We start from the raw sequence: 54,825 nt of genomic DNA, 5'->3' as shown, positions 1-54,825 counted from the left end.
ATCCGGTTGTTGAACAGCAGGATCTTCAGGTTCACGTTGCGGCGCAGCGTGTGGATCAGGTGGTTGCCGCCGATGGACAGCGCGTCGCCGTCCCCGGTCACGACCCACACCGACAGGTCCGGGCGGGACGCCGCCAGGCCGGTCGCGATGGCCGGCGCACGGCCGTGGATCGAGTGCATCCCGTAGGTGTTCATGTAGTACGGGAAGCGCGAGGAGCAGCCGATGCCCGAGACGATGACCATGTCCTCGCGCGCGATGCCGAGGCTGGGCAGGAAGCTCTGGACCGCGTTGAGGATGACGTAGTCACCGCACCCCGGGCACCAGCGCACCTCCTGGTCGGTCTTGAGGTCCTTGGCCTTGAGGTCGGTGCGCTTCTCGCCCTGGGTCTCCAGGGAGCGGGCGATGGCGTCGGCGATGGGACCGTCGGCCGGCATGCCGAGGTCGATGGTGGTCACTGGGTGCCTCCGGTGGTGGAGTCGATGACGTCCTGCACGACCGCGGCGAGCTCGGCGGCCCGGAAGGGCAGCCCGCGCACCTGCGTGTGGCTCTCGACGTCGACGAGGTACTTGGCGCGCAGCAGCATCGACAGCTGCCCGAGGTTCATCTCCGGGCAGATCACCCGGTCGTAGCGGCGCAGCACCTCGCCGAGGTCGGCCGGGAACGGGTTGAGGTGGCGCAGGTGGATCTGCGCGACCGACCGCCCCGAGCGCCGGATCCGCCGGCACGCGGCGCCGATGGGCCCGTAGGTGGAGCCCCAGCCGATGACGGCGACGCGGGCGTCGCCGTCCGGGTCCTCGACGTCGGTGGGCGGGATGCTCGCCGCGATGCCGTCGACCTTGGCCTGGCGCAGCCGGGTCATCAGGTCGTGGTTGGCCGGGTCGTAGGAGATGTTGCCGGTCTTGTCGGCCTTCTCCAGACCGCCGATGCGGTGCTGCATCCCCGACGTCCCCGGGATGGCCCACGGGCGGGCCAGGGTCTCCGGGTCGCGCAGGTACGGCAGGAACTCCGGCGTCCCGTCGGCGGCGGTGCCGTTGGGCTCGGTGGCGAACTCGACCGAGAGGTCCGGCAGCTCCTCGACGTCCGGGATCTGCCAGGGCTCGGCGCCGTTGGCCAGGTAGCCGTCGGAGAGCAGCATGACCGGCGTGCGGTAGGTCAGCGCGATCCGCGCGGCCTCGATCGCGGCGTCGAAGCAGTCGGCGGGCGAGCGCGGCGCGATCACCGGCACGGGCGCCTCGCCGTTGCGGCCGAACATCGCCTGCAGCAGGTCCGACTGCTCGGTCTTGGTGGGCAGCCCGGTGGAGGGGCCACCGCGCTGCACGTCGACGACGACCAGCGGCAGCTCCGTCATCACCGCCAGGCCCAGCGCCTCGGACTTCAGCGAGATCCCCGGCCCGGACGTCGTCGTGACGCCGAGGGCGCCGCCGAAGGACGCCCCGATCGCCGAGGCGATGCCGGCGATCTCGTCCTCGGCCTGGAAGGTGCGGACGCCGAAGGACTTGTGCCGCGACAGCTCGTGGAGGATGTCCGACGCCGGGGTGATCGGGTAGGCGCCGAGGAACACCGGCAGGCCCGAGCGCTGCCCGGCCGCGACGATGCCCAGGGCCAGCGCCTGGTTGCCGGAGATGTTGCGGTAGCGGCCCGGCGCCATCGGGGCGGGCTTGATCTCGTAGGAGACCGCGAAGGCCTCCGTCGTGTCGCCGTAGTTGTATCCGGCCCGGAAGGCGGCGATGTTGGCTGCGGCGATCTGGGGCTTGCGGCGGAACTGGCGCTCGAGGAAGCGGACGGTGCCCTCGGTGGGCCGGTGGTACATCCAGCTCAGCAGGCCGAGGGTGAACATGTTCTTCGAGCGCTCGGCCTCCTTCTTGCCGAGGCCGGAGTCGGCGAGCGCCTCGAGGGTGAGGGTGGTCAGCGGCACGCTGACCAGCTGCCAGCCGTCGAGGGAACCGTCCTCGAGCGGGTTGGTGGCGTAGCCGACCTTGGCCAGGTTCCGCGGGGTGAACTCGTCGGCGTCGACGATGAGCAGCCCGCCGCCGGGCAGGTCGGAGAGGTTGGCCTTGAGCGCGGCCGGGTTCATGGCGACCAGCACGTCCGGGGCGTCGCCCGGCGTCATGATGTCGTGGTCGGCGAAGTGCAGCTGGAAGGAGCTGACACCCGGCAGGGTCCCCGTCGGCGCGCGGATCTCGGCGGGGAAGTTCGGCAGCGTCGACAGGTCGTTGCCGAAGGACGCCGTCTCGCTGGTGAAACGGTTGCCGGTGAGCTGCATGCCGTCGCCGGAGTCACCGGCGAGCCGGATGACGACGCGGTCGAGCTCGACGACGCTCTTGACGAAGGGCGTCGTGCTCCCCGCCGTGCTGGCGACGACGGACGGGTCAGTCGTGGTCATCAGTGGTGCACCTCCACCGGCCGAGGTTACGTGTCCGTCACACCACGCGGATCTGTGATGCGAGCGACACTCGGGACGGCCGGGGACCCCCCGGCACCTGACAGCCCCAACCCTCGGCGGAGCAGCCCCATTCCGTGACCGCGGTCGCACTCCGAGGGCGGAGCAGGCGGGGAACGGCCTCCCCGGGCACCGCGTTGGTCGGGACGTGCAGCGCTGGAGCAACGGACTCAAGACCGCGGTGCTCCTCGGCCTGATGGGCGGGCTCATCCTGGCCGCCGGTGCCCTGGTCGGCGGCCGGGGTGGACTGCTCGTGGCCCTGGTCGTCGCCCTCGCGGTCAACGGCTACGCCTACTTCAACTCGGACAAGCTCGCCCTGCGGGCCATGCGGGCGTTCCCGGTGACCGAGACCCAGGCGCCGCAGCTCTACGCGATGGTGCGCGACCTGGCCACCGAGGCCCGGCAGCCGATGCCGCGGCTCTACGTCAGCCCCACCGACCAGCCCAACGCCTTCGCGACCGGCCGCAACCCGCGCAACGCGGCCGTCTGCGTCACCCAGGGGATCCTCGAGCTGCTCGACCGCCGGGAGCTGCGCGGCGTGCTCGCCCACGAGCTCTCGCACGTCTACAACCGCGACATCCTGATCAGCTCGGTCGCCGGCGCCATGGCCACGGTGATCACCTACCTGGCGCACATGGCGATGTTCGCCTCGCTGTTCGGTGGGCGGTCGGAGGACGACCGCGGGGGCGGCAACGCCCTCGGCAGCCTGCTGCTGGTGTTCCTCGGCCCGCTGGCCGCGGGCCTGGTGCAGATGGCGGTCAGCCGCAGCCGCGAGTACCAGGCCGACGCATCCGGTGCGCTGCTGTCGCAGGACCCGCTGGCGCTGGCCTCCGCGCTGCGCAAGATCGGCGCCGGTGCGGCCGCCCGGCCGCTGCCCCAGGAGGACCGGCTGGTGACCCAGAGCCACCTGATGATCGCCAACCCGTTCCGCGGCCAGGGCCTGGCCTCGATGTTCGCCACCCACCCGCCGATGCCCGAGCGCATCGCCCGCCTGGAGCAGTTGGCCCGGGAGCTCGGGTGAGGACCCCCTCGCCCACCCCTGGTTCCTCGAGGCTCCATGACTGCGTGCGGTGTCTGCCGGAACAGGGCGCTGGGCCGGGCTCCGGAGTTCGACGCGGTTGGTCCTCCACGGCCGCGAGTGGCACCCGCTCATCCGGGCATCGACGGTAGCGCTGGACGGTGGCGTCCTGGGATCGCCGAAGCCGATCCGGATGGTCACCGGTCTGTCGAAGAACCGGGCGGCTGGCCGACGACCCCCTCGCGGGATCGAATCGTGCCGCTGTGCGGTCATTCCCCTTCCTCGTTGCCAGACCCTTGGAGGTTCGTAGGGAAATGTCGAGGATGGGCGGAGGGGCTGTGAGCCGTCCCTGTCACCACCGGCGGGTCGGGGTGATGATGAGCGCATGCACTTGGCGTACGTCTTCACTCACGCCCCCGGCGCATCAATCGGCCGGGATGACTACGTCAAGGGCTTGCAGCAGTTCCACGACGCTCTCGCAGCAGCGCCGCCCAACGGATTTCTCGCCTCCTGGGTGTGGCACGTCCCGGAAGCTGGTCCCGTCGGCTCTTTCGAGGACTGGTACCTGGTCGAGGACTGGGCCGCTCTGGGGGCGCTGAACGCGGCAGCGGTGACCGGGTCCCGCAAAGCACCTCATGACGCCGTTGCCCCGCTGGCGGGGGCCGGTGCCGGGGGCATCTACGCGCTGGCGTACGGGTACCCGGCCTCCGATGCCGGATACCGACTCCGGATCGACAAGCCCGCTGGCGTGCCCTACTCCTCGTTCGAGGCGGACCTGCTCGACCTGGTCGGCTCGTGGGCGACGGTCTGGAAGCGACAGATGGTCCTCGGGCCCGATCGTGAGTACCTGGTGGATGCACCGTCCCGACCTGGCAGGACGCTGCTCGGCCAGCCGTTGACAGTGGCCGAACTCCGCAGTGTGCGATCGGCCAGGACCGCGTAGTCGCCCGCAGGCGCCTGATGTCGAGCGTGGTCCGATCGCTGCGAGCAGGTGAGGTGTCCCCGTTGAGTGCTCCAGGGCCATGCGCTTGCTGGCTGATCTCGGGCGGTCCGGGAGTCGGCGATCGCACTCGGTGGTCGCAGATGATCATCGTTCTGCAGAACGGATCCGGTGTGGCTGAAGCCCTGCTGCCCTGGCACCCGTGACGAAGCGTCGCCCCGGCGCTGGCTCGAGAGCTCGTCTCATGTGGCGGGTCCGTTCCAGCGGGTCAGCGTGGCGGCGAGGGTGAGAAACGCTCGGAGAACACCGCGCAGGTCAACCGTCATCTACGCGGGAGAATCTCTGACTCGGAGACCGGTCGTTGCTGGACACATGGTTCAGCCAGTACGGCTCTGCAGCGGTCCAGACGTCCTCGATCGGAGTGTTCAGGGTCACGGCCATGTCCCAGCCCGCCGGCGCTGGGGGGCGAACCGGGCTCGCCCCCCAGCACGATCCGTACCCGGTACGGCTACGTCCGCATGGCCATGCGGGCCGCCGTCGTCGACCGGATGATCAACGCCGATCCGTCGGCCGGCGTGCCGCTGGCGAGGGCACGCGAGGCTGCAGTGGCCATGACGAGCCCCGCCGTCGAGGAGGTGGGGCGAGCGCTCGACGTCGCCTCGACCTTGTTCCGGCCGTTCATCGCCGTGTGCGCCCTCGCCGGGCTGCGCCTGGAGGACGTCGACTTCCTGCGTCGGACGACCTCCGTCCGCCACCAGCTGCAGGGTGGGACCAACTCGACGAGCGAGCTCGTGGCGCCCGGGTTCGTGCCCGAGCGGGTCGTCCACGCCCCTGCCGAGCTGATCGCCCAAACCTACGCCGGCGGGCTCATCGCGTCCGACTATGACGTGGTCACCGTGCAGCGGGCTCTCGGGCCCTCCTCGGCGACGATCACGTTCGGCGTCTACGCGACCTCTGGCCCACGGCCGAGGACCGCACGCGCGCCGCAGCCGGCGACCTGGTGGCCGCCGCGCTGGACGCACGTGCGGCCCCCCGGACCGAGACGGTGTGACGACGCCCGGACCTGCAGGGACGTGGCAGGTCAGCGGTAGTTGTCGAACTGCAGGGCGACGTCGAGGTCCTTGCTGCGCAGCAGCTGCTGGACCGCCTGCAGGTCGTCGCGCTTCTTGCCGCTGACCCGCAGCTGGTCGCCCTGGATCTGGGCCTGGACGCCCTTGGGTCCCTCGTCTCGGATGATCTTGGCGATCTTCTTGGCCGTGTCGGACTCGATGCCCTGCTTGATGCGGGCCCCGATCTTGTAGGACTTCCCGGAGGACTGCGGCTCCCCGGCGTCGAGCGACTTCAGCGAGATGTTCCGCTTGACCAGCTTCTCCTTGAACACCTCGAGCGCGGCCGAGACCCGCTCCTCGGTGTCGGCCTGCAGGGTGACGCCCTCCTCGCCGGCCCAGGCGATGGTCGCGTTGGTACCGCGGAAGTCGAAGCGCTGCGACAGCTCCTTGGCGGCCTGGTTGAGGGCGTTGTCGACCTCCTGGCGGTCGACCTTGCTCACCACGTCGAACGACGAGTCGGCCATGTGTCGGTTGCTCCTTGTCCTCTGTCGTCCACCGGTCGCGGTGCGTCCCTGGAGCCACCACCGAGGCCGGTCTCCGCTGTCTTGTACGATCTCCCGGTACCACCACGGCGGGTTGCCCGAGTGGCCAATGGGAGCGGACTGTAAATCCGTCGGCTTAGCCTACGAAGGTTCGAATCCTTCACCCGCCACCCGGTACACGCGGCCCCCGACCTCGGCAGAGGTCGGGGGCCGCTGCCGTCGGTGGGAAGGGCGCGTCTCAGGGGGTGGTCGGGGAGCGGGCGCCGGCGACGGCGGTGCGCTCCAGTGGCTGCCCGCCGAGGAAGAGCCAGCCGAACGCGATCTCCACGTAGCGCGTGCACCGCACCGTGACCTCGACCCCGTCGGTCTCGGTGGACCAGGAGTGCAGCGCCGTCCCGCCGTCGGCCAGCTGGTCGGCCACGGCCGCCTGCGTGCTGGCCCGGGTCAGCGGCAGCGTCGTCCCGACGCCGGTGGCGTAGAGGGCCGCCTCGTCGGTGGCGTTGGCCGCTGCCAGTGCGGCGCCGTCGCAGACCGACTGCACCTGCTGCTGCTCGAGGAACGCGTCGGATGCGGCGATCGCGCCGAACGCCATGAGCGCGGCCACCAGCCAGCACACCAGGACCAGAGGCAGCGTCGAGCCGCGCTCGGCGTCGTCCCCGTCCCGTCGCACGCGGCGCAGCGTAGGTGGCTGCCCGACCTGTCCACGAGCTGTGGACGGCGCTGTGGAGGGCTGTGGACCCGATCGGGGGAACGCCGGTAGGCCGCGCCCGGGTCTGTGGACCCACCGCGACACGCCGACGGGCCCGGGCTCCGGCCGACCCTCCTTTCCCTGCTGGCGCAGGAGGCCCACGTGTACCCCGATCGAGGTACACAGGGTCACATGTCGCCACAGTGTGTGACGGCATGACACCTGGTTGTGTCGGGATGAGTAACGGTGCTTGCCTCCAATGGGTGACGGGCAGCAATCTCTCCGGCGCGGTCCGTACCGAATGACGCTCTGCCCCCGCGCCTGGATGTCTGCCCGCATTTTCGAGCAGTCCTTCATGCCTGAGGAGGCGTCATGAGCAACGACGTGCAGCGCGGTGGCCGGTGGAACCGGGGTGGCCGGTGGAACCGGGGTGGCCGGTGGAACCGCGGCGGTCGCTGGAACCGCGACGCGCAGAGCTGAGCTGCGCGGCCCGGAGGGGGTGGCCGCTGGGGCCACCCCCCTCGGCCGGGTGAGGAGAGCTGGATCCGGGCTCTGCCGCTGCTAGCCTCGGCCTGTTTGTCCAGCCCCTACGAACGCAGGTCATCAGTGGCGAATGCTGAGGTCCGCAAGGCGATCCGGGTGTCGGCGTTGCGGAACCCCTGGTTCGCCGCCGCCGCCGTGGTCGCTGTTGCGCTGATCGCCGTGGCGACGATAGTGCCGCACCACACCGAGGCCTTCGATCTCCGCCTCTTCGTCCTGGTCTTCGCCGGCATGGTGGCCGCCGAGGTGTTCAGCGTCCAGTTCGAGTTCCGCGGACAGGGCGTCGCATGGTCCGCGAGCGAGCTCGCCCTCGTGGTGGCGCTCGTCGAGATCGGCGGGACGTGGGCGGCTCTGGCGCGAGGGGCCGCTGTGGGTGCCGTCCTGGTCGCGCAGCACTACCCGGCTGCCAAGGGCACCTTCAACGTCGGCATGTCCGTCCTCGAGGCCTGCGTGGCCGTCGTGGTCCTCGACCTCGTGCCCGTGGGGGCGATCTCCTCGCCCGCGACCTGGCTCTTCTACCTGGTGGCCATCTTCGCGGCGAACGTGGTCGGCGCGCTGTGCCTCGCGGCCGCCATCACGCTCACGCAGGGCTACCCCGGGCGGGCCCTCTGGGCCAGTCTGCTCATCCCCGTCGTCCTGGTCAGTCCCATGGCCGTCGTCGTGGGCCTCGCCCTGCTGCTCCTGGTCCACGTCACCCCGTGGTCGTGGCTCCTCATCCTGCCCCTCGTGCTCACCCTGGCCCTCCTGTACCGCCGGTTCGGCGCGGTCACGCGCGAGAGCCAGATCCTCGAGCGGGTCTACGAGTTCGCCCGGCGTGTGGAGCAGGTCAGCTCCCAGCCGGACGGGACCCGGCAGATCGTCGAAGCCGTCAAGGAGCTGCTCAACGCCGACCGCGTGGCCCTGTGGCTGCCGCCGTACCTGGACGAGGAGCCGCGGTTGCTCGTCGCGGCGGAGGACGGCCGTGCCTGGTACGACGGCCCCGGTGACCCCGACGACCTCTTCCGCCGGCGGGCCACCGAGGGGACCCATGGCGGCGGCCCGGTCCTGACCTCGCTCGCCCGGGCCACGGAGGCCGAGGTGGCTGCCCTGTCCAGGCGGGGTGCCGAGGAGGTCCTCGCCGCGCCGGTGACCACCGCTGCAGGAGAACCGGGCTATCTCGAGGTCTGCGACCGACGGAACGACGTCGTCACGTTCGGCGACGGGGACCGGGCGGCCCTGGAGTCGATGCTCACGCACGTCAACGCCGCGATCCGGCAGCAGCAGCTGCTGACCCAGATCCGCTACGACGCCGACCACGACCGGCTCACCGGCCTGCCCAACCGGCAGCGGCTCGCGGCCGAGATCGACCAGCTGCTCGCCGAGGACCCGGTCGCCGGGCGGGCAGGCCTCATCCTCGCCTCGCTGGACAACTACGCCGAGGTCACCGACACGCTCGGCCACGCGGCCAGCGACGAGCTGCTGCTGGTCACCGCCGGCCTGCTGCGGGAGCACGCGCCGCCGCAGGCGCTCCTGGCCCGCATGGAGGGCGAGCAGTTCGCCGTCCTGCTGCCCGGGCTGTCGCTGCCGGCGACCGAGCGGGCCGCGCGCCGGCTGCGTGAGGCGACCTCGACCCGCGCCCGGGTCGCCGGCCTGGACCTCGAGGTGACGCTGACCATCGGCGTCGCCGCCGCGCCGGTGCACGGCACGGACGCCGGCACGCTCATGCAACGGGCCGACGTCGCCCTGCTCGCCGGCGCCGGCAAGAGCGGCGTGGCCAGCTACCACCCGGTGCTCGACCAGCAGAGCCTGCGCCGACTGCAGCTGGGCACCGAGCTCGAGCAGGCCATGGCCGACGGCGACATCAGCGTCGTCTTCCAGCCGATCATCGACGCCCGCACCTCCGACATCGTCTCGGTGGAGACCCTGGTGCGCTGGGCGCACCCGCGCTACGGGTCGATCGCGCCCGACGAGTTCATCCACCTGGCCGAGCAGATCGGCCGGATCGGCCTCCTGACCGACTACGTGCTCGACCTGGCGCTGGCCCGCTGCCGGAGGTGGCTGGACCAGGACATCGCGCTGTCGGTGGCGGTCAACCTCTCGGCCCGCTGCCTCACCGAGCCCGACCTGGTCGACCGGGTGCGGCGCGCCCTGCGCCGCCACGCCGTCCCCGGCGAGCTGCTGATCCTGGAGCTCACCGAGGGCAGCGTCGTCGACGACTCGGTGCGCAGCGGCACCGTCCTGGCCGACCTGCACGCCCTGGGCCTGCGGCTGTCCATGGACGACTTCGGCACCGGCTACTCCTCGCTGTCCCAGCTGCGCCAGCTGCCCATCGACGAGGTGAAGATCGACAAGTCCTTCGTGCTGGGGATGGCCACCAGCCAGGGCGAGTCGTTCATCGCCCGCTCGATCATCGAGCTGGCGCACAACCTGGGCCTGCGGGTCGTCGCCGAGGGCGTCGAGGACGAGCTGACGCGCAACCTGCTGGCCGAGATGGGCTGCGACAAGCTGCAGGGCTTCCTGGTCAGCCGGCCGCTGCCCGACCAGCGGCTGGAGAGCTGGATCCTGGCCCGCACCGGCGTGCGCTCCGCTGTCCCCGGCACGCCGCACCGGCGCCTGTTCGTGCGCTCCTGAGCACGCCGGGACCCCCCTGCGACAGACCCCTCGAGGCGTCAGGTAGAGTTCCTGACGGCTCGAAGCCCGCCCCTTTAGCTCAGTCGGCAGAGCGTCTCCATGGTAAGGAGAAGGTCTACGGTTCGATTCCGTAAAGGGGCTCTGGAACAACACAGTGGCCGCTCGGCCCGGTTGCCGAGACCGGGTCGCACGGTCACGTCCGGCGGTGTAGCTCAGCCAGGCAGAGCAAGCGGCTCATAATCGCTGTGTCACCGGTTCAAATCCGGTCACCGCTACTCTCGACGGACCCCGCTCACCCGGGGTCCGTCGGCGTGTTGCAGCACCGTGCGGGCACCCGCTCGCGCGTCCCGGGCCCGGCCCGGTCCCGACAAGGCGAGGAGCGCCCCGTGGCAGCCACCGACATCCGTCCGAAGATCACCCTGGCCTGCCAGGAGTGCAAGAGCCGGAACTACATCACGCGCAAGAACCGGCGGAACGACCCCGACCGGCTCGAGCTGAAGAAGTTCTGCCCCAAGGACCGCAAGCACACCGTGCACCGCGAGACCCGCTGACGCGGTCTCGAGCCACCGCAGGGACGTGCTGAGCCAGCGCGTCGTCGAGAGGGAGGGCGGGAGCATGGCGCTCGATCCGGCACTGGTCGGGCGCAGCTACCCGCCCTCCGCCGTCTACGAGGTCGGCCGGCAGAAGATCGCCGAGTTCGCCGACGCCATCGGTGCGGCCGACCCGGTGCACCGGGACCCCGAGGCCGCCCGCGCGGCCGGGTACCCCGACGTGATCGCCCCGCCCACCTTCGCCATCGCCCTGACGCTCTCGGCGGCCGGTGTCGTCGTCGAGGACCCCGACGTCGCACTCGACTACAGCCGCGTCGTCCAGGGCGAGCAGCGCTTCACCCACCACCGGCCCATCCGCGCCGGTGACCGTCTCGTCGCCACGCCCGTCATCGAGGCCGTGCGCAGCGTCGGCGGCAACGACCTGCTCACCACCCGCGTGGACGTCGCCACGGAGGACGGCGAGCCGGTCTGCGCGGCCACCTCGATGCTCGTCGCCCGGGGGACCGCGTGAGCGACTCCGCAGCACCGCCGGCTCCGCCGGGCGGGAGCGAAGGGAGGGCACGGTGACCGCCACGGTGCGGGCCGCCGACGTCGCCGTCGGCACCGAGCTGCCCGAGCAGACCTATCCCGTCACGCGGGCCGACCTCGTCCGCTACGCCGGCGCCTCCGGTGACTTCAACCCCATCCACTGGAACGAGCGGGTGGCCACCGAGGTCGGCCTGCCCGGCGTCATCGCGCACGGGATGCTCACCATGGCGCTGGCCGCGCGCGCGGTCACCGCCTGGGCCGGCGACCCGGGCGCGCTGGTCGAGTACCACGTGCGGTTCGGTCGGCCGGTCGTCGTCCCCGACGACGGCACCGGTGCCCGGGTGACCGTCCGCGGCAAGGTCGGCGCCCTGGGCGAGGACGGCCGCGCCCGCGTCGACCTGACCGTCACCAGCGGCGGCGAGAAGGTGCTCTCGCTGGCCCGCGCCACCGTCCAGCTGGCGTGACCGCGCGGCGGCCCCTGCTCGCGCTCGGTGCCGTCCTGCTGCTCCCCGGCTGCGGAGCATCCTTCGTCGACACCCTCGCCGCCGAGCGGTCGGTCCCGCCGCCCGCCACCACGCCGGCCGAGGAGGACTGCGCACAGCGCGCCGAGCCCGACCCCGACCGGCCGGTCGTCGAGCTGGACCTCCGGCTGGACGACGGCCTGCGCACGGTCACCGGCACCGAGACCGTCGTCTTCACCCCCGACCTGCCCACCGACGAGCTGGTCTTCCGGCTGGTCCCCAACGGGCCCGGGCCGGCCGCGGCCGGCAACCGCCTGGTCGTCGACGCCGCGCGCGGGGACGACGTCGCCGGCAGTGGCTACGAGGAGGCCGGGGCCGACGGCCCGGGTGGCCTGTTCGTCGTCCGGCTGGACGGGGAGCTCCCTGCCGGGGAGGCGACCGAGGTGGCCCTGGACTTCACGCTCACCCTCGGGGAGGGCGACTTCGAGCGGGTGGGCGCGGCCGACGGCGTCTCCTGGTGGGCCAGCGGCGCGCCGCTGCTGGCCTGGCAGCCCGGTGTCGGCTGGGCCCGCGACCCGTTCGTCGGCCTCCCGGGCGAGACCGCGACGAGCCCCGTCGCCGAGACGACCGTCCGGGTCTCGGTCCCCGAGGCGCTCACCGTGCTCATGACCGGCGACCAGGCCGCACCCGCCGCGCCGCAGGACGGCCGGCGCACCTGGACCTCGGTCGAGCCGGTCGCCCGGGACGTGAGCGTCGCCGTGGGGGAGTTCGACACCGCGAGCGCCACCGGCGGGGGCGGGGTCGAGGTCACGACCGGCGTGCTGCCGGGCGCGGACGTCCCGGCCCGGGAGCTCACCGCGTGGACCCTCGCCGCGATCGACCAGCTCGAGACCCGCTTCGGCCCCTTCCCGTACGCCACGCTCACCGTGCCGCTGCTGCCGATCGAGGGGGGCGGCATCGAGTACCCGAGCTCGATCCTGCTGGCCGGCGCCGACCGGCGCGTGCTGCTCCACGAGGTCGCGCACATGTGGTTCTACGGGATGGTCGGCGACTCCCAGTTCCGCGATCCGTGGCTGGACGAGGCGTTCGCCACCTACGCCGAGTCCGTCACCTTCCCGGTGTCCGAGGAGGCCGCGGCGGGGGCGCTGGGCACGCCCGGTGAGGTGGGCGCCGCGATGGACCAGTTCGACAGCGCCGCGGAGTACCTCCGCCGGGTGTACGGCAAGGGCGGCGCCGCGCTCGTGACCGCCCGCGAGGCCGCGGGCGCCGAGGCGTTCGACGCCGCCCTGCGCTGCTACGTCGACGCCAACGCGTGGACGATCGCCACGCCGGACGACGTCGCACGAGCGCTGGAGGACCTGCCCGCGGCGCTCGACGTCCTCACCGAGGCAGGCGCCCTCGACGAGTAGGAGGGCCTCGTCCTGCTCAGCCGGCCGAGCCGAGCAGTCGCTGCATCCGGGTCACGCCCTCGACCAGGTCGTCGTCGCCGAGGGCGTAGGACATCCGCAGGTAGCCCGGTGTGCCGAAGGCCTCCCCGGGGACGACGGCGACCTCCGCCTCCTCGAGGACGATCTCGGCCAGCTGCACGCTGTCCGCCGCCATCCGGCCGGCGATCGGCCGGCCCAGCAGGGCCTTGACCGACGGGTAGACGTAGAAGGCGCCGCGCGGCTCGGGGCAGGCCACCCCGGGGATCTCGCGCAGCATCGACACGATCGTGCGCCGCCGCCGGTCGAAGGCCTCCCGCATCGTGGCCGCGGCCGACAGGTCACCGGTCAGCGCGGCGACCGCGGCCGCCTGCGACACGTTGGCCACGTTCGAGGTGGCGTGCGACTGCAGGTTCGTGGCGGCCTTGACGACGTCGGCGGGCCCGACGACCCAGCCCACCCGCCAGCCGGTCATCGCGTAGGTCTTGGCGACCCCGTTGACGACGACGCAGCGGTCGGCGAGCTCCGGGACGACGACCGGCATCGACGGCGCCGTCGCGCCGTCGTAGGTGAGGTGCTCGTAGATCTCGTCGGTGAGCACCCACAGCCCGTGCTCGTACGCCCAGCGGCCGATCTCCTCGACCAGCTCCGGCGGGTACACCGCGCCGGTCGGGTTGGACGGCGAGCAGAACAGCAGGACCTTGGTGCGCGGCGTCCGGGCGGCCTCGAGCTGGGCCACCGACACCAGGTAGCCGCTCTCCTCGTCGGCCACGACCGGCACCGGCACGCCCCCGGCCAGGGCGATCGCCTCGGGGTAGGTGGTCCAGTACGGCGCGGGCAGCAGCACCTCGTCGCCCGGGTCGAGCATCGTGGCGAAGGCCTCGTACACGGCCTGCTTGCCGCCGTTGGTCACCAGCACGTTCGCCGGGGTGACCTGCAGCCCCGAGTCGCGCGCGGTCTTGGCGACGATCGCCTCCTTGAGCGCCGGCAGCCCGCCCGCGGGGGTGTAGCGGTGCATCGCCGGCTGGCGGCAGGCAGCGACGGCGGCCTCGACGATGTAGTCCGGCGTGGGGAAGTCCGGCTCGCCGGCGCCGAAGCCGATCACCGGCTTGCCCGCGGCCTTGAGCGCCTTGGCCTTGGCGTCCACCGCCAGCGTCGCCGACTCGGCGATCGCGGCGATGCGGCGGGAGATGCGCCGGTCGGCGGGCGATGGCCCGGGGGACGGGGCAGCGGACTCCGAGGGGGAGACGGCGGTCATGGCCCCATCATGTCGGAGGCCGGTGTGCGCGGTCGCCTCCGATCCCGGCGCGACCCCGCCGGCGCCCCTTCCGCCCGACGCGTCAGGAGTCCCCGCCCGGCACGTTGGTCGGCGTCCTCCGCGGTCCCGTACACTGGCTGCCCTGGGGCCACTGACCCCGCCACCGGCGTGCCCCGGAACCCCTCGCGGGGAACGGTGCCGCGCGGAGCGGGTCACGCGGTCCCGGGCGGCCCCGTCCCGGGTCCCACCCTGAGCTCGCGAGGGGTGGGGAGGGCGGGGTCCTCCAAGGGGTGTAGCTCAATTGGCAGAGCAGCGGTCTCCAAAACCGCAGGCTGCAGGTTCAAGTCCTGTCACCCCTGCCCGTGCCGCCGGCTCCCCGGCGGCGACGTGCACGACCCGCACGACAGCACGACCACCGACCGTCGGCCCGAGGACAACGGCCACCACCAGCGAGGCGAGCGAGGCGCAGTGAGCGACGAGAAGCCGGCACGCGAGGGCGACCCCCGCGCCGCCTCCGACGCCGAGCTGACCGACGAGCAGCTCGACCGCGAGGCGCCGGGCGTGGCCGACGCCGCCGAGCTGGAGGCCGCCGAGGCCGAGGTCGCCGCCGAGGCCGAGAGCGACGAGGACAAGGTCGTGGCGGCGCGGCAGACCGGTGCCCGCCGCGGCGGCCGGATCACCGCCGGGGACGACGAGGACGACGAGCCGGCCCCCCGCTCCCGCCGGGCCGCCCGCGAGCGCACGCCGTCGCGACCCGCCGAGAGCGGTCCGACCCGGTCGCGGGCCGCCGCCGAGCGTGACCGCGCCGCCGAGGCGCGGCAGCGGCGCAGCATCCGCCGGTTCCTCCGCGAGGTCGTCGCCGAGCTCCGCAAGGTCATCTGGCCGGGGCGCCGGGAGCTGATCACCTACACGACCGTCGTCATCGTCTTCGTGGCCTTCATCGTCGCGCTGGTGGCCGGCCTGGACCTCCTCTTCGCCCAGGGCGTGCTCGCCGTCTTCGGCTGAGCCCACCCGCGCCTGCACCACCGACAAGGAAGAGACACCGTGACCGACCCCCGCGAGCCCTTCGAGACCGACAGCGCCGTCCCGGCCACCGACCTCGACGACGCCCGCTTCGACGTGCGCGGCACCGCGGACGTCGAGACCGGCGCCGGCGAGACCGGGGCTGCCGAGGGCTCCGTCGACACCGCCGACCAGGACGCCCTCACCGGCGTGGCCGACGTGGCGCCCGACGTGGAGAGCGGTGACCCCGACAGCCTGACCACCGACCCGCTGGCCGCTCCGGCGGAGTCCTCCGACCTCGACGGGCTGGGCGACCAGACCGAGGACGACGAGGAGGCCGACCCGGCCGAGGCGATGCGCAAGGTGCTGCGCGGCCAGTTCGGCGACTGGTACGTCATCCACTCGTACGCCGGCTACGAGAACAAGGTGAAGACCAACCTGGAGTCGCGCATCCAGTCGCTGGACATGGAGGACTACATCTTCCAGATCGAGGTGCCCACCGAGGAGGTCACCGAGATCAAGAACGGCAAGCGCACCCAGGTCAACCGGAAGAAGCTGCCCGGCTACCTCCTCGTCCGCATGGACCTCAACGACGAGTCCTGGGGCGCGGTGCGCAACACCCCCGGCGTCACCGGCTTCGTCGGGGCGACGTCACGCCCCTCGCCGCTGAGCATCGACGAGGTCGTCAGCCTGCTCGCCCCCGCGGCCGGCCCGCAGACGACCAAGGCGGCGGAAACGACGAGCACCGCCACCACGGCCGCCCCGACCACCGTCGTCGACTTCGAGGTCGGCGAGTCGGTCACCGTCATGGACGGCCCGTTCGCCACCCTCCCGGCCACGATCAACGAGATCAACGCCGAGCAGCAGAAGCTGCAGGTGCTGGTCTCCATCTTCGGCCGCGAGACGCCGGTCGAGCTGTCGTTCAACCAGGTCCAGAAGCTGTAGGACCTCGCTGCCCCCACCGCTCGCACGCTCGCGGCGGGCCCCTGCAGCGAGGGCCGAACCGCACCGACTCGTCCACGAGGAGACAGAAGGAAGTCATGCCCCCCAGGAAGCGGTTGACCGCGGTCATCAAGCTCCAGATCAACGCCGGTGCGGCCACCCCCGCGCCGCCCGTCGGTCCGGCGCTGGGCCAGCACGGCGTCAACATCATGGAGTTCTGCAAGGCGTACAACGCCGCCACGGAGTCGCAGCGCGGCAACGTGATCCCGGTCGAGATCTCGGTCTACGAGGACCGCTCGTTCACCTTCGTCACCAAGACCCCGCCCGCGGCCCGCATGCTGCTCAAGGCGGCCGGCGTGGAGAAGGGCTCCGGCGAGCCGCACAAGACCAAGGTCGCCACCGTGACGCGGGACCAGGTCCGCGAGATCGCGCAGACCAAGATGCAGGACCTGAACGCCAACTCCCTCGACGAGGCGGAGAAGATCATCGCCGGCACCGCCCGGTCGATGGGCATCACCGTCCAGGGCTGAGGGAAGCCGCCGGGCTCCGGCGGCGTTCCACCAGCGGGTCCCACGAGGGACCCGCTCGAGCACCAGTGGGAGGGCCCCGCCAGGCCCGTGCACCACACGACTCCCGGCCGAGGTGCTGGGGGAGGGGAACCACCATGGCGAAGCACGGCAAGAAGTACCGCGAGGTCGCGGCGAAGGTCGACCGCGAGAACCTCTACACCCCGCTGCAGGCGGCCACCCTGGCCAAGGAGACGTCGCCGACGGCCTACGACGCCACCGTCGAGGTGGCCATGCGCCTGGGCGTCGACCCGCGCAAGGCCGACCAGATGGTCCGCGGCACGGTGAACCTGCCGCACGGCACCGGCAAGACCGCCCGCGTCATCGTCTTCGCGACCGGTGACAAGGCCGCCGAGGCCGAGGCCGCCGGCGCCGACGTCGTCGGCTCCGACGACCTGATCGAGCGCATCCAGGGCGGCTTCCTGGACTTCGACGCCGCGATCGCCACCCCGGACCAGATGGCCAAGGTCGGCCGGATCGCGCGCATCCTCGGCCCGCGCGGCCTGATGCCGAACCCGAAGACCGGCACGGTGACCCCCGACGTCACCAAGGCGGTCAACGACATCAAGGGCGGGAAGATCAACTTCCGCGTCGACAAGCAGGCCAACCTGCACCTGGTGATCGGCAAGGCCTCGTTCGACGAGACCAAGCTGGTGGAGAACTACGCCGCGGCCCTCGACGAGGTGCTCCGCGCCAAGCCGGCGGCTGCCAAGGGCCGGTACGTGAAGAAGGTCACCATCTCCACCACCATGGGCCCGGGCATCCCGGTCGACCCCAACCGCACCCGCAACCTGACGGTGGACGAGCCCACCGCCTGAGCAAGGACCCCCTCGCCCCCTGCGAGGGAGCCACCCACGGACGGTCCCGAGGGCCCCGCCGCGCACCGCGCGGCGGGGCCCTCGTGCGTTGCGGGCACCCGGGGTGGCTGCCCCGGCCGCGTCCGGGTGAGGACGGCGGCGTCGACTCGACCGGATGTATGCTGGGCCCGTTCCCCCCACGACCGCTGGTCGTCGCACGTCCGCGTGCGATCGAAGGTCCCGGACTCCGGGCGGCCCGCGCAGGAGGACGGTTCGATCGGCGCGGCGCCGTGTGCCCGCGTTCTTCGCCCCGTGCGCCTGCGCCGGGGCGTTCCTCGTCTCCGGGCCCGGTTGATCGCCCGCCGTCGTGCACCGGCCGGTGGTCGGCCCGACAGACGAGAGGAGGCCCATGCCCACGCAGGCGAAGGCCGCGGTGATCGACGAGATCACCGAGCGGTTCCAGTCGTCCAGCGCAGCGGTGCTCACGGAGTACCGCGGGCTGACCGTGGCCCAGCTGACCCAGCTGCGCCGTTCCCTCGGTGAGGGCAGCAGCTACGCCGTCGTCAAGAACACCCTGACGAAGCGGGCCGCGGAGCAGGTCGGCCACGCCGACCTGGCGCCGCTGCTCAACGGCCCGACCGCGATCGCCTTCATCGAGGGCGACCCGGTCACCGCGGCCAAGGCCATCCGTGACTTCGCGCGCACCAACCCGCTGCTCGTCGTCAAGGGCGGCGTGGTCGAGGGCCGCACGGTCGGCCCGGCCGAGGTCACCGCCCTCGCCGACGTCGAGCCGCGCGAGGTCCTGCTGGCCAAGCTGGCCGGCGCCATGATGGGCAACCTCAGCAAGGCCGCGGGCCTGTTCCAGGCCCCGCTGTCCCAGGTCGCCCGGCTGGCCGCCGCGCTGCAGGAGAAGAAGCCCGCCGAGGGCGCCGACTCCGCGGTCGACACCGCTGCTGCTGACACCACCACCGACACCGCTGACGCCGCGGACGCTGCGGCCAGCACCGACTGACCCCAGAAGGAGAGATCATGGCCAAGCTGTCCACCGCGGAGCTGCTCGACGCGTTCAAGGAGATGACGCTGCTCGAGCTGTCCGACTTCGTGAAGCAGTTCGAGGAGACCTTCGAGGTCACCGCCGCTGCTCCGGTCGCCGTCGCGGCCGCCCCGGCCGCCGGTGCCGGCGACGGCGGCGCCCCGGCCGCCGAGGAGCAGGACGAGTTCGACGTCATCCTCGAGAGCGCCGGCGACAAGAAGATCCAGGTCATCAAGGAGGTGCGCGGCCTGACCTCGCTCGGCCTCAAGGAGGCCAAGGACCTGGTCGACGGCGCGCCGAAGCCGATCCTGGAGAAGGTCGACAAGGACGCCGCCGAGAAGGCCCGGGCCGCTCTCGAGGGCGCCGGCGCCACCGTCACCGTCAAGTGACCCGGCACCCGGCGCTCGCCGGGTGATGCACCACCCCGCACGACCCGCAGGGGCCGTCCTCCACCCGGAGGGCGGCCCCTGCGTCGTCCGTGCGCCGGACCCCAGCTCCGGTGCGGAGGACATCGGTGCGGACGGCGGGGCCGCGGCCCGCCGCCGGGGCCGGACGGGGTCCTGCTCGGGGTCTTTCCCGGGATCATCCCGGGCGTGGCGGCCCCACGGCCGCCCCGGGACTGGCATCATGGGCGAGCCGTCGACGACGGCCCGACCCGGCCCCGCTGGCCGGCTGCCCCTGCCGGGTGTGGTCCCCCTCGCGCGCGGACCCCCGACGTGGACAGCCTGCTCCAGCAGGGGTAAGGTTCTCTGTTGCGCTGCCCCCTGACTGCTTGCCCGCCGAGACGGGTCGCCTGGGGTGCCCGGGGGAACCCGTCCTCCGGATGCCCATCGACCGTCCGGGCAGGACGAACGCGGACAGCCCCGCCATTACCGACGACGACCCAGGACGAACCAGCACCCACCGCCCGCACGTCGTGAGGTCCTTGGAAGGACGCATCTTGGCAGGCTCTCGCCCCACCAGCATCAACCCTCGCACGACCGACTCCGGGCCCTACGGCCAGCAGTCGCAGGCCCCCCAGACCGGCCCCCGCACCGGTGAGGCCGACCAGCAGAAGATCCCGGGCGCGCCGCTGCGCGTCTCGTTCGCCAAGATCTCCGAGCCGCTCGAGGTGCCGGACCTCCTGGCCCTGCAGACCGCCTCGTTCGACTGGCTGATCGGCAGCCCCGAGTGGCGGGCCACCCTCTCCCCGGAGGAGCAGGCCGACGCCGTCGGCGGCCTGGCCGAGATCCTCGAGGAGATCTCCCCGATCGAGGACTTCAGCGGCTCGATGTCGCTGTCCTTCTCCAACCCGCGCTTCGAGGACGTCAAGGCGTCCCTCGAGGAGTGCAAGGACAAGGACATGACCTACGCGGCGCCGCTGTTCGTCACCGCCGAGTTCATGAACAACACCACCGGCGAGATCAAGAGCCAGACGGTGTTCATGGGCGACTTCCCGATCATGACGAACAAGGGCACCTTCGTCATCAACGGGACCGAGCGCGTCGTCGTCTCGCAGCTGGTCCGCAGCCCGGGCGTCTACTTCGACAAGACCCTGGACAAGACCTCCGACAAGGACGTCTTCAGCGCCAAGGTCATCCCCAGCCGCGGTGCGTGGCTGGAGTTCGACGTCGACAAGCGCGACACCGTCGGCGTCCGCATCGACCGCAAGCGCCGCCAGCCGGTCACCGTGCTGCTCAAGGCGCTGGGCTGGACCGAGGACCGCATCCGCGAGCACTTCCAGTGGTCGCCCACGGTGCTCGCCACCCTCGAGAAGGACCACATCGCCGGGCAGGACGAGGCGCTGCTGGACATCTACCGCAAGCTGCGGCCGGGCGAGCCGCCGACGCGGGAGAGCGCCCAGGCGCTGCTGGAGAACCTGTTCTTCAACGCCAAGCGCTACGACCTGGCCAAGGTCGGCCGCTACAAGGTCAACAAGAAGCTCGGCGTCGACGTCCCCCAGGGCACGCTGACGCTGACCGAGGACGACATCGTCGCCACCATCGAGTACGTGGTGCGCCTGCACGCGGGCGAGCCCGACCACGGCGTCGACGACATCGACCACTTCGGCAACCGGCGGCTGCGCACCGTCGGCGAGCTCATCCAGAACCAGGTCCGGGTCGGCCTCTCCCGCATGGAGCGCGTCGTCCGCGAGCGGATGACGACGCAGGACGTCGAGGCGATCACGCCGCAGACCCTGATCAACATCCGGCCGGTCGTCGCCTCCATCAAGGAGTTCTTCGGCACCAGCCAGCTGTCCCAGTTCATGGACCAGACCAACCCCCTCGCGGGCCTGACCCACAAGCGCCGCCTGTCGGCGCTGGGCCCGGGTGGTCTGTCCCGTGAGCGGGCCGGCATGGAGGTCCGCGACGTGCACCCGAGCCACTACGGCCGGATGTGCCCGATCGAGACCCCCGAGGGTCCGAACATCGGCCTGATCGGCTCGCTGTCGGCGTACGGCCGGGTGAACGCCTTCGGCTTCATCGAGACCCCGTACCGCCGGGTCCAGAACGGCGTCGTCACCGACACGATCGACTACCTGACCGCCGACGAGGAGGACCGCTTCGTCGTCGCCCAGGCCAACTCGCCGCTGGACGCCCAGGGCCGGTTCGCCGAGGACCGCGTCCTGGTCCGCACCAAGGGCGGCGAGGTCGACTACCTCGCGCCGGAGAGCGTCGACTACATGGACGTCTCGCCGCGGCAGATGACCTCGGTCGCGACGGCGATGATCCCGTTCCTCGAGCACGACGACGCCAACCGCGCGCTCATGGGCGCCAACATGCAGCGTCAGGCCGTCCCGCTGCTGCGCAGCGAGGCGCCGCTGGTCGGCACCGGCATGGAGCTGCGGGCCGCCGTCGACGCCGGCGACGTGGTCGTGGCCGAGAAGGCCGGTGTGGTCGAGGACTCCACCGCCGACTACATCACCGTCATGGCCGACGACGGCACCCGGCAGACCTACCGGCTGCTGAAGTTCCGCCGCTCGAACCAGGGCACCTCGATCAACCAGACCCCCGTCGTCGACGAGGGCCAGCGGGTCGAGGTCGGCCAGGTCATCGCCGACGGGCCGTGCACCGACGAGGGCGAGATGGCGCTGGGCAAGAACCTGCTCGTCGCCTTCATGCCGTGGGAGGGCCACAACTACGAGGACGCGATCATCCTGTCGCAGCGCCTCGTGCAGGACGACGTCCTGTCCTCGATCCACATCGAGGAGTTCGAGGTCGACGCGCGTGACACCAAGCTCGGTGCCGAGGAGATCACCCGGGACATCCCGAACGTCTCCGAGGAGGTCCTCGCCGACCTCGACGAGCGCGGCATCATCCGCATCGGCGCCGAGGTCGTCCCCGGCGACATCCTCGTCGGCAAGGTGACGCCGAAGGGCGAGACCGAGCTGACCCCCGAGGAGCGGCTGCTGCGGGCGATCTTCGGTGAGAAGGCCCGCGAGGTCCGCGACACCAGCCTCAAGGTCAAGCACGGTGAGTCCGGCAAGGTCATCGGCGTCCGCGTGTTCTCGCGCGAGGACGGCGACGAGCTGCCCGCCGGCGTCAACGAGCTGATCCGGGTCTACGTCGCCCAGATGCGCAAGATCTCCGACGGTGACAAGCTCGCCGGCCGCCACGGCAACAAGGGCGTCATCGCGAAGATCCTGCCGCAGGAGGACATGCCGTTCCTCGAGGACGGCACCCCGGTGGACATCGTGCTGAACCCGCTGGGCGTCCCGGGCCGGATGAACGTCGGCCAGGTCCTGGAGACCCACCTCGGGTGGGTCGCCAAGTCCGGCTGGCAGGTCGAGGGCACCCCGGAGTGGGCGGCCAACCTGCCGGAGGCCGCGCGTGCCGCCGCACCGGGCACCCGGACGGCGACCCCGGTGTTCGACGGCGCCCGCGAGGAGGAGATCGTCGGCCTGCTCAGCTCGACGATCCCGAACCGCGACGGCAACCGGATGGTGCAGCCCACCGGCAAGGCGCGGCTGTTCGACGGCCGCTCCGGGGAGCCCTTCCCCGAGGCGATCTCGGTCGGCTACGTCTACATCCTGAAGCTGCTGCACCTGGTCGACGACAAGATCCACGCCCGGTCGACCGGCCCCTACTCGATGATCACGCAGCAGCCGCTGGGTGGTAAGGCGCAGTTCGGTGGCCAGCGCTTCGGTGAGATGGAGTGCTGGGCGATGCAGGCCTACGGCGCGGCCTACGCGCTGCAGGAGCTGCTGACCATCAAGTCCGACGACATCCTCGGCCGCGTCAAGGTGTACGAGGCGATCGTCAAGGGCGAGAACATCCCCGAGCCGGGCATCCCGGAGTCGTTCAAGGTGTTGCTCAAGGAGCTGCAGTCGCTCTGCCTGAACGTGGAGGTCCTCTCCGGCGACGGCCAGGCGATCGAGCTGCGCGACACCGACGACGAGGTCTTCCGGGCCGCGGAGGAGCTGGGCATCGACCTGTCCCGCCGCGAGCCGTCGTCCGTCGAAGACGTGTGATCGGCCGCCGGCCGGCCCCGCTGACCAGGGGCCGGCCGGCGCCAACCAAGACCATCAGCAAGAAGTGCAGTAACGAGTCCCCGGGAAAGGGGTCCACTCAGTGCTCGACGTCAACTTCTTCGACGAGCTCCGCATCGGTCTGGCCAGTGGTGACGACATCCGTCAGTGGTCGCACGGTGAGGTGAAGAAGCCCGAGACCATCAACTACCGGACGCTGCGTCCGGAGAAGGACGGTCTCTTCTGCGAGAAGATCTTCGGTCCCACGCGGGACTGGGAGTGCTACTGCGGCAAGTACAAGCGCGTCCGCTTCAAGGGCATCATCTGCGAGCGCTGCGGCGTCGAGGTGACCCGCGCCAAGGTGCGCCGTGAGCGGATGGGCCACATCGAGCTGGCCGCGCCGGTCACCCACATCTGGTTCTTCAAGGGCGTCCCCTCGCGCCTGGGCTACCTGCTCGACCTGGCGCCCAAGGACCTCGAAAAGATCATCTACTTCGCCGCCTACCTGATCACCTCGGTCGACGACGAGACGCGCCACCGCGACCTCCCCACCATCGAAGCCGAGATCAGCGCGGAGAAGCACAACCTCGAGAACCGCCGCGACGCCGACGTGGAGGCCCGCCAGCAGAAGCTGGAGGCAGACCTCGCCGAGCTCGAGGCCGAGGGCGCCAAGTCCGACGTCCGCCGTAAGGTGCGCGAGGGCGGCGAGCGCGAGATGCGCCAGCTGCGCGACCGCGCCCAGCGGGAGATCGACCGCCTCGAGGAGGTGCTCGACACCTTCCGCAAGCTGGAGGTCAAGCAGCTCATCGCCGACGAGGGCCTCTACCGCGAGCTGCGCGACCGCTTCGGTGAGTACTTCGAGGGCGGCATGGGTGCCGCGGCGCTGCAGAAGCTGCTCGCCGACTTCGACCTCGACGCCGAGGCCACCTCGCTGCGCGAGACCATCCGCAGCGGCAAGGGCCAGCGCAAGCTGCGGGCCCTCAAGCGGCTCAAGGTCGTCGCGGCGTTCCAGCAGACGCGCAACTCGCCCATGGGCATGGTGCTCGACTGCGTGCCGGTCATCCCGCCGGACCTGCGCCCGATGGTGCAGCTCGACGGTGGCCGCTTCGCCACCAGCGACATGAACGACCTGTACCGCCGGGTCATCAACCGGAACAACCGGCTCAAGCGGCTGCTCGACCTCGGCGCGCCCGAGATCATCGTGAACAACGAGAAGCGGATGCTGCAGGAGTCCGTGGACGCGCTGTTCGACAACGGCCGCCGCGGCCGGCCGGTCACCGGCCCGGGCAACCGCCCGCTCAAGTCGCTGTCCGACCTGCTCAAGGGCAAGCAGGGCCGGTTCCGCCAGAACCTGCTCGGCAAGCGCGTCGACTACTCCGGCCGTTCGGTCATCGTCGTCGGCCCGCAGCTGAAGCTGCACCAGTGCGGCCTGCCCAAGCAGATGGCGCTGGAGCTGTTCAAGCCCTTCGTCATGAAGCGGCTGGTCGACCTCAACCACGCGCAGAACATCAAGTCCGCCAAGCGGATGGTGGAGCGGGCGCGACCGGTCGTGTGGGACGTGCTCGAGGAGGTCATCACCGAGCACCCGGTGCTGCTGAACCGGGCGCCGACGCTGCACCGCCTGGGCATCCAGGCCTTCGAGCCGCAGCTGGTCGAGGGCAAGGCCATCCAGATCCACCCGCTCGTCTGCACCGCGTTCAACGCGGACTTCGACGGTGACCAGATGGCGGTGCACCTGCCGCTGTCGGCCGAGGCGCAGGCCGAGGCCCGGATCCTGATGCTGTCGTCCAACAACATCCTGTCGCCGGCCGACGGTCGCCCGATCACCGCGCCGACCCAGGACATGGTGCTGGGCCTGTACCACCTGACCACCCTGGTGCCGAGCCGGCACGAGGCCGACGGCGGCACGCCGGCGGCCTACGGCTCCACCGCCGAGGCGATCATGGCCTTCGACAAGGGTGCGCTGGGTCTGCAGGAGCGGGCGCTGATCCGCCTCGACGAGGTGTTCGGCGTCGACAACGGCAAGGTCAACCCCGCGTGGGAGCAGCCCGAGGACTGGACCCCGGGTGCGCCGGCGCTGGTCGAGACCAGCCTGGGCCGGGTGCTGTTCAACGAGGCCCTGCCCGAGGGCTACCGCTTCGTCAACTACCAGGTGCCGAAGAAGGAGCTCGGGGCGATCGTCAACGACCTCGCCGAGCGCTACCCCAAGGTGCAGGTCGCGGCGACGCTGGACGCCCTGAAGTCGGCCGGCTTCCGCTGGGCCACCCGCTCGGGCGTCACGATCGCCATCGACGACGTGGTGACCCCGCCGGCCAAGCAGGAGATCCTCGACCGGCACGAGAACGAGGCCCGGCAGATCGAGCGCCAGTACGAGCGCGGTGTCATCACCGACGCCGAGCGTCGTGGCGAGCTGATCGAGATCTGGACCCGCGCGCGGGCCGAGGTCAGCCAGGCGATGGTGGACAACTTCCCGACCACCAACCCGGTCTGGGTCATGGTCAACTCGGGCGCCCGAGGCAACATGATGCAGATCAGCCAGATCGCCGGTATGCGTGGTCTGGTCGCCAACCCGAAGGGCGAGATCATCCCGCGGCCGATCAAGGCCAACTTCCGGGAGGGTCTGTCCGTGCTGGAGTACTTCATCTCCACGCACGGTGCCCGCAAGGGTCTGGCCGACACCGCGCTGCGGACCGCGGACTCCGGGTACCTCACCCGCCGGCTGGTCGACGTCTCGCAGGACGTCATCATCCGCGAGGAGGACTGCGGCACCGACCGCGGCGTGATCATGCCGATCGCCACCTCGGTGGACGGCGTGCTCACCCGTGACCCGCACGCGGAGACCAGCGTCTACGCCCGCGCCCTGGCCGCCGACGTGACGGCCGAGGACGGCACGCTGATCGCCCAGGCCGGGTCCGACCTCGGCGACGTCCTGATCAGCCAGCTGGTCGACGCCGGTGTCTCGGAGGTCAAGGTCCGCTGCGTCCTGACCTGCGAGTCGCTGCTCGGCACCTGCGCCACCTGCTACGGCCGCTCGCTGGCGACCGGCAAGCTCGTGGACGTCGGCGAGGCGGTCGGCATCATCGCCGCCCAGTCGATCGGTGAGCCCGGCACCCAGCTGACGATGCGCACCTTCCACACCGGTGGTGTCGCGGGTGAGGACATCACCCACGGTCTGCCGCGCGTGGTGGAGCTCTTCGAGGCCCGCGTCCCCAAGGGCAAGGCCCCGATCGCCGAGCTGGCCGGCACCGTCCGCATCGAGGACGGCGAGCAGTTCCGCAAGCTCACCATCACCCCGGACGACGGCTCCGACGAGGTCGTCTACGACAAGCTGTCGCGTCGCTCGCGGCTGCGGGTCGAGGACGGCGGCCACGTCGAGGTCGGCGAGCAGCTCACCGAGGGTGCGGTCGACCCGCACGAGGTGCTGCGGATCATGGGCCCGCGCGAGGTGCAGCTGCACCTGGTCCGCGAGGTCCAGGAGGTCTACCGGTCGCAGGGTGTGTCGATCCACGACAAGCACATCGAGGTGATCATCCGGCAGATGCTGAAGCGGGTGACCATCATCGACTCGGGCGCGACGGAGTTCCTGCCCGGTGCGCTGGTCGAGCGGACGCTGTTCGAGACCGAGAACCGTCGGGTCGTCGCCGAGGGCGGCGAGCCGGCCTCGGCCCGCCCGGTGCTCATGGGCATCACCAAGGCCTCGCTCGCGACCGAGTCGTGGCTGTCGGCCGCCTCCTTCCAGGAGACGACCAAGGTGCTCACCGACGCCGCGATCCAGGGCAAGAGCGACAGCCTGCTCGGCCTGAAGGAGAACGTGATCATCGGGAAGCTGATCCCGGCCGGTACCGGCATCAGCCGCTACCGGAACATCACGGTCGAGCCGACCGAGGAGGCCCGCGCCGCCGTCTACACGATGGCCGGGTACGACGACGGGCAGTACTACAGCCCCGACGTCTTCGGTCAGGGCAGCGGCGAGGCCGTGCGCCTGGAGGAGTACGACTGGCGGGGCTGATGGAGGACCTCCCCGCACCGCTCGCGAGCTCGCGGCGGGCCCCTGAGGGAGGCCGACCCAGCACGTAGCGGAGGGCCCCGCAGGTCGACGAGACCTGCGGGGCCCTCTGCGCTGTCCGGTGCTCTCGGTGATCGGCTCAGCTGATCCTCCCGGTTCCGGGCTCAGCACCAGTCGTGAGCCCGGAACCGGGGGAGTGGGCCAGGACGGCGACCTCTCGCCGCCGGCGCTCCTCCGTCACGTGACGGAACCAGCTGTCCTCAGCGGTCGGCGATCGTGCGCATGGTCTCGACGGTGCGGAGCCGACCCTCGGGGCTGCCGTCGAGGGGCTGCAGCACGAGCGTGGTCACCCCCGCCTCGCGGAAGGCGGCCACCCGCTCGGCGACGTAGGACTCCGGGCCGACGAGGGAGACCGCCCGCACCAGCTCCTCGGGGACGGCGGCGGCCGCCTCGTCCTTCCTGCCGTCGAGGTAGAGGTCCTGGATGGTGCGGGCCTCGTCCTCGTAGCCGTAGCGCCGGGCGAGGTCGTTGTAGAAGTTCTTGCCGCGGGCGCCCATGCCGCCGATGTAGAGGGCCAGCTGGGGGCGCACCTGCTCCAGCATCGGGTCGACGTCGTCCCCGATGGCGACCGCAACGCCCACGACGATCTGCAGGTCGCCCAGGGCCGGGTCCCGCTTGGCCTTCCCGGCGGCCAGCGAGTCCCCCCAGACGGCGCCCGCCCGCTCCGGCATGAAGAAGATCGGCTCCCACGCCTCGGCGATCTCGGCGGCCAGCTCGACGTTCTTGGGGCCGAGGGCCGCCAGCATGACCGGGATCCGGTCGCGCACCGGGGTGTTGATGAGCTTGAGCGGCTTGCCCAGGCCGGTGCCCTGCTCGGCCGGCAGCGGGATCGTGTACTTGGGGCCCTCGTGGACCAGCCGCTCCCGCCGCCACACCTGCCGGCAGATCTCCACGACCTCACGGGTGCGCTGCAGCGGGGCGTCGTAGGGGACGCCGTGCCAGCCCTCGATCACCTGGGGCCCGGAGGCGCCCAGCCCGAGGGTGAAGCGGCCGCCGGACACGAAGTCCAGCCCCGCGGCCGTCATGGCGGTCAGGGCCGGGGTGCGGCTGTAGATCGGGAAGATCCCGCTCATCAACTCGACGCGCCCGGTCACCGCGGCCAGGTAGCCCAGCTGGCTGACGGCGTCGAAGGTGTAGACCTCGGCGACGGTCGCGAGGTCGAGCCCCGCCGACTCGAGCTCGCGGATCTCCGCGGCGGTCTCGCGGAACCCCCCGCTGTAGCTGGCCTGGATGCCGATGCGCACGTCCACTCCCGTCGTCCCGCGGCGCCCTCGTCGGCGCCCCGGTGCACGCTATCGGCCCTCTGCGGGGCGCCGCCCCGAGCTCGTGAGGGGTGGGGAGGGGGGTCCTCTTTCAGAGCGGCCGGACGACCCCGACGACCTCGGTCACCACACGGACGCCGTCGACGTCCCCGGGCACCCGCTCGGCGGCGTGCGCGTCGGCCAGGTCCACCTTCACGACGTAGCCGCTGTCCCGCCGGGCCAGCCCGACACCGACGACGCCCGGGTCGGCCGCCAGGCGGTGACTGAGGGCGCTCTTGGCGGCTCGGGCGGACGCGCGGTCGGTCATGCACCCATGGTGCCCTGTCGGGTGGCCGGAGAACAGTGGAAGGACCCCTGCCGCCCGCCGCTCGCAGGCTCGCGGCGGGCCCCTGCAGCGGGCCTCCGTCCCCACCGCTCGCAGGCTCGCGGCGGCACCCTGCGGGGTCGTCAGGTCAGGAGGCGACCCACTGGAGGTCCAGGACCGACAGCACGGTGGCCAGGGGGTTGGCGAAGGTGACCCCGCCACCGGTGCGCCCGCCCGTCTCGCTGCCCGCGAAGAGCAGGCCGAGAGGCGCGCGGTCGGCGCTGCGCCAGATCACCGAGCCGCTGTCGCCGCCGGCGCTGAAGGCGCCCGCGACCCCGTCGACCTCGATCTGGTCGTCGAAGGTGTAGAGACCCTGGTCGTACTGCACGGCCACGCCGTCGACCTCCACGGCGCTGACCCTCCCGATCGTGTACCCGGTGGTGCGCCCGACCTTCTCCACCTGCTCGTCGGGCTCGACGTCGTCCACCTCGACGGGGTCGACCCCCAGCGGTCCGCCGGGGAGCCGGCTCGGCTCCAGCGGCACCTCGGCGTCGACGACGGCCACCGCCGCGTCCACCCGGTTGGCCCGGTCGGCGGTGAACCGCTCGAAGGCCGTCAGGGTGGCCACCCGGTCGGTCGTCGGGTCCCCGCCGTCGGCCGGGCCGGGCTGCAGCACCGGGTCGCCCACCGCGGCGGCGTCGCCGGCGGCCAGCACGTGGTTGTTGGACAGGATCGCCAGCCGCCCGCCCACCCGGACGAAGCCCCCGAGCGTCCCGGCCGTGACCGTCGGGTGGGCCACCGACAGGCCGGGGACGAGCGGCCGGGTGCGCCGCTGGAGCTCCTCCGGCGTCGGGGCGGTCAGCGCCCGGACGGTGCCGATGACGCGGACGTCGACCTCGGCGAGCACCGCGTCGTCCAGACCGGACAGGAGGACGTCGGCGTCCTCCTTCGCCGCCAGCCGGATGGCCAGGTGCGCCTGGCCCGGGCCGACGGGCGCCAACCCCAGGGCCGGGCGCGCCCACGGCTGTCCACCGGCGTCGCTGGCCGTCACCGTCCCGCCGGAACGGGCCAGCCGGGCCGACAGGTGGGCCTTCAGCTCGCGGGCGAGGTCGACGTGCACGGGGATCCTCCGATTGCGCTGGGTGGGCGTCCTGGCACCGACCGTAGGGCCGGGGTACGACAGTCCTGGACGGCCGGGGTGTCGGTCCGGCGACGAGCCCGCGAACGGGCCCGACCCGCTACAGTCGCGCCACCCCGGCGCGCGCCGGGTCCGCCCCGGGAACACCAGGTCACCAGACGGCGTTGACCCCGCGTACCCCGGTGGAGAGGGCTCGACCCTGCCCGCCGAGCCGTGACGGACCCGGCTTTGACCGGTCTCCGGCACGCGGGTATCGTGGTCAGCCGTGCCCAGGGTGCCCTGGGCCTGCTCCCGTTCGCGGTGCGCCTGCCGACAGGTGGTGGCGCCGAGTCGCGGGGGGCGACCGATCCGGTTCCAACCGCCGGCCGGTCCTGGGAAGGGCGACACGCCCGACCGCGGGGACCGGTGGTGCACCACGGCCGGAGGTGGGTACGACCCCGGCAGGACCGGCACCCGGCACAGCGAAGCACCGTCCACAGCACGACCCAGCGCAGGTAGGAGATCCAGGCCACCCATGCCCACGATCAACCAGCTGGTCCGCAAGGGCCGCGAGGACAAGGTCGAGAAGACCAAGACCCCGGCGCTGAAGGGCTCCCCTCAGCGTCGTGGGGTGTGCACCCGCGTGTACACGACGACGCCGAAGAAGCCGAACTCGGCGCTGCGCAAGGTCGCTCGCGTCCGCCTCACCAGTGGCATCGAGGTGACCGCCTACATCCCGGGCGTCGGCCACAACCTGCAGGAGCACTCGATGGTGCTCGTGCGCGGCGGTCGCGTGAAGGACCTGCCCGGCGTGCGCTACAAGATCATCCGCGGCTCGCTCGACACCCAGGGTGTCCGCAACCGCAAGCAGGCTCGCAGCCGGTACGGCGCGAAGAAGGAGAAGAGCTGACATGCCGCGCAAGGGCCCCGCACCGCGCCGCCCGCTGGTCGCCGACCCGGTGTACCAGTCGCCGCTGGTGACCCAGCTGGTCAACAAGGTGCTCGTCGACGGCAAGCGCTCGGTCGCCGAGGCGATCGTCTACGGCGCCCTCGAGGGCTGCCGCGCCAAGACCGACACCGACCCGGTGGTCACGCTCAAGCGCGCGCTGGACAACGTCAAGCCGGCCCTCGAGGTCCGCAGCCGCCGCGTCGGTGGTGCGACCTACCAGGTCCCGGTCGAGGTCCGCGCCTCGCGCAGCACCACCCTCGGCCTGCGCTGGCTGATCCAGTACAGCCGGGCCCGTCGCGAGAAGACGATGACCGAGCGCCTGATGAACGAGCTGCTCGACGCGAGCAACGGTCTGGGAGCCGCGGTCAAGCGTCGCGAGGACACCCACAAGATGGCCGAGTCCAACAAGGCCTTCGCGCACTACCGCTGGTAAGTGCCACACCGGCTGGCTCTGCCAGCCCCCGCGGCCGGCGGGTGTTCCGGGCCACCACCCGGACGCCGCACGCGGACCCGATCCAAAGAGGAGAGACAGATGGCCGACAGCAAGGCCACCCTCGCCAAGACCCGCAACATCGGGATCATGGCGCACATCGACGCCGGCAAGACCACGACGACCGAGCGCATCCTCTTCTACACCGGTATCAACTACAAGATCGGTGAGGTCCACGACGGCGCGGCCACGATGGACTGGATGGAGCAGGAGCAGGAGCGCGGCATCACCATCACGTCCGCCGCGACGAAGTGCTCCTGGAACGGCTACGACATCAACATCATCGACACCCCCGGGCACGTCGACTTCACCGTCGAGGTGGAGCGGTCGCTGCGGGTGCTCGACGGTGCCGTCGCGGTCTACGACGGTGTCGCCGGTGTGGAGCCGCAGACCGAGCAGGTCTGGCGGCAGGCCGAGAAGTACGGCGTCCCGCGCATGTGCTTCGTCAACAAGCTCGACCGCACGGGCGCGAACTTCTTCCGCTGCGTCGACATGATGGTCGAGCGGCTGGGCGCCAACCCGCTGGTGCTGCAGCTGCCCATCGGTGCCGAGGCCGACTTCATCGGCGTCGTGGACCTGGTGGCTATGCGTGCGCTGACCTGGCGCGGCGAGACCGCCATGGGTGAGGACTACTCGGTCGAGGAGATCCCGGCCGACCTTGCCGACCAGGCCGCCGAGTACCGCGAGAAGCTGCTCGAGACCGTCGCCGAGACCGACGACGAGCTGATGGAGGCCTACCTCGGCGGCGAGGAGATCTCCGTCGAGCGCCTGAAGGCCGCGATCCGCAAGGCGACCATCGCCGCGCAGGTCAACCCGGTCCTCACCGGCACCGCCTTCAAGAACAAGGGCGTCCAGCCGCTGCTCGACGCGGTCGTCGACTACCTGCCCAGCCCGCTGGACATCGAGGCGATCGTCGGCACCGCGCTGGACGGCGAGACCGAGGTCATCCGGCACGCCGACGAGAGCGAGCCGTTCTCGGCGCTGGCCTTCAAGATCCAGACCGACCAGCACCTCGGCAAGCTGACCTACGTCCGCGTGTACTCCGGGAAGCTCTCCTCCGGGTCCCCGGTGCTCAACAGCACCAAGGACCGCAAGGAGCGGATCGGCAAGATCTACCAGATGCACGCCAACAAGCGCGAGGAGCGCGAGGGCGTGGGCGCCGGCCAGATCGTCGCGGTCGTCGGCCTGAAGCAGACCACCACGGGTGACACGCTCTGCGACCCGCAGAACCCGGTCATCCTGGAGTCGATGACCTTCCCCGCGCCGGTCATCTCGGTCGCCATCGAGCCGAAGACCAAGAGCGACCAGGAGAAGCTGGGCACGGCCATCCAGAAGCTGGCCGAGGAGGACCCGACCTTCCAGGTCCGCCTCGACGAGGAGACCGGCCAGACGGTCATCTCCGGCATGGGCGAGCTGCACCTGGAGATCCTCGTCGACCGCATGCGGCGCGAGTTCAAGGTCGAGGCGAACGTCGGCAAGCCGCAGGTCGCCTACCGCGAGACGATCCGCAAGGCCGTCGAGAAGTACGACTACACCCACAAGAAGCAGACCGGTGGGTCGGGTCAGTTCGCGAAGGTCCAGGTCACCCTGGAGCCGCTCGAGATCAGCGGCGACTCGGCGACCTACGAGTTCGAGAACGCCGTCACCGGTGGTCGCGTCCCGAGGGAGTACATCCCCTCGGTCGACCAGGGCATCCAGGACGCCATGCAGTACGGCATCCTCGCCGGCTACCCCGTCGTGGGCGTCAAGGCCACCCTGGTGGACGGCCAGTACCACGAGGTCGACTCCTCGGAGATGGCCTTCAAGATCGCCGGCTCGATGGTCTTCAAGGAGGCCGCCCGCAAGGCCAGCCCGGCCCTGCTCGAGCCGATGATGGCCGTCGAGGTCGTCACGCCCGAGGACTACATGGGTGACGTCATCGGCGACCTGAACTCCCGGCGCGGGATGATCCAGGCGATGGAGGAGCGCTCCGGCGCCCGCGTCGTCCGGGCCCTGGTCCCGCTCTCGGAGATGTTCGGCTACGTGGGCGACCTGCGCAGCCGCACCCAGGGGCGGGCGAGCTACACCATGGTGTTCGACTCGTACGCCGAGGTCCCGGCCAACGTCGCCAAGGAGATCATCGCCAAGGCGACCGGCGAGTGACCCGCCGGGCGGGGTGCGTCCCCGCCCGGCCCCCAGCAAGCCCACCCCAGAGTTCGCGCACGACTGCGACACCACGAGGAGAGGAACCCAGTGGCCAAGGCCAAGTTCGAGCGGACCAAGCCGCACGTCAACATCGGCACCATCGGGCACATCGACCACGGCAAGACCACGCTGACCGCGGCGATCACCAAGGTGCTGCACGACAAGTACCCGGACCTCAACGAGGCGTCGGCCTTCGACCAGATCGACAAGGCGCCCGAGGAGAAGGCCCGCGGCATCACGATCTCGATCGCCCACGTCGAGTACCAGACGGAGAACCGTCACTACGCGCACGTCGACTGCCCCGGGCACGCCGACTACATCAAGAACATGATCACCGGTGCGGCGCAGATGGACGGCGCCATCCTGGTGGTGGCCGCCACCGACGGCCCGATGCCGCAGACCAAGGAGCACGTCCTCCTGGCCCGCCAGGTCGGCGTCCCCTACATCGTCGTGGCGCTCAACAAGGCCGACATGGTCGACGACGAGGAGATCCTCGAGCTCGTCGAGCTGGAGGTCCGTGAGCTGCTGTCCGAGTACGAGTTCCCGGGCGACGACGTCCCCGTGGTGCGCGTCTCGGCACTCAAGGCGCTCGAGGGCGACGCCGAGTGGGGCGACAAGCTCATGGAGCTGATGAACGCCGTCGACACCGCCATCCCCGAGCCGCAGCGTGAGGTCGACAAGCCCTTCCTCATGCCGGTCGAGGACGTCTTCACCATCACCGGTCGCGGCACCGTCGTCACCGGTCGCGTGGAGCGTGGCATCGTCAAGGTGAACGAGGAGGTCGAGATCGTCGGCATCCGTTCCTCGTCGACCAAGACCACCGTCACCGGCGTCGAGATGTTCCGCAAGCTGCTCGACCAGGGCCAGGCCGGCGACAACGTGGGCCTGCTGCTCCGCGGCATCAAGCGCGAGGACGTCGAGCGCGGTCAGGTCGTCGTGAAGCCGGGTTCGATCACCCCGCACACCAACTTCGAGGGCTCGGTCTACATCCTCTCGAAGGACGAGGGTGGGCGTCACACGCCCTTCTTCAACAACTACCGTCCGCAGTTCTACTTCCGGACCACGGACGTCACGGGCGTCGTGACCCTGCCGGCCGGCACCGAGATGGTCATGCCGGGCGACAACACCGAGATGACGGTCGAGCTGATCCAGCCGATCGCCATGGAGGAGGGCCTGCGGTTCGCCATCCGTGAGGGTGGCCGTACCGTCGGCGCCGGTCGCGTCACCAAGATCATCAAGTAACACCCCCGACGGGCGGCGGCACACCCCTGTGCCGCCGCCCGTCCTCGGGTGGCCGCGCCATGTGGGCACGGCCACCCATCCCGCTGGGGCCAGACCGGATGAGGTCCGGACCACCCGGCGTTCCCCAGCTACGAACAGACACCGATCGGCAGGAGCAGAAGACAGCGATGGCGGGACAGAAGATCCGCATCCGGCTGAAGGCCTACGACCACGAGGCGATCGACGCCTCGGCGCGGCGCATCGTCGACACGGTGACCAAGACCGGTGCGCGCGTCGTCGGCCCGGTGCCGCTGCCGACGGAGAAGAACGTGTACTGCGTCATCCGCTCGCCGCACAAGTACAAGGACTCGCGCGAGCACTTCGAGATGCGCACGCACAAGCGCCTCATCGACATCCTCGACCCGACGCCGAAGACGGTCGACGCGCTCATGCGCATCGACCTGCCGGCCTCGGTCGACGTCAACATCCAGTAAGGGCAGTCAGCAGACATGGCGAGCACATTCCGTGGTCTCCTCGGCGAGAAGCTGGGCATGACCCAGGTCTTCGACGAGAACAACCGCATCGTGCCGGTGACCGTCGTCAAGGCGGGCCCGTGTGTGGTGACCCAGGTGCGCACCCCCGAGGTCGACGGCTACAGCGCCGTCCAGCTCGGTTTCGGTGAGATCGACCCGCGCAAGGTGAACAAGCCCGAGGGCGGGCACTTCGCCAAGGCGGGCGTGACGCCGCGGCGCCACCTGGTGGAGCTGCGCACGAAGGACGCGTCGGACTACACGGTCGGCCAGGAGCTGACCGCCGAGGTCTTCGACGGCGTGGCCAAGGTCGACGTCATCGGCACCAGCAAGGGCAAGGGCACGGCCGGTGTCATGAAGCGGCACGGCTTCCGCGGCCTGGGTGCCGCGCACGGCACCCAGCGCAAGCACCGGTCGCCCGGTTCCATCGGCGGGGCCTCGACGCCCGGCCGCGTGTTCAAGGGCCTGCGCATGGCCGGCCGCATGGGCGCGGTGAAGACGACGACCCTGTCGCTCAACGTGCACAAGGTGGACGTCGAGCGCGGGCTGCTGCTGATCAAGGGCGCGATCCCCGGCCCGAAGGGCGGCCTCGTGCTCGTCCGCTCGGCCGTCAAGGGCGGGCCCGTGGGGAGTGAGAACCAGTGACCACGTCCATCACCGGTGGGGCCACCGACACCCGGACCGACCGGCAGGTCGACGTCCGGACCCCGGCGGGGGAGACCTCCGGCAGCGTCACGCTGCCCGGTGAGCTCTTCGACGCGTCGGCCAACGTCTCGCTGATGCACCAGGTCGTGGTGGCCCAGCTGGCCGCCGCGCGCCAGGGCACGCACGCGACGAAGACCCGTGGCCAGGTCAGCGGCGGTGGCATCAAGCCCTACCGCCAGAAGGGCACCGGCCGCGCGCGGCAGGGCTCGATCCGGGCGCCGCAGTTCACCGGCGGTGGCACCGTCCACGGCCCCCAGCCGCGCGACTACTCGCAGAAGACCCCCAAGAAGATGAAGGCCGCCGCCCTGCGCGGCGCCCTCTCCGACCGGGCCCGCGAGAACCGCGTGCACGTGGTCAGCACCTTCGTCGACGGCGACGCCCCCAGGACCAAGGCCGCGCTGGCGACCCTGCAGTCGGTCACCCAGGCCAAGCGGGTGCTCGTGGTCCTCGACCGCGACGACACGCTGAACTGGGTGAGCCTGCGCAACCTGCCGCAGGTGCACCTGCTCGAGGCCGGCCAGCTCAACACCTACGACGTGCTGGTCGCCGACGAGGTGGTCTTCACCGAGGCCGCGCTCGCCGAGTTCGTCTCGGGCCCGGCCAGGGGTCGCGAGGTCGCCAAGCCCGACCTGACGACGCCGGACGTGCCGGGTGCCATCCCGTCGATCCAGCCGGCCGAGGGCACCACCGACCTCGACCTGGGCGAGAGCCCGGCCGAGCCGGCCCCGGGGACGACGTCCGCCGCGAGGACGGCCGCGCCGACGGCCACCACGCCGCAGGAGGCCGCTCCGGCCACCGCCGCCGAGGCCGCCGCGGCTCCGGTCGCGCAGGCCGAGGCCGCCAACGCCGGTGCCGACGCCACGCCGCCCACCGAGGACGGCACCACCGACGCGACCCCCGAGGAGAAGGCATGAGCGTCCGCGACCCCCGGGACGTCCTGCTGTCCCCGGTCATCTCGGAGAAGAGCTACGGGCTGCTCGACGAGAACCAGTACACGTTCGTCGTCCTGCCCGAGGCCAACAAGACGCAGATCAAGATCGCGGTCGAGCAGGTCTTCAACGTGAAGGTCCTCGGCGTGAACACGGTCAACCGCCAGGGCAAGCGCAAGCGCAGCCGGGGCAACAAGCTCGGCAAGCGCAAGGACACCAAGCGCGCCATCGTCTCGCTGGCACCCGGCGACCGCATCGAGATCTTCGGTGGTCCCGGCGCCTGAGCGCCGCGACCGATCGGACCAGAGACAGAGGAACTGAGTCAGCAATGGCTATCCGCAAGTACAAGCCGACGACGCCGGGCCGCCGCGGCTCCAGCGTCGCCGACTTCGCCGAGGTCACCCGCGACCATCCCGAGAAGTCGCTGGTCCGGCCGCTGCACGGTCGCGGCGGGCGCAACGTCCACGGGAAGGTCACCGCGCGGCACCAGGGCGGTGGGCACAAGCGCGCCTACCGGGTCATCGACTTCCGCCGGGCCGACAAGGACGGCGTGCCGGCCAAGGTCGCGCACATCGAGTACGACCCGAACCGCACCTCGCGCATCGCGCTGCTGCACTTCGCCGACGGCGAGAAGCGCTACATCATCGCGCCGGCCCGGCTCAAGCAGGGCGACACGGTGGAGTGCGGCCCCTCGGCCGACATCAAGCCGGGCAACAACCTGCCGCTGCGCAACATCCCCGTCGGCACGGTGGTCCACGCCATCGAGCTGCGGCCCGGTGGCGGCGCCAAGATCGCCCGCTCGGCCGGCACCAGCGTCCAGCTGGTCGCCCGTGAGGGCCGCCTGGCGCAGCTGCGCATGCCGTCGGGCGAGATCCGCAACGTCGACGTCCGCTGCCGCGCGACCGTCGGCGAGGTGGGCAACGCCGAGCAGTCGAACATCAACTGGGGCAAGGCCGGCCGCATGCGGTGGAAGGGCAAGCGCCCGACCGTCCGCGGTGTCGCCATGAACCCGGTGGACCACCCGCACGGCGGTGGTGAGGGCAAGACCTCCGGTGGTCGCCACCCGGTGAACCCGAAGGGCAAGCCGGAGGGCCGCACGCGCAAGCGCAAGGCCAGTGACGCCCTGATCGTGCGCCGCCGGCGCACCAACAAGAAGCGCTGAGCGGGTAGAGGAGTCCGACAGACATGCCACGCAGCCTCAAGAAGGGCCCGTTCGTCGACGACCACCTGCTCAAGAAGGTGGACGCGCAGAACGACAAGGGCACCAAGAACGTCATCCGGACCTGGTCGCGTCGTTCGACGATCATTCCGGACATGCTCGGCCACACGATCGCCGTCCACGACGGCCGCAAGCACGTGCCGGTCTTCGTGACCGAGGCGATGGTCGGGCACAAGCTCGGCGAGTTCGCCCCCACCCGCACCTTCCGTGGGCACGTGAAGGACGACCGCCGGTCCCGGCGCGGCTGACCAGGTAGAGAGAGATCCCCATGACATCCCAGCTGGGACAGGAGACGCCGGTCGCCCGGGCCACCGCCCGGTTCGTCCGCGTCACCCCCATGAAGGCACGCCGGGTGGTGGACCTCATCCGCTACCTGCCGACCGACGAGGCCCTGGCACTGCTGCGCTACGCGCCGCAGGCCGCCAGCGAGCCGGTCCTCAAGGTGGTCGCCAGCGCGGTCGCCAACGCCGAGCACAACCTGCGGCTCGACCCCGCGGCGCTGGTCGTCAGCGCGGCGTACGTCGACGAGGGCCCGACCCTGAAGCGGATCCGTCCGCGCGCCCAGGGCCGCGCCTACCGCATCAACAAGCGGACCTGCCACATCACCGTCGAGGTCGCGGAGGTCTCCTCCAGCACCGAGCTCGCCGGCAAGTCGCGCACGGCCCGCCGCCGCACCGGCCAGTCCGGCCCGGCTGCGCAGCAGAAGAGCAACACGAGGGGAGGGACCCGCTAGTGGGTCAGAAGGTCAACCCGCACGGGTTCCGTCTGGGCATCACCACCGACTACAAGTCCCGGTGGTACGCCGACAAGCTGTACAAGGACTACGTCAAGGAAGACGTCGCGATCCGCAAGCTCATGTCCAAGGGCATGGAGCGGGCCGGCATCTCCAAGGTCGAGATCGAGCGCACCCGCGACCGGGTCCGCGTCGACATCCACACCGCCCGGCCGGGCATCGTCATCGGCCGCCGCGGCGCGGAGGCCGACCGCATCCGCGGCGAGCTGGAGAAGCTGACCGGCAAGCAGGTGCAGCTGAACATCCTCGAGGTGAAGAACCCCGAGGCCGACGCGCAGCTGGTCGCCCAGGGCGTCGCCGAGCAGCTCTCCAGCCGGGTGAGCTTCCGCCGCGCCATGCGCAAGGCCATGCAGTCGGCCCAGCGCAGCCCGCAGGTCAAGGGCATCCGGGTGCAGTGCTCCGGTCGCCTGGGCGGCACCGAGATGAGCCGGTCGGAGTTCTACCGCGAGGGCCGCGTGCCGCTGCACACCCTCCGGGCGAACATCGACTACGGCATCTACGAGGCCCGGACCACCTTCGGCCGCATCGGCGTGAAGGTCTGGATCTACAAGGGCGACGTCAGCGGCTCGCGTGCCGAGCGGGAGGCCCTCGAGGCCCTCGCCGCCCGGCAGCAGCGCCGTGAGCGCTCGCAGCGGCCGCGTCGCTCGGGCTCCTCGGGCACCACCGCCGGCGGGACCGAGGCCGGCCGCGCCGCCGCCGAGTCCTCGACCGGCCCGGCCGTCGACACCACCGACAGCGCGGTGGCCGCGACCTCCGGCGAGGTCGCTGCCCAGCAGTCCGTCGCCGACGCCGCCGGCCCCGAGGCCACCGCTGCGGCCGAGACCACGGCCGCGCAGAACCCCACGGAGGGCTGACACGTGCTGATCCCACGGCGCGTCAAGCACCGCAAGCAGCACCACCCGAGCCGCTCGGGTCGTGCCAAGGGCGGTACCCAGATCAACTTCGGCGAGTACGCCATCCAGGCGCTCGAGCCGGCGTACGTGACCAACCGGCAGATCGAGTCCGCTCGTATCGCCATGACCCGCCACATCCGCCGTGGCGGGAAGGTCTGGATCTCCATCTACCCGGACCGCCCGCTCACCAAGAAGCCGGCCGAGACCCGCATGGGTTCCGGAAAGGGCTCGCCGGAGTGGTGGGTCGCCAACGTCAAGCCGGGCCGGATCATGTTCGAGCTGTCGGGCGTGGCCGAGCCGGTGGCTCGCGAGGCGATGCGCCGCGCGATCCACAAGCTGCCGATGAAGTGCCGCTTCATCACTCGTGAAGGAGAGGTGTGATGGCCGCCGGTCTGACCGCTCCCGAGCTGCGTGAGCTCTCCGCCGAGGAGCTCGCCACGCGGCTGCGCGAGTCGAAGGAAGAACTGTTCAACCTGCGGTTCCAGGTGGCCACCGGCCAGCTGGACAACAACCGGCGGCTGCAGACCGTCCGCCGCGACATCGCCCGGATCTACACGATCATGCGCGAGCGCGAGCTGGGCCTCTCGGTCGCCCCGAGCGAGGGTGTGGCATGAGCGAGCCCCAGTCGGCGGCTACGTCGAACACTGCTGCCGCGTCGGGCCCCGGCCTGGCCGGCCGTGGCTACCGCAAGGTCCGCGAGGGCCTCGTGGTCAGCGACAAGATGGACAAGACCATCGTCGTCGAGGTCGAGGACCGCGTGAAGCACGGCCTCTACGGCAAGGTCATCCGTCGCACCAGCAAGCTGAAGGCCCACGACGAGCAGCAGGTCGCCGGCATCGGTGACCGCGTGCAGATCATGGAGACCCGGCCGACGTCGGCCACCAAGCGGTGGCGGCTGGTCGAGGTCCTCGAGAAGGCCAAGTAGGCCGGCCGGGGGCCCACGCGGTCCCCACCGGATGCGCCCTCCGGGGCGGGTCCAGGAGCGAGTACCCTGGACGACTGGCGCGCCCTACGGGTGCGCGCCCATCCCGGTACCCGTGCTCGGACGCACCGGCGGCTGACGCTGCCGGTGCGTCCGCACGTGGGTACCGGACAGCCGGTTCACCGTTCCGGCCCGGCTGTCACAACTGAGATCAGGGAGTAGGACGTGATCCAGCAGGAGTCGCGACTGCGGGTCGCCGACAACACCGGTGCGAAGGAGATCCTCTGCATCCGGGTGCTCGGCGGGTCGGGGCGACGCTACGCGGGCATCGGCGACGTCATCGTCGCCACCGTCAAGGACGCGCTGCCCGGTGCGGGGGTCAAGCGCGGCGACGTCGTCAAGGCCGTCGTCGTCCGCACGGTGAAGGAGCGTCGTCGTCCGGACGGCTCCTACATCCGCTTCGACGAGAACGCCGCCGTCATCATCCGCGACAGCGGCGACCCGCGCGGTACGCGCATCTTCGGCCCGGTCGGCCGTGAGCTGCGCGACAAGCGCTTCATGCGGATCATCTCGCTCGCTCCGGAGGTGCTGTGACCATGGCTGCGAAGAAGGACACGACGGCCAAGGCGCCGTCGATGAAGGTCAAGAAGGGCGACACCGTCGTGGTGCTGGCCGGCAAGGACAAGGGCGCCAAGGGCCGGGTGATCGCCGCCTACCCGAAGCTGCAGAAGGTCCTCGTCGAGGGCGTGGGCCGGGTCAAGAAGCACACCCGGATCAGCTCCAACCAGCGTGGTGCCCAGTCGGGCGGGATCGTCACGCAGGAGGCTCCCATCCACGTGAGCAACGTGATGGTGATCGACTCCGAGGACAAGCCGACCCGGGTCGGCTACCGCAAGGACGAGGAAGGCCGCAGCATCCGGGTCTCGCGGCGCACCGGTAAGGACCTCTGACGCCATGAGTGCACCCACCCGTGAGCTGCCCCGCATGCTCGCCCGCTACCGCGACGAGATCGTCCCGGCGCTGCAGAACGAGTTCGGCTACGAGAACGTCATGCAGATCCCGCGGCTGACCAAGATTGTCGTCAACATGGGCGTCGGCGAGGCCACGCGTGACGCCAAGCTGATGGACGGCGCGGTCCGCGACCTGACCGCCATCACCGGGCAGAAGCCGGCCGTCGTCCGGGCCCGCAAGTCCATCGCCCAGTTCAAGCTGCGCGAGGGCATGCCGATCGGCGCGAAGGTCACCCTGCGCGGCGACCGCATGTGGGAGTTCCTGGACCGGCTGCTGTCGCTGGCCCTGCCCCGCATCCGTGACTTCCGCGGCCTCAACGCCAAGCAGTTCGACGGTCACGGCAACTACACGTTCGGCCTGACCGAGCAGTCGATGTTCCGCGAGATCGACGTCGACAAGATCGACCGTCCGCGCGGCATGGACATCACGCTGGTCACCACCGCCACGAACGACGAGGAGGGTCGCGAGCTCCTCCGCCTGCTGGGCTTCCCGTTCGCCGGCCAGCCCGTCGTCACCACCACCCGCTGAGCCGGGGGAGGAGACACCCACATGGCCAAGAAGGCGCTGATCAACAAGGCGGCCCGCAAGCCGAAGTTCGCGGTCCGCGGCTACACCCGGTGCCAGCGGTGCGGTCGCCCGCACTCGGTCTTCCGCAAGTTCGGCCTGTGCCGGATCTGCCTGCGGGAGATGGCGCACGCCGGCGAACTGCCGGGCGTCAGCAAGAGTTCCTGGTAACGCAAGAACCCCATGGCCTCGTCCAGAGGCTCGGCCCGAGTTCGCGAGGGTCGAGAGGGACGAGGTCCTTCGACGATCGCCGATAGGCCCTGCGCCAAGTCCCCGAGACCCGGCGCACGAGGAACCGCGGCGAGAGAGGCAACACCCGACATGACGATGACCGACCCGATCGCGGACATGTTGACGCGGATCCGGAACGCCAACCAGGCGTACCACGACTCCACGACCATGCCGTCGTCCAAGCTGAAGACGCACATCGCCGAGATCCTCCAGCAGGAGGGCTACATCGCCGGCTGGACCGTCAACGAGGTCGAGAAGGACGGCGCCACCCGCAAGGAGCTGGTGGTGGACCTCAAGTACGGCCCCAACCGTGAGCGGAGCATCGCCGGCGTCCGGCGCGTCTCCAAGCCCGGTCTGCGGGTGTACGCCAAGTCCAACGCGCTGCCGAAGGTGCTCGGCGGCCTCGGGGTGGCCATCATCTCCACCTCGACCGGGCTGCTGACCGACCGCCAGGCGAACAAGAAGGGCGTGGGTGGGGAAGTCCTCGCCTACGTCTGGTGAGGAGCGAGTGACATGTCGCGGATCGGACGACTGCCGATTCCCGTGCCCGGTGGCGTGGACGTCACCATCGACGGCCAGACGCTGAGCGTCAAGGGTCCCAAGGGCACGCTGAACCACACCGTCGCCTCGCCGATCACCGTCGAGCGCGGCGAGGACGGCACGCTGCAGGTGCAGCGCCCTGACGACGAGCGGGAGAGCCGGGCCCTGCACGGGCTGTCGCGCACGCTCATCGCCAACATGATCACCGGCGTCACCGAGGGCTACACCAAGACCCTCGAGATCGTCGGCGTCGGGTACCGCGTGCAGGCCCGCGGGTCGGACCTCGAGTTCGCCCTGGGCTACAGCCACCCGGTGCCGGTGAGGGCCCCCGAGGGCATCACCTTCACGGTCGAGTCCCCGACCCGTCTGCGGGTGACCGGGATCGACAAGCAGCTGGTGGGCCAGGTCGCGGCCAACATCCGTGGACTGCGCCGTCCGGACCCGTACAAGGGCAAGGGCGTGCGCTACCAGGGTGAGGTCGTCAAGCGCAAGGTCGGGAAGACGGGTAAGTGATGGCACAGACCGAGAAGAGCGGTGCTCGGGTGCACAAGCCCGTGGGCACCGACGTCAGCACCGCGCGGCGGGTCTCCCGCCTGCGCCGGCACACCCGGCTGCGCAAGCGCGTGGCGGGCACCCCGGAGCGCCCGCGCCTGGTGGTCAACCGCAGCTCGCGGCACATCCACGTCCAGGTCGTCGACGACACCGTCGGCCGTACCCTGGTGAGTGCCTCGACGCTGGACGCCAGCCTGCGCAGCGCCGAGGGCGACAAGTCCACGCTGGCCCGCCGGGTCGGCGCCCTGGTGGCCGAGCGCGCCAAGGCCGCCGGCATCACCGCGGTCGTCTTCGACCGGGGCGGCAACCGGTACCAGGGCCGCATCGCGGCGCTGGCCGACGGCGCCCGCGAGGGCGGCCTGGACTTCTGATGAGCTACGAGCAGATCGAGAGGGACGTCTGATGCCAGGACCACAGCGACGCGGCGGCGGCGCCGGCGGCGGCAACGACCGCCGCGACCGTCGTGACGGCGGGCGGGGGCCCGGCGGCGCGCCTGCCGAGAAGAGCAACTTCATCGAGCGCGTGGTGGCCATCAACCGCGTGTCCAAGGTCGTCAAGGGTGGTCGGCGCTTCAGCTTCACCGCCCTGGTGATCGTGGGCGACGGGGACGGCACCGTGGGCGTCGGCTACGGCAAGGCCAAGGAGGTGCCCGCGGCCATCGCCAAGGGCGTCGAGGAGGCCAAGAAGCACTTCTACAAGGTGCCGCGCATCGCCAGCACCATCCCGCACCCCGTGCAGGGTGAGGCGGCGGCCGGCGTCGTGCTGCTCAAGCCGGCCAGCCCCGGTACCGGTGTCATCGCCGGTGGCCCGGTGCGTGCCGTGCTCGAGTGCGCGGGCATCCACGACGTGCTCTCCAAGAGCCTCGGGTCGTCGAACCCGATCAACATCGTGCACGCGACCATGCAGGCGCTGAAGGAGCTCGTCCGTCCCGAGGAGATCGCGGCCCGCCGCGGTCTGCCGCTCGAGGACGTCGCTCCCGCCGCGATGCTGCGGGCGCGCGCGGGCCAGGGGGTCTGAGATGGCGCAGCTGAAGGTCACCCAGACCCGGTCGGCGATCGGCACCAAGCCCAACCAGCGCCAGACGCTGCGCTCGCTGGGGCTCAAGCGGATCAACGACTCGGTCGTCCAGGAGGACCGTCCCGAGATCCGCGGGATGGTCGCGACGGTGCCGCACCTGGTCACCGTCGAAGAGATCAGCTGAGCCACGGGCGAGAAGGGACGCTGACATGACTCTCAAGGTCCACCACCTCCGTCCGGCCCCCGGTGCCCACACTCCCAAGACCCGCGTGGGTCGCGGTGAGGGCTCCAAGGGCAAGACGGCCGGTCGCGGCACCAAGGGCACCGGCGCGCGCGGGAACACCTCCGCGCGCTTCGAGGGCGGGCAGACGCCGCTGCACATGCGGCTGCCCAAGCTCTCGGGCTTCAAGAACCCGAACAAGGTCGTCTTCCAGGTCGTCAACCTCGACCGGATCGCGGCTCTGTTCCCCCAGGGCGGCTCGGTGAACCCCGACTCCCTCGCCGAGGCCGGCGCCGTGCGCCGTGGCCAGCCGGTGAAGGTGCTCGGCACCGGCGACCTGGGCGGTGTCCAGGTGCACGTGCACGCGCACGCCTTCTCCGCGTCCGCTGCCGAGAAGATCGGCGCGGCCGGGGGCAGCACCACCCGCATCTGATCGCCGATGACCCCGGGGCACCCGCTGCGCCCCGGGGTCATCTGCTGCCCGGCCCTCCCATCGAGCGGCCGGGCTCGTTGCTAATCTCATCCGACCGAGCAGGGGAGGGCACGTGCTGCAGGCGTTCGCCGCGGCGTTCCGGACGCCAGACCTCCGGCGCAAGCTGCTGTTCTCCCTGGCGATCATCGCCGTGTACCGCCTGGGTGCAGCCATCCCCGGGCCGGGCGTCTCGGTGGAGGCCATCAACAGCTGCCTCGAGCAGGCCCAGGCCTCCGACCAGCGGGACCTCTACTCGCTGGTGAACCTCTTCTCCGGCGGCGCGCTGCTGCGGCTGTCGGTCTTCGCGCTCGGCATCATGCCGTACATCACGGCGAGCATCATCGTGCAGCTGCTGGTCGTGGTGATCCCGCGCTTCGAGCAGCTGAAGAAGGAGGGGCAGTCGGGCCAGCAGAAGCTGACCCAGTACACCCGCTACCTCACGATCGCCCTCGCGATCCTGCAGAGCACCGGCATCATCGCCCTGGCCCGCAGCGGTCAGCTCTTCCCCGGCTGCTCGCAGGACATCATCCCGTCGGACTCCATCTGGACGACGGTCGTCCTGGTGGTCGCGCTGACCGCCGGTACCGCCGTGATCATGTGGCTGGGCGAGCTCCTGACCGAGAAGGGGATCGGCAACGGCATGTCCGTGCTGATCTTCACCTCGATCGCCGCCCGGATCCCCGCCGAGGGTGGCGCGATCCTGCAGACCCGCGGCGGCGTCGTCTTCACGCTGGTCTGCCTCCTGGCCCTGGTCGTCATCGGCTCGGTCGTCTACGTCGAACAGGCCCAGCGGCGCATCCCGGTCCAGTACGCCAAGCGCATGGTCGGCCGCCGCATGTACGGCGGGACGTCGACCTACCTGCCGCTGAAGGTCAACCAGGCCGGTGTCATCCCGGTCATCTTCGCCTCGTCGCTGCTCTACCTGCCCCAGCTGATCACCCAGCTGCAGGGCGACGAGACCGGCCCGGTGCGTCAGTTCTTCGAGAACTACGTCATCGACCAGAGCAGCCCGGTGCACATCGCGATCTACTTCGGTCTGATCGTCTTCTTCACGTACTTCTACGTGTCGATCACGTTCAACCCGGAGGAACGGGCCGAGGACATGAAGCGCTACGGCGGCTTCATCCCGGGCATCCGCCCCGGCCGGCCCACCGCCGAGTACCTGCAGTACGTGTTGTCCAGGATCACCCTGCCGGGTTCGATCTACCTGGGGCTGGTGGCAGTGCTGCCCAACCTGTTCCTCTCCATCACGCAGGAGGGGCAGAACCAGAACTTCCCGTTCGGTGGCACCGCGGTGCTGATCATGGTCGGAGTGGGGTTGGAGACGGTGAAGCAGATCGAGACGCAACTCAACCAGCGCAACTACGAAGGGTTCCTGAAGTAGTGCGCGTCGTGCTGCTGGGCCCTCCCGGGGCGGGCAAGGGGACCCAGGCTCAGATCATCGCCGACCGCCTCGGCGTCCCGGCCATCTCGACCGGTGACATCTTCCGCGCCAACGTGAGCGGCAAGACCGAGCTCGGGCTGCAGGCCAAGAGCTACATGGACGCCGGCGACCTCGTCCCCGACGAGATCACCGTGGCCATGGTCAAGGACCGGCTCGCCGAGCCCGACGCCAAGGGCGGGTTCCTGCTCGACGGCTTCCCCCGGACGATCGCCCAGGCCGAGCAGCTGCGGGACTCCCTGCGCGAGCTGGGGAACAACCTCGACTGCGTGCTCGAGATGGTCGTGGAGGAGGACGAGCTGGTGCGCCGGCTCTCCGGCCGCCGGGTGCTCGTCGACGGTGAGTGGGTCCAGCGGGACGACGACAAGCCGGAGACCGTGCGGCACCGGCTGCAGGTCTACCGGGAACAGACCGCCCCGCTGTCGGGTTGGTACGACACCGAGGGACTGCTGACCCGCATCGACGCCATCGGCGCGGTCGAGGAGGTCACCGAGCGGGCGATGAGCGCGCTCGAGGCCTGCGGGAGCGGGCGTCCCGACGGGTCGGGCGCGGGCTGAGGGCAGGCGGCGCAGATGACGGCCGCGGGGATCCTCGGCCGGATCCCGCTGCTGGCGAAGTGGAGTGGACGGATGATCCAGATCAAAACGCCGCACGAGATCGAGCTCATGCGGGGTGCGGGCCTCGTCGTGGCCGGGGCCATCGCGGCCGTCCGCGCCGCCGTCCGGCCCGGTGTCACCACCGGTGAGCTGGACGCCATCGCCGAGGACCACATCCGCAGCGCCGGCGCCGTGCCGTCCTTCCTGGGCTACCACGGCTTCACCGGCAGCATCTGCGCGTCGATCAACGACGAGATCGTGCACGGCATCCCGGACCGGAGCCGCACCCTCGCCGAGGGGGACAACATCTCCATCGACTGCGGCGCCATCCTGCACGGCTGGCACGGCGACTCGGCGGTGACCGTGACCGTCGGACCGCCGTCGGCGGAGGACGCGGCGCTGATCGACGTGACCGAGCGGTCGATGTGGGCGGGCCTGGCCAAGGCGCTGGCCGGCGGGCGGCTGACCGACATCAGCCACGCCGTCGAGGAGTCGATCACTGCCGAGCGGCACCCGTACGGGATCGTCGACCACTACGGCGGGCACGGCATCGGCACCGAGATGCACCAGGACCCGCACGTGCTGAACTACGGCCGCGCCGGGCGCGGCCCGCGGCTGGTGCCGGGGCTGGCGCTGGCGATCGAGCCGATGGTGACCGTGGGTGACCCGACCACGGTCGAGCTCGAGGACGGCTGGACGGTGGTCACCAAGGACGGGTCGCGCGCGGCCCACTTCGAGCACACCGTCGCCATCACCCCCGAGGGCCCGTGGGTCCTCACGGCGGAGGACGGCGGCGTCGCGGGGCTGGCTCCCTTCGGGATCACCCCCCGTACGTAACGAGACGGGCCGACGGGCCCCTGGTCCCGGGTGCCCCCTGCAACGTCCCGCCACGAGCTCGCGAGTGGTGGGGCAGGGGTCCTCCCTGTGACGAGGGCCGGGTTGGAGTGCCCCGTCGCAGCGGGGTACAGTGAACGACGGCGTTCGCGCCGCCCTGTCGTCGTGCTGTGGCCGTACGACGCGGGGCGCCCTCGCGGGAGCGCCTGCACCACCCGTTCTGTACACCTCCGAGTGCGTCCGCCGGGCTCCGGCGTGAGCGCGAGGGACACCAGTACCACCGAGTCAGGGAGGCCGTGTCGGGCATGGCGAAGAAGGACGGGGCCATCGAGGTCGAGGGTCGCGTCGTCGAGCCGCTGCCCAACGCGATGTTCCGGGTCGAGCTGCAGAACGGGCACCGGGTGCTCGCCCACATCAGCGGCAAGATGCGCCAGCACTACATCCGCATCCTGCCCGAGGACCGCGTGGTCGTGGAGCTCTCGCCCTACGACCTGACGCGCGGTCGCATCGTCTACCGGTACAAGTAACCGCCGCTGCGCGCCGCCCGATGAGCCGGCGCGCTCGGCGCACGATCGACAGGAATGAGGGGCGGCACCGGTGAAGGTCCAGCCGTCGGTGAAGAAGATCTGCGACAAGTGCAAGGTGATCCGCCGGCACGGCCGGGTCATGGTCATCTGCGACAACGCCCGCCACAAGCAGCGGCAGGGCTGAGGGAGTACCTGGACATGGCACGACTGGCCGGCGTCGACCTCCCCCGCGACAAGCGGATGGAGATCGCGCTCACCTACATCTACGGCATCGGCAAGACCCACGCCAAGGAGACCCTGGCCGCGACGGGCGTCAGCCCCGACCTGCGCGTCCGGGACCTCGGCGACGAGGACCTGCTGAAGCTGCGCGACTACATCGACGAGCACTTCCGCGTCGAGGGTGACCTGCGCCGCGAGGTGGCCGCCGACATCCGCCGCAAGGTGGAGATCGGCTGCTACCAGGGCCTGCGTCACCGCCGCGGTCTGCCCGTGCACGGGCAGCGCACCCGCACCAACGCGCGCTCGAGCAAGGGCCCGCGCAAGACCATCGCCGGCAAGAAGAAGGCCGGCAAGAAGTAAGCCGTGAGGCGCGTCGTCGCACGACCCGTGAGGGCGGGAGCGACGGCGCGCCGCTCGTGCTCATCTGGCCACTGATCAGAAGGAAACCGGAGAGACATGCCTCCCAGGGCTCGCGCCGCGGCTGGTGCCAAGAAGGTCCGCCGCAAGGAGAAGAAGAACGTCGCCCACGGCGCCGCGCACATCAAGAGCACCTTCAACAACACGATCGTGTCGATCACCGACCCCACCGGGAACGTGATCAGCTGGGCCTCCGCCGGCCACGTCGGCTTCAAGGGCTCGCGCAAGTCCACGCCGTTCGCCGCGCAGATGGCCGCCGAGAACGCCGCGCGCAAGGCGCAGGAGCACGGCATGCGCAAGGTCGACGTCTTCGTCAAGGGCCCCGGCTCCGGCCGTGAGACCGCCATCCGGTCCCTCCAGGCCACCGGCCTCGAGGTCGGCCAGATCCAGGACGTGACCCCGCAGCCGCACAACGGCTGCCGCCCGAAGAAGCGCCGCCGGGTCTGACCGGCCACAGACGAGACTGACGAGGAGTACCTGACGTGGCCCGTTACACCGGAGCCGACTGCCGCATGTGCCGGCGCGAGAAGATGAAGCTGTTCCTCAAGGGCAGCAAGTGCGAGTCCCCGAAGTGCCCGATCGAGATCCGGCCCTACCCGCCGGGCGAGCACGGCCGGGGTCGCAGCAAGGACAGCGAGTACCTGCTGCAGCTGCGCGAGAAGCAGAAGGCGCGCCGCATCTACGGCGTCCTGGAGAAGCAGTTCCGCGGCTACTACGAAGAGGCCAACAAGAAGTCGGGCAAGACCGGTGAGGTCCTGCTGCAGATCCTCGAGTCGCGCCTGGACAACGTCGTGTACCGGGCCGGCTTCGCCGAGTCCCGCGACATGGCCCGCCAGCTGGTGCGCCACGGTCACATCCGGGTCAACGGCCGCAAGGTCGACATCCCGTCGTACCGGGTGAGCGCCAACGACATCATCGAGGTCGCCGAGAAGTCGCGGCGGATGCTGCCCTTCGAGGTCGCCCAGGCCCGCGCCGGCGAGCGCCCCGTGCCGCCGTGGCTGGAGGTCATCAGCAGCCAGCTGCGCGTGCTGGTCCACAGCGTCCCGGCCCGCCAGGTGATCGACACCCCGGTCCAGGAGCAGCTGATCGTCGAGCTCTACTCCAAGTAGCAGCTCGCCGCCTGGTGCAGGAGCGCACAGCTCCTGCACCAGGCCGGCTCCGGCGGTCGGACAGATGTCCGCCGGGGCCCGCACCACCCCCTCACGGCGTCATATGGCGGGCGCCGGAGGACATCGAGGAGAACACCACCATGCTCATCGCACAGCGTCCGACGCTGACCGAGGAGACCATCTCCGAGCAGCGCTCGCGGTTCGTCATCGAGCCGCTGGAGCCCGGCTTCGGCTACACCCTCGGCAACTCGCTGCGCCGCACCCTCCTGTCGTCGATCCCCGGCGCTGCTGTCACCAGCATCCGGATCGAGGGCACCCTGCACGAGTTCACCACCGTGCCGGGCGTCAAGGAGGACGTCACCGAGATCATCCTCAACCTCAAGGGCCTGGTCGTCAGCTCCGACTCCGACGAGCCGGTGACCATGTACCTGCGCAAGCAGGGCCCCGGTGAGGTGACCGCCGCCGACATCGCCCCCCCGGCCGGTGTCGAGGTGCACAACCCCGAGCTGCACATCGCCACGCTGAACGGCAAGGGCCGGCTGGAGATTGAGCTGGTCGTCGAGCGCGGCCGCGGCTACGTGCCGGCGCCGCAGAACAAGCAGCCCGGCCAGGAGATCGGCCGCATCCCGGTCGACTCGATCTACTCGCCGGTCCTCAAGGTGACCTACGCCGTCGAGGCCACCCGTGTCGAGCAGCGGACCGACTTCGACCGCCTCGTCGTCGACGTCGAGACCAAGCCGTCGATCGCCCCCCGCGACGCCATCGCCAGTGCCGGCTCCACCCTGGTCGAGCTCTTCGGCCTGCTGCGCGAGCTGAACATCGACGCCGAGGGCATCGAGGTCGGGCCGAGCCCGGCCGAGGCCGCCGACATCGCCAACTTCTCGATGCCGATCGAGGACATGGACCTCACCGTCCGGTCCTACAACTGCCTCAAGCGCGAGGGCGTGCACACCGTCGGTGAGCTCGTCACCCGTTCCGAGGCGGACCTGCTGGACATCCGGAACTTCGGGGCCAAGTCCATCGACGAGGTCAAGATGAAGCTGGCGGCCATGGGCCTGGCGCTCAAGGACAGCCCGCCCGGGTTCATCCCCACCTCGGTCGAGAGCTACGACGAGGGCTACGAGACCGACGCCTACCAGGGCCACGGCGAGTTCGCCGCCGGCTACGACCAGGCGCAGTACGACGACGGCTCCTACCAGGAGACCGAGCAGCTCTGAACGAGGACCCCGCTGCCCCCACCGCTCGCAGGCTCGCGGCGGGACCCTGCAGCGGGGCCGGGCCGGACGGCGGGGCGACCCGCCGTCCGGCACCGCTGCCGGGCCCGCCACACTGGCCCGGAGGCACCACCCGCGCGCAGCGCACGAGACGTCAGCACCACCATGGAACGCAGCCGGCACCGCGGCCCGGCAGCCTGAGGAAGGACCGACATGCCCACCCCCACCAAGGGCCCCCGTCTCGGCGGTTCCCCCTCGCACGAGCGGCTGATGCTGGCCAACCTGGCCACGTCGCTGTTCGAGCACGGGCGGATCACCACCACCGAGGCGAAGGCCAAGCGGCTGCGTCCCCTGGCCGAGAGGCTGGTGACCTTCGCCAAGCGCGGTGACCTGCACGCCCGTCGTCAGGTGATGACGACGATCCGCGACAAGGACGTCGTCCACACGTTGTTCGCCGAGATCGGCCCGCGCTTCGCGGACCGTCCGGGCGGCTACACCCGCATCACCAAGGTGGGCCCGCGCAAGGGCGACAACGCCCCCATGGCGGTCATCGAGCTGGTGGAGGCTCTGACCGTGGCCCAGCAGGCCGTCGGCGAGGCCGAGCGTGCCCGTGGCACCCGGTTCGCCGGTGCCGCCTCGGGTGCCGGTGCCGCTTCCGCCGCCGGTGAGGTCACCGCCGACGCCCTCGAGGCCGCCGCCGACACCGACGCCGCCGACACCGACGCCGTGGCGACCGACGCCGAGGCCGTCGACACGGACGACGCCGCGGGCGCGACCGCCGCGGGCGAGGCGGACGCGACCGCCGAGACCGTGGCCGTCGACGCCGAGTCCCCGAACGACGCCGAGGGCACGGACGGCGCGCGGTGACCGAGCGGGAGAACCCGGGCGAGGGCGCCCCTGCCGGTGCCGCCGGGGTCTCTGCCGGTGGTGGTGACCAGGGGGCGACCTTCGCCGGCGAGACCACCGGTCCCGGCGGCGACACCTCGCCGGCCGTGACCTCGGGCGAGGTCGACCCCGAGGCCCAGGAGGTCGTCGCGGACGTCTTCACCCCGGACGGTGAGCGGCAGGACGACGCCGACGTCACCCCGGAGCCGCAGCGCGAGAACGTCGCCGTCGTCGAGGACCCGGCGCTCTCTCCGGACGTGGCCCGCGCGGCCGCCGCCGAGATCGAGGCCGCCGAGCTCGGTGACGCCGCGACCGCCGGCCTGCAGGCACCCGGGGGCGAGTCCGCTCCCGACCCCCGGTGAGCGGTCGCTGACCAGCCACCGCACTCCTGACGAGCCCGCCACCGCACCCGGTGGCGGGCTCGTCCGTCTCCGCCTCGGGATCGCCTACGACGGCACCGCGCTGCACGGCTGGGCGCGGCAGCCCGACCAGCGCACCGTGCAGGGCGACCTCGAGGAGGCCCTGGCGAGGGTGCTGCGCCGGCCGGTCGCGCTGACCGTCGCGGGCCGCACCGACGCCGGGGTGCACGCCACCGGCCAGGTCGCGCACGCCGACGTCCCCCGCGCGGTGTGGGAGGAGCAGCGGCCGCGGCTGGTGCGCCGGCTGCGCGGCGTGCTGCCGCCCGACATCGCCGTCTCCTCGGTGGCGGAGGCGCCGCCGGAGTTCGACGCCCGCTTCGGGGCGCTGCGCCGGCACTACGTCTACCGGCTCACCGACGCCGACGGCGGGCCGTCGCCGCTGCGCCGGGCCGACACGGTCGGCTGGCCCCGCAGGCTGGACGCCGACGCGATGGCCGCCGCCGCGGCACCGCTGCTCGGCCTGCACGACTTCGCGGCCTTCTGCCGGCACCGGGAGGGCGCGACGACGATCCGCACGCTGGTCACCCTGGCGGTGGCCCGCGAGGGCGACCTGGTGACGGTACGGGCGTCGGCGGACGCCTTCTGCCACTCCATGGTGCGCAGCCTCGTCGGTGCCCTCACCGCGGTGGGGGAGGGCCGGCGTCGGCCGGAGTGGCCGGCCGGACTGCTGGGCCGCACGGAGCGCTCCAGCGAGGTGCCGGTCGTCCCGGCCGGAGGGCTGACGCTGGTGGCCGTCGACTACCCGCCGGACGACGAGCTGGCCGCCCGGGCGGAGGTCACCCGCGCTCTCCGCTCCTGACGCCGTTCAGGGCAGGGCGGCGACCGCCTCCTCGATCGGGGTGTCGCCGCTGACCAGCTCCACGACCTCGTCGGTCTTGCGGGCGTCCAGCAGCGCGAGCAGCACCGCGGCGACGTCGTCCCTCGGCACCTCGCCGTACTCCACGCCGTGGGTGAGGGTGACCCGGCCGGTGCCGGGCTCGTCGGTGAGCCGGCCGGGCCGCAGGACCACCGTGTCGAGACCGGGCCGCGGCAGGATGGCGTCCTCGGCCGCCAGCTTGGCCTGCAGGTAGACGGCGAAGACCGGGTCCATGCCCTTCGGCGTCCCCTGGCGGGCCTGCTCGACGCCCATCGACGACACCAGCAGGTAGGGCCGGACACCGGCCCGCTCGGCCGCGTCGGCGAGCAGCAGCGCCGCGCCCTTGTCCACGGTGTGCTTGCGGGCCTCGCCGCTGCCCGCGCCGGCGCCCGCCGCGAAGACGACGGCGTCCGCCCCCGAGACCACGTCGGCGACCTCGTCGATGCCGGCCTGCTCGAGGTCGAGGACCACCGGCTCCACGCCGTCCGCGCGCAGGTCGTCGGAGTGCGCGGGGTTGCGGACGATGCCGACGACCGTGTCGCCGCGACCGGACAGCAGGCGGCCGAGGCGGCGGGCGACCTGCCCGTGGGCCCCGGCGATGACGATGCGCATGGGCACCCCCTACCCCCGGGGGCGGCGCGGAACGCGGCGGGCGGCGGCCGCCCGGGCGCGGGCGAGGTCGGCCGGGGTGTCGCAGTCGGTCCACGGCGGCGGCTGCCCGGGCCCGACCTCCGGGTGCAGCCGGCGCACCGCGAGCGGGGCGAGCACCCGGCGCACCGACGTCGGCCCGTCGACGTCGGCGAGCGCCGCGCGCAGCGCCGCCGTCCGCCACACGCCGAGCAGCAGCTGGTCCCGGTCGGTGTCGTCGACCACCAGCACGCCGTCGCCGGTCAGCCGCTCGCGCAGCGCGTCGACGAGTCCGCGGGTCAGGAACGGCAGGTCGCCGGCGAGCAGCGCCACCACCTCGGTGGGCACGTGCGCCAGCCCGGCCCGCATCGCGGCCACCGGGCCGCCGCGCGGCGGGTCCTCGCGGACCACGAGGACGTCCGGCGGCACCGGCTGCGGCGGGCCGACGACGATCCGCGGGGACGCGTCGGGGACGGCGGCCAGGACCGCCTCGAGGATGGTGCGGCCGCCGACGTCCAGCTGCGGCTTGGCCTGCCCGCCCATCCGGGCCGCGCGGCCACCGGCGAGGACGACGGCGGCGTAGGGCGGCAGCGCGGACACGCTGCGACCGTAGGGGTTACCGTCGCCAGCCGTGGGACGAGTGACGAGCCGGAC

General features: G+C 71.4%; 64 protein-coding genes and 4 tRNA genes (2 of these 68 only partly in view). 58 read left to right on the top strand and 10 right to left on the bottom strand.

The features are described from left to right. Window positions 1-455, bottom strand: partial view of a 2-oxoacid:ferredoxin oxidoreductase subunit beta gene (locus tag BLS21_RS02990; RefSeq protein WP_091213474.1) — the 5' end (the start) only. 637 nt of this gene lie to the left of the window's left edge; the window shows 455 of its 1,092 coding nt (coding positions 1-455); the start codon lies at window positions 453-455; its stop codon lies off the left edge, out of view. Then, on the bottom strand, window positions 452-2,383 hold the full coding sequence (locus BLS21_RS02985; protein WP_091213470.1) for a 2-oxoacid:acceptor oxidoreductase subunit alpha: 1,932 nt from the start codon (window positions 2,381-2,383) through the stop codon (window positions 452-454). The genes BLS21_RS02990 and BLS21_RS02985 overlap by 4 nt, the downstream gene beginning before the upstream one ends. A gap of 205 nt (window positions 2,384-2,588) precedes the next feature. On the opposite strand from BLS21_RS02985, the gene htpX reads away from it, so the two are divergent. The 3 genes from htpX (at window position 2,589) to BLS21_RS02970 (ending at window position 5,489) form a co-directional block, all read left to right on the top strand. Continuing rightward, complete coding sequence (gene htpX / locus BLS21_RS02980) at window positions 2,589-3,461, top strand: zinc metalloprotease HtpX (protein WP_091213468.1); 873 nt, start codon at window positions 2,589-2,591, stop codon at window positions 3,459-3,461. A 388-nt stretch (window positions 3,462-3,849) separates the two neighbouring features. Then, window positions 3,850-4,401: a hypothetical protein gene (locus BLS21_RS02975; protein ID WP_139176997.1), complete on the top strand. Its 552-nt coding sequence runs from the start codon at window positions 3,850-3,852 to the stop codon at window positions 4,399-4,401. A 515-nt stretch (window positions 4,402-4,916) separates the two neighbouring features. Then, the gene (locus BLS21_RS02970; RefSeq protein WP_245699983.1) at window positions 4,917-5,489 is read left to right on the top strand and encodes a site-specific integrase; all 573 of its coding nucleotides are present in this window, start codon (window positions 4,917-4,919) and stop codon (window positions 5,487-5,489) included. On the opposite strand, the gene BLS21_RS02965 is transcribed toward BLS21_RS02970, so the two are convergent. Continuing rightward, window positions 5,480-5,971, bottom strand: coding sequence for a YajQ family cyclic di-GMP-binding protein (locus BLS21_RS02965; protein ID WP_091213463.1), 492 nt, complete (start codon window positions 5,969-5,971; stop codon window positions 5,480-5,482). The two genes, BLS21_RS02970 and BLS21_RS02965, sit on opposite strands and share 10 nt — an antisense overlap. Before the next feature lie 106 nt (window positions 5,972-6,077). Here BLS21_RS02965 and BLS21_RS02960 point away from each other — a divergent pair. Then, window positions 6,078-6,159: transfer RNA gene (locus BLS21_RS02960), tRNA-Tyr, on the top strand. 68 nt (window positions 6,160-6,227) lie between these two features. Here the strand turns inward: BLS21_RS02960 and BLS21_RS02955 are convergent. Further along, a complete protein-coding gene (locus BLS21_RS02955; protein WP_091213460.1) occupies window positions 6,228-6,659 on the bottom strand; it encodes a pilus assembly protein TadG-related protein in 432 nt (143 codons plus the stop codon). A gap of 624 nt (window positions 6,660-7,283) precedes the next feature. Here BLS21_RS02955 and BLS21_RS02950 point away from each other — a divergent pair. The 7 genes from BLS21_RS02950 (at window position 7,284) to BLS21_RS02920 (ending at window position 12,776) form a co-directional block, all read left to right on the top strand. After that, on the top strand, window positions 7,284-9,827 hold the full coding sequence (locus tag BLS21_RS02950; RefSeq protein WP_245699981.1) for a putative bifunctional diguanylate cyclase/phosphodiesterase: 2,544 nt from the start codon (window positions 7,284-7,286) through the stop codon (window positions 9,825-9,827). A gap of 68 nt (window positions 9,828-9,895) precedes the next feature. Next, a tRNA-Thr gene (locus BLS21_RS02945) sits at window positions 9,896-9,968 on the top strand. A gap of 60 nt (window positions 9,969-10,028) precedes the next feature. Next, window positions 10,029-10,102, top strand: a tRNA-Met gene (locus BLS21_RS02940). A 111-nt stretch (window positions 10,103-10,213) separates the two neighbouring features. Further along, window positions 10,214-10,378, top strand: coding sequence for a 50S ribosomal protein L33 (gene rpmG, locus BLS21_RS02935; protein ID WP_091156778.1), 165 nt, complete (start codon window positions 10,214-10,216; stop codon window positions 10,376-10,378). A 64-nt stretch (window positions 10,379-10,442) separates the two neighbouring features. Beyond that, window positions 10,443-10,889, top strand: a complete 447-nt coding sequence (locus tag BLS21_RS02930; protein ID WP_091213458.1) for a MaoC family dehydratase N-terminal domain-containing protein — start codon at window positions 10,443-10,445, stop codon at window positions 10,887-10,889. A gap of 52 nt (window positions 10,890-10,941) precedes the next feature. Then, entirely contained in the window at window positions 10,942-11,370 is a 429-nt protein-coding gene (locus BLS21_RS02925; protein ID WP_091213455.1) for a MaoC family dehydratase, read from the top strand. After that, entirely contained in the window at window positions 11,367-12,776 is a 1,410-nt protein-coding gene (locus BLS21_RS02920; RefSeq protein ID WP_245699979.1) for a gluzincin family metallopeptidase, read from the top strand. Before BLS21_RS02925 ends, BLS21_RS02920 begins: the two co-directional genes overlap by 4 nt. A gap of 16 nt (window positions 12,777-12,792) precedes the next feature. Here the strand turns inward: BLS21_RS02920 and BLS21_RS02915 are convergent, their stop codons facing one another. Continuing rightward, window positions 12,793-14,049 (bottom strand): pyridoxal phosphate-dependent aminotransferase, encoded by a 1,257-nt coding sequence (locus BLS21_RS02915; protein ID WP_091213452.1) that lies wholly within the window; start codon window positions 14,047-14,049, stop codon window positions 12,793-12,795. 286 nt (window positions 14,050-14,335) lie between these two features. Here BLS21_RS02915 and BLS21_RS02910 point away from each other — a divergent pair. The 9 genes from BLS21_RS02910 (at window position 14,336) to BLS21_RS02870 (ending at window position 26,845) form a co-directional block, all read left to right on the top strand. Then, window positions 14,336-14,408 (top strand) — tRNA-Trp (locus BLS21_RS02910). A gap of 109 nt (window positions 14,409-14,517) precedes the next feature. Further along, window positions 14,518-15,054, top strand: a complete 537-nt coding sequence (gene secE, locus BLS21_RS02905) for a preprotein translocase subunit SecE (protein ID WP_175479372.1) — start codon at window positions 14,518-14,520, stop codon at window positions 15,052-15,054. A gap of 39 nt (window positions 15,055-15,093) precedes the next feature. Then, window positions 15,094-15,996: a transcription termination/antitermination protein NusG gene (gene nusG / locus BLS21_RS02900; protein ID WP_217635943.1), complete on the top strand. Its 903-nt coding sequence runs from the start codon at window positions 15,094-15,096 to the stop codon at window positions 15,994-15,996. 95 nt (window positions 15,997-16,091) lie between these two features. Continuing rightward, complete coding sequence (gene rplK, locus BLS21_RS02895; protein WP_091213447.1) at window positions 16,092-16,523, top strand: 50S ribosomal protein L11; 432 nt, start codon at window positions 16,092-16,094, stop codon at window positions 16,521-16,523. Window positions 16,524-16,657: 134 nt separating this feature from the next. Continuing rightward, on the top strand, window positions 16,658-17,377 hold the full coding sequence (gene rplA / locus BLS21_RS02890; protein ID WP_091213443.1) for a 50S ribosomal protein L1: 720 nt from the start codon (window positions 16,658-16,660) through the stop codon (window positions 17,375-17,377). A 388-nt stretch (window positions 17,378-17,765) separates the two neighbouring features. Next, on the top strand, window positions 17,766-18,368 hold the full coding sequence (gene rplJ / locus BLS21_RS02885; protein WP_091213441.1) for a 50S ribosomal protein L10: 603 nt from the start codon (window positions 17,766-17,768) through the stop codon (window positions 18,366-18,368). A gap of 17 nt (window positions 18,369-18,385) precedes the next feature. Further along, window positions 18,386-18,778: a 50S ribosomal protein L7/L12 gene (rplL, locus tag BLS21_RS02880; protein ID WP_091213438.1), complete on the top strand. Its 393-nt coding sequence runs from the start codon at window positions 18,386-18,388 to the stop codon at window positions 18,776-18,778. A gap of 551 nt (window positions 18,779-19,329) precedes the next feature. After that, window positions 19,330-22,839: a DNA-directed RNA polymerase subunit beta gene (gene rpoB / locus BLS21_RS02875; RefSeq protein WP_091213436.1), complete on the top strand. Its 3,510-nt coding sequence runs from the start codon at window positions 19,330-19,332 to the stop codon at window positions 22,837-22,839. 100 nt (window positions 22,840-22,939) lie between these two features. Beyond that, complete coding sequence (locus BLS21_RS02870) at window positions 22,940-26,845, top strand: DNA-directed RNA polymerase subunit beta' (RefSeq protein WP_091213433.1); 3,906 nt, start codon at window positions 22,940-22,942, stop codon at window positions 26,843-26,845. A gap of 257 nt (window positions 26,846-27,102) precedes the next feature. On the opposite strand, the gene BLS21_RS02865 is transcribed toward BLS21_RS02870, so the two are convergent. From BLS21_RS02865 to BLS21_RS02855, 3 genes are all read right to left on the bottom strand, one after another. Beyond that, window positions 27,103-28,146: an LLM class F420-dependent oxidoreductase gene (locus BLS21_RS02865; protein WP_091213831.1), complete on the bottom strand. Its 1,044-nt coding sequence runs from the start codon at window positions 28,144-28,146 to the stop codon at window positions 27,103-27,105. A gap of 109 nt (window positions 28,147-28,255) precedes the next feature. Further along, window positions 28,256-28,471 carry a hypothetical protein gene (locus BLS21_RS02860; RefSeq protein WP_072919054.1) on the bottom strand — a complete coding sequence of 72 codons (216 nt, stop codon included), beginning with the start codon at window positions 28,469-28,471 and terminating at the stop codon, window positions 28,256-28,258. Window positions 28,472-28,616: 145 nt separating this feature from the next. Next, window positions 28,617-29,588 carry a hypothetical protein gene (locus tag BLS21_RS02855; RefSeq protein ID WP_091213429.1) on the bottom strand — a complete coding sequence of 324 codons (972 nt, stop codon included), beginning with the start codon at window positions 29,586-29,588 and terminating at the stop codon, window positions 28,617-28,619. Between the two features lie 532 nt (window positions 29,589-30,120). Between BLS21_RS02855 and rpsL the strand changes: the two genes are divergently transcribed. The 37 genes from rpsL to truA all read left to right on the top strand — a co-directional run bounded on the left by rpsL (window position 30,121) and on the right by truA (window position 53,487). Beyond that, the gene (rpsL, locus tag BLS21_RS02850; protein WP_012950487.1) at window positions 30,121-30,495 is read left to right on the top strand and encodes a 30S ribosomal protein S12; all 375 of its coding nucleotides are present in this window, start codon (window positions 30,121-30,123) and stop codon (window positions 30,493-30,495) included. Window position 30,496: 1 nt separating this feature from the next. Next, window positions 30,497-30,967, top strand: coding sequence for a 30S ribosomal protein S7 (gene rpsG / locus BLS21_RS02845; protein WP_091213426.1), 471 nt, complete (start codon window positions 30,497-30,499; stop codon window positions 30,965-30,967). 99 nt (window positions 30,968-31,066) lie between these two features. Beyond that, on the top strand, window positions 31,067-33,166 hold the full coding sequence (gene fusA, locus BLS21_RS02840) for an elongation factor G (RefSeq protein ID WP_091213423.1): 2,100 nt from the start codon (window positions 31,067-31,069) through the stop codon (window positions 33,164-33,166). Between the two features lie 90 nt (window positions 33,167-33,256). After that, window positions 33,257-34,450, top strand: a complete 1,194-nt coding sequence (tuf, locus tag BLS21_RS02835; protein ID WP_091213420.1) for an elongation factor Tu — start codon at window positions 33,257-33,259, stop codon at window positions 34,448-34,450. Between the two features lie 167 nt (window positions 34,451-34,617). Continuing rightward, on the top strand, window positions 34,618-34,923 hold the full coding sequence (gene rpsJ, locus BLS21_RS02830; RefSeq protein ID WP_014742859.1) for a 30S ribosomal protein S10: 306 nt from the start codon (window positions 34,618-34,620) through the stop codon (window positions 34,921-34,923). Window positions 34,924-34,938: 15 nt separating this feature from the next. After that, window positions 34,939-35,604 carry a 50S ribosomal protein L3 gene (gene rplC / locus BLS21_RS02825; protein WP_091213417.1) on the top strand — a complete coding sequence of 222 codons (666 nt, stop codon included), beginning with the start codon at window positions 34,939-34,941 and terminating at the stop codon, window positions 35,602-35,604. After that, the gene (gene rplD / locus BLS21_RS02820; RefSeq protein ID WP_245699977.1) at window positions 35,601-36,578 is read left to right on the top strand and encodes a 50S ribosomal protein L4; all 978 of its coding nucleotides are present in this window, start codon (window positions 35,601-35,603) and stop codon (window positions 36,576-36,578) included. The genes rplC and rplD overlap by 4 nt, the downstream gene beginning before the upstream one ends. After that, window positions 36,575-36,877, top strand: a complete 303-nt coding sequence (gene rplW, locus BLS21_RS02815; RefSeq protein WP_091213413.1) for a 50S ribosomal protein L23 — start codon at window positions 36,575-36,577, stop codon at window positions 36,875-36,877. Before rplD ends, rplW begins: the two co-directional genes overlap by 4 nt. 44 nt (window positions 36,878-36,921) lie before the next feature. Beyond that, window positions 36,922-37,755, top strand: coding sequence for a 50S ribosomal protein L2 (rplB, locus tag BLS21_RS02810; RefSeq protein ID WP_091213410.1), 834 nt, complete (start codon window positions 36,922-36,924; stop codon window positions 37,753-37,755). A 23-nt stretch (window positions 37,756-37,778) separates the two neighbouring features. Next, a complete protein-coding gene (gene rpsS, locus BLS21_RS02805; RefSeq protein ID WP_012950478.1) occupies window positions 37,779-38,060 on the top strand; it encodes a 30S ribosomal protein S19 in 282 nt (93 codons plus the stop codon). Between the two features lie 20 nt (window positions 38,061-38,080). Beyond that, window positions 38,081-38,545 (top strand): 50S ribosomal protein L22, encoded by a 465-nt coding sequence (rplV, locus tag BLS21_RS02800; RefSeq protein WP_091213408.1) that lies wholly within the window; start codon window positions 38,081-38,083, stop codon window positions 38,543-38,545. Next, window positions 38,545-39,459 (top strand): 30S ribosomal protein S3, encoded by a 915-nt coding sequence (gene rpsC, locus BLS21_RS02795; protein ID WP_091213406.1) that lies wholly within the window; start codon window positions 38,545-38,547, stop codon window positions 39,457-39,459. The genes rplV and rpsC overlap by 1 nt, the downstream gene beginning before the upstream one ends. 3 nt (window positions 39,460-39,462) lie before the next feature. Further along, window positions 39,463-39,879: a 50S ribosomal protein L16 gene (gene rplP, locus BLS21_RS02790; RefSeq protein WP_091213405.1), complete on the top strand. Its 417-nt coding sequence runs from the start codon at window positions 39,463-39,465 to the stop codon at window positions 39,877-39,879. Beyond that, window positions 39,879-40,112, top strand: coding sequence for a 50S ribosomal protein L29 (gene rpmC / locus BLS21_RS02785; protein ID WP_091213403.1), 234 nt, complete (start codon window positions 39,879-39,881; stop codon window positions 40,110-40,112). The genes rplP and rpmC overlap by 1 nt, the downstream gene beginning before the upstream one ends. Next, window positions 40,109-40,423 carry a 30S ribosomal protein S17 gene (gene rpsQ, locus BLS21_RS02780; RefSeq protein ID WP_342705390.1) on the top strand — a complete coding sequence of 105 codons (315 nt, stop codon included), beginning with the start codon at window positions 40,109-40,111 and terminating at the stop codon, window positions 40,421-40,423. Before rpmC ends, rpsQ begins: the two co-directional genes overlap by 4 nt. A 222-nt stretch (window positions 40,424-40,645) precedes the next feature. Continuing rightward, window positions 40,646-41,014: a 50S ribosomal protein L14 gene (gene rplN / locus BLS21_RS02775; protein ID WP_012950472.1), complete on the top strand. Its 369-nt coding sequence runs from the start codon at window positions 40,646-40,648 to the stop codon at window positions 41,012-41,014. A gap of 2 nt (window positions 41,015-41,016) precedes the next feature. Beyond that, the gene (gene rplX, locus BLS21_RS02770; protein WP_425431577.1) at window positions 41,017-41,370 is read left to right on the top strand and encodes a 50S ribosomal protein L24; all 354 of its coding nucleotides are present in this window, start codon (window positions 41,017-41,019) and stop codon (window positions 41,368-41,370) included. A gap of 4 nt (window positions 41,371-41,374) precedes the next feature. Continuing rightward, window positions 41,375-41,959, top strand: a complete 585-nt coding sequence (gene rplE / locus BLS21_RS02765; RefSeq protein ID WP_091213401.1) for a 50S ribosomal protein L5 — start codon at window positions 41,375-41,377, stop codon at window positions 41,957-41,959. A 21-nt stretch (window positions 41,960-41,980) separates the two neighbouring features. Further along, window positions 41,981-42,166, top strand: a complete 186-nt coding sequence (locus BLS21_RS02760) for a type Z 30S ribosomal protein S14 (RefSeq protein WP_012950469.1) — start codon at window positions 41,981-41,983, stop codon at window positions 42,164-42,166. A gap of 156 nt (window positions 42,167-42,322) precedes the next feature. Further along, window positions 42,323-42,727: a 30S ribosomal protein S8 gene (rpsH, locus tag BLS21_RS02755; RefSeq protein WP_425431576.1), complete on the top strand. Its 405-nt coding sequence runs from the start codon at window positions 42,323-42,325 to the stop codon at window positions 42,725-42,727. 12 nt (window positions 42,728-42,739) lie between these two features. Beyond that, on the top strand, window positions 42,740-43,279 hold the full coding sequence (gene rplF, locus BLS21_RS02750) for a 50S ribosomal protein L6 (protein WP_091213397.1): 540 nt from the start codon (window positions 42,740-42,742) through the stop codon (window positions 43,277-43,279). Continuing rightward, window positions 43,279-43,689: a 50S ribosomal protein L18 gene (gene rplR / locus BLS21_RS02745; RefSeq protein WP_091213395.1), complete on the top strand. Its 411-nt coding sequence runs from the start codon at window positions 43,279-43,281 to the stop codon at window positions 43,687-43,689. The genes rplF and rplR overlap by 1 nt, the downstream gene beginning before the upstream one ends. A gap of 31 nt (window positions 43,690-43,720) precedes the next feature. Then, window positions 43,721-44,335, top strand: a complete 615-nt coding sequence (rpsE, locus tag BLS21_RS02740; RefSeq protein ID WP_012950465.1) for a 30S ribosomal protein S5 — start codon at window positions 43,721-43,723, stop codon at window positions 44,333-44,335. Between the two features lies 1 nt (window position 44,336). Further along, the gene (gene rpmD / locus BLS21_RS02735; protein ID WP_091213393.1) at window positions 44,337-44,519 is read left to right on the top strand and encodes a 50S ribosomal protein L30; all 183 of its coding nucleotides are present in this window, start codon (window positions 44,337-44,339) and stop codon (window positions 44,517-44,519) included. A 25-nt stretch (window positions 44,520-44,544) separates the two neighbouring features. After that, window positions 44,545-44,988, top strand: coding sequence for a 50S ribosomal protein L15 (gene rplO, locus BLS21_RS02730; RefSeq protein WP_091213391.1), 444 nt, complete (start codon window positions 44,545-44,547; stop codon window positions 44,986-44,988). A 112-nt stretch (window positions 44,989-45,100) separates the two neighbouring features. After that, entirely contained in the window at window positions 45,101-46,411 is a 1,311-nt protein-coding gene (secY, locus tag BLS21_RS02725; protein WP_091213389.1) for a preprotein translocase subunit SecY, read from the top strand. Continuing rightward, window positions 46,411-47,025, top strand: coding sequence for an adenylate kinase (locus BLS21_RS02720; RefSeq protein ID WP_091213387.1), 615 nt, complete (start codon window positions 46,411-46,413; stop codon window positions 47,023-47,025). Before secY ends, BLS21_RS02720 begins: the two co-directional genes overlap by 1 nt. A gap of 15 nt (window positions 47,026-47,040) precedes the next feature. Beyond that, window positions 47,041-47,901: a type I methionyl aminopeptidase gene (map, locus tag BLS21_RS02715; RefSeq protein ID WP_245699974.1), complete on the top strand. Its 861-nt coding sequence runs from the start codon at window positions 47,041-47,043 to the stop codon at window positions 47,899-47,901. Between the two features lie 302 nt (window positions 47,902-48,203). After that, entirely contained in the window at window positions 48,204-48,425 is a 222-nt protein-coding gene (infA, locus tag BLS21_RS02710; RefSeq protein WP_012950459.1) for a translation initiation factor IF-1, read from the top strand. A 70-nt stretch (window positions 48,426-48,495) separates the two neighbouring features. Further along, a complete protein-coding gene (gene rpmJ / locus BLS21_RS02705) occupies window positions 48,496-48,609 on the top strand; it encodes a 50S ribosomal protein L36 (RefSeq protein WP_012950458.1) in 114 nt (37 codons plus the stop codon). Window positions 48,610-48,623: 14 nt separating this feature from the next. Continuing rightward, window positions 48,624-49,004: a 30S ribosomal protein S13 gene (gene rpsM / locus BLS21_RS02700; RefSeq protein WP_072919093.1), complete on the top strand. Its 381-nt coding sequence runs from the start codon at window positions 48,624-48,626 to the stop codon at window positions 49,002-49,004. Between the two features lie 96 nt (window positions 49,005-49,100). Further along, the gene (rpsK, locus tag BLS21_RS02695; RefSeq protein WP_012950456.1) at window positions 49,101-49,508 is read left to right on the top strand and encodes a 30S ribosomal protein S11; all 408 of its coding nucleotides are present in this window, start codon (window positions 49,101-49,103) and stop codon (window positions 49,506-49,508) included. Between the two features lie 35 nt (window positions 49,509-49,543). Continuing rightward, window positions 49,544-50,170, top strand: a complete 627-nt coding sequence (rpsD, locus tag BLS21_RS02690) for a 30S ribosomal protein S4 (RefSeq protein WP_091213385.1) — start codon at window positions 49,544-49,546, stop codon at window positions 50,168-50,170. Window positions 50,171-50,310: 140 nt separating this feature from the next. After that, window positions 50,311-51,387 carry a DNA-directed RNA polymerase subunit alpha gene (locus BLS21_RS02685; RefSeq protein WP_091213383.1) on the top strand — a complete coding sequence of 359 codons (1,077 nt, stop codon included), beginning with the start codon at window positions 50,311-50,313 and terminating at the stop codon, window positions 51,385-51,387. Window positions 51,388-51,597: 210 nt separating this feature from the next. After that, the gene (gene rplQ / locus BLS21_RS26375) at window positions 51,598-52,251 is read left to right on the top strand and encodes a 50S ribosomal protein L17 (protein WP_091213382.1); all 654 of its coding nucleotides are present in this window, start codon (window positions 51,598-51,600) and stop codon (window positions 52,249-52,251) included. Beyond that, window positions 52,248-52,631 (top strand): hypothetical protein, encoded by a 384-nt coding sequence (locus BLS21_RS02675; RefSeq protein WP_091213380.1) that lies wholly within the window; start codon window positions 52,248-52,250, stop codon window positions 52,629-52,631. Before rplQ ends, BLS21_RS02675 begins: the two co-directional genes overlap by 4 nt. Next, window positions 52,570-53,487: a tRNA pseudouridine(38-40) synthase TruA gene (gene truA / locus BLS21_RS02670; RefSeq protein WP_245699971.1), complete on the top strand. Its 918-nt coding sequence runs from the start codon at window positions 52,570-52,572 to the stop codon at window positions 53,485-53,487. Before BLS21_RS02675 ends, truA begins: the two co-directional genes overlap by 62 nt. 6 nt (window positions 53,488-53,493) lie before the next feature. Here the strand turns inward: truA and BLS21_RS02665 are convergent, their stop codons facing one another. Then, window positions 53,494-54,156 (bottom strand): SDR family oxidoreductase, encoded by a 663-nt coding sequence (locus BLS21_RS02665; protein WP_091213379.1) that lies wholly within the window; start codon window positions 54,154-54,156, stop codon window positions 53,494-53,496. Window positions 54,157-54,165: 9 nt separating this feature from the next. Beyond that, window positions 54,166-54,771, bottom strand: coding sequence for a molybdenum cofactor guanylyltransferase (mobA, locus tag BLS21_RS02660; RefSeq protein ID WP_091213378.1), 606 nt, complete (start codon window positions 54,769-54,771; stop codon window positions 54,166-54,168). A gap of 31 nt (window positions 54,772-54,802) precedes the next feature. Between mobA and fdhD the strand changes: the two genes are divergently transcribed. Then, window positions 54,803-54,825, top strand: the 5' end (the start) of a protein-coding gene (gene fdhD, locus BLS21_RS02655; protein WP_091213376.1) for a formate dehydrogenase accessory sulfurtransferase FdhD. It continues 808 nt past the right edge of the window; only the first 23 of its 831 coding nucleotides appear in the window; it begins with the start codon at window positions 54,803-54,805; its stop codon lies beyond the right edge, outside the window.

It is taken from the genome of Geodermatophilus siccatus (assembly GCF_900103785.1).
In the GTDB taxonomy this organism is placed as follows: domain Bacteria; phylum Actinomycetota; class Actinomycetes; order Mycobacteriales; family Geodermatophilaceae; genus Geodermatophilus; species Geodermatophilus siccatus.
This window is presented reverse-complemented; position numbering and strand designations above follow the sequence as displayed.

Excerpts from the sequence above, each read along its gene's own strand:
- BLS21_RS02985 (WP_091213470.1), bottom strand. The coding sequence starts at position 2,383 with ATGACCACGACTGACCCGTCCGTCGTCGCCAGCACGGCGGGGAGCACG.
- BLS21_RS02970 (WP_245699983.1), top strand. The coding sequence starts at position 4,917 with ATGGCCATGCGGGCCGCCGTCGTCGACCGGATGATCAACGCCGATCCG.
- BLS21_RS02965 (WP_091213463.1), bottom strand. The coding sequence starts at position 5,971 with ATGGCCGACTCGTCGTTCGACGTGGTGAGCAAGGTCGACCGCCAGGAG.
- BLS21_RS02930 (WP_091213458.1), top strand. The coding sequence starts at position 10,443 with ATGGCGCTCGATCCGGCACTGGTCGGGCGCAGCTACCCGCCCTCCGCC.
- BLS21_RS02915 (WP_091213452.1), bottom strand. The coding sequence starts at position 14,049 with ATGACCGCCGTCTCCCCCTCGGAGTCCGCTGCCCCGTCCCCCGGGCCA.
- rplK (WP_091213447.1), top strand. The coding sequence starts at position 16,092 with ATGCCCCCCAGGAAGCGGTTGACCGCGGTCATCAAGCTCCAGATCAAC.
- rplA (WP_091213443.1), top strand. The coding sequence starts at position 16,658 with ATGGCGAAGCACGGCAAGAAGTACCGCGAGGTCGCGGCGAAGGTCGAC.
- rplJ (WP_091213441.1), top strand. The coding sequence starts at position 17,766 with ATGCCCACGCAGGCGAAGGCCGCGGTGATCGACGAGATCACCGAGCGG.
- rplL (WP_091213438.1), top strand. The coding sequence starts at position 18,386 with ATGGCCAAGCTGTCCACCGCGGAGCTGCTCGACGCGTTCAAGGAGATG.
- BLS21_RS02860 (WP_072919054.1), bottom strand. The coding sequence starts at position 28,471 with ATGACCGACCGCGCGTCCGCCCGAGCCGCCAAGAGCGCCCTCAGTCAC.
- rpsL (WP_012950487.1), top strand. The coding sequence starts at position 30,121 with ATGCCCACGATCAACCAGCTGGTCCGCAAGGGCCGCGAGGACAAGGTC.
- rpsG (WP_091213426.1), top strand. The coding sequence starts at position 30,497 with ATGCCGCGCAAGGGCCCCGCACCGCGCCGCCCGCTGGTCGCCGACCCG.
- fusA (WP_091213423.1), top strand. The coding sequence starts at position 31,067 with ATGGCCGACAGCAAGGCCACCCTCGCCAAGACCCGCAACATCGGGATC.
- rpsJ (WP_014742859.1), top strand. The coding sequence starts at position 34,618 with ATGGCGGGACAGAAGATCCGCATCCGGCTGAAGGCCTACGACCACGAG.
- rplC (WP_091213417.1), top strand. The coding sequence starts at position 34,939 with ATGGCGAGCACATTCCGTGGTCTCCTCGGCGAGAAGCTGGGCATGACC.
- rplW (WP_091213413.1), top strand. The coding sequence starts at position 36,575 with ATGAGCGTCCGCGACCCCCGGGACGTCCTGCTGTCCCCGGTCATCTCG.
- rplB (WP_091213410.1), top strand. The coding sequence starts at position 36,922 with ATGGCTATCCGCAAGTACAAGCCGACGACGCCGGGCCGCCGCGGCTCC.
- rpsS (WP_012950478.1), top strand. The coding sequence starts at position 37,779 with ATGCCACGCAGCCTCAAGAAGGGCCCGTTCGTCGACGACCACCTGCTC.
- rplV (WP_091213408.1), top strand. The coding sequence starts at position 38,081 with ATGACATCCCAGCTGGGACAGGAGACGCCGGTCGCCCGGGCCACCGCC.
- rpmC (WP_091213403.1), top strand. The coding sequence starts at position 39,879 with ATGGCCGCCGGTCTGACCGCTCCCGAGCTGCGTGAGCTCTCCGCCGAG.
- rpsQ (WP_342705390.1), top strand. The coding sequence starts at position 40,109 with ATGAGCGAGCCCCAGTCGGCGGCTACGTCGAACACTGCTGCCGCGTCG.
- rplX (WP_425431577.1), top strand. The coding sequence starts at position 41,017 with ATGGCTGCGAAGAAGGACACGACGGCCAAGGCGCCGTCGATGAAGGTC.
- rplE (WP_091213401.1), top strand. The coding sequence starts at position 41,375 with ATGAGTGCACCCACCCGTGAGCTGCCCCGCATGCTCGCCCGCTACCGC.
- BLS21_RS02760 (WP_012950469.1), top strand. The coding sequence starts at position 41,981 with ATGGCCAAGAAGGCGCTGATCAACAAGGCGGCCCGCAAGCCGAAGTTC.
- rpsH (WP_425431576.1), top strand. The coding sequence starts at position 42,323 with ATGACCGACCCGATCGCGGACATGTTGACGCGGATCCGGAACGCCAAC.
- rplF (WP_091213397.1), top strand. The coding sequence starts at position 42,740 with ATGTCGCGGATCGGACGACTGCCGATTCCCGTGCCCGGTGGCGTGGAC.
- rplR (WP_091213395.1), top strand. The coding sequence starts at position 43,279 with ATGGCACAGACCGAGAAGAGCGGTGCTCGGGTGCACAAGCCCGTGGGC.
- rpsE (WP_012950465.1), top strand. The coding sequence starts at position 43,721 with ATGCCAGGACCACAGCGACGCGGCGGCGGCGCCGGCGGCGGCAACGAC.
- rpmD (WP_091213393.1), top strand. The coding sequence starts at position 44,337 with ATGGCGCAGCTGAAGGTCACCCAGACCCGGTCGGCGATCGGCACCAAG.
- rplO (WP_091213391.1), top strand. The coding sequence starts at position 44,545 with ATGACTCTCAAGGTCCACCACCTCCGTCCGGCCCCCGGTGCCCACACT.
- map (WP_245699974.1), top strand. The coding sequence starts at position 47,041 with ATGACGGCCGCGGGGATCCTCGGCCGGATCCCGCTGCTGGCGAAGTGG.
- infA (WP_012950459.1), top strand. The coding sequence starts at position 48,204 with ATGGCGAAGAAGGACGGGGCCATCGAGGTCGAGGGTCGCGTCGTCGAG.
- rpsM (WP_072919093.1), top strand. The coding sequence starts at position 48,624 with ATGGCACGACTGGCCGGCGTCGACCTCCCCCGCGACAAGCGGATGGAG.
- rpsK (WP_012950456.1), top strand. The coding sequence starts at position 49,101 with ATGCCTCCCAGGGCTCGCGCCGCGGCTGGTGCCAAGAAGGTCCGCCGC.
- BLS21_RS02685 (WP_091213383.1), top strand. The coding sequence starts at position 50,311 with ATGCTCATCGCACAGCGTCCGACGCTGACCGAGGAGACCATCTCCGAG.
- rplQ (WP_091213382.1), top strand. The coding sequence starts at position 51,598 with ATGCCCACCCCCACCAAGGGCCCCCGTCTCGGCGGTTCCCCCTCGCAC.
- BLS21_RS02665 (WP_091213379.1), bottom strand. The coding sequence starts at position 54,156 with ATGCGCATCGTCATCGCCGGGGCCCACGGGCAGGTCGCCCGCCGCCTC.